This window comes from Nocardia sp. NPDC059236 (assembly GCF_042754085.1).
Classification (GTDB): domain Bacteria; phylum Actinomycetota; class Actinomycetes; order Mycobacteriales; family Mycobacteriaceae; genus Nocardia.
In genome coordinates, this window is record NZ_JBHZAF010000022.1 from 54,175 (window position 1) to 109,563 (window position 55,389).

A 55,389-nucleotide genomic window follows, 5' to 3' on the forward strand; every position below is an offset into this window, starting at 1 on the left:
TTACGGCATCGACACACGCATCCTGCTAATGGAGGCCGGTCGACGTGGGCTGGTCGGCGGCCAGGAGGACATGATCGTCGACATCGCCCTGACCATCGCCGCAGCAGGGCGTCTCACCTGACGCCGGACATGGTCGGCGGTGTCCAGTAGCCGCAGCCGGATCGCGATCACCGCGATATAGCAGGGTGACGATGCCCCTGCCATCGCGATGGTCGCGATTGACCAATCAACCGAAAGTAAAAGCAGCGCAACATATCTGACTGGCATACCCAATCACAACGTGCCAATCACCACACCCACAGCATCTATGGGGAGCCACATACACGATCGTAAACTCGGAGTTATACGGTGCCGTATAACTACCTGGAGGTGCGCGATGCAGCAACCCTGTGAGAATCAGATGATCAAGTGGGCAGGCGGCGTTCTCGCATTCATTGGCGCCGGGCACCTGACTGTCGGACTATTGCTCAGTTCGGCGCAGTTCGGGAACTGGCTGTCGCTACAGCTCTGGGGCCACTGGTGGGAAGATACCGAGTCGGCCAACGCCTTCTGGGCGAACCCAGCCGGCTTCGGCCTGCCACTCACCCTCGTCGGCTTGCTCGTGATGTGGATGACCCGGCACGGAATCGTTCCACCCGCCTCCCTGGCCTGGACAGTGCTCGCCTGGGGTGTCGTATGCGCCATCATCGCCGAGCCGACTCCGGCACCCCTGGTGGTGATCACCGCCGCCCTACTCTTGCGCGCCACCCGCAACACCACCAAGGCCGTCGAACAACACCCGATAACAGCCAGCTGAGCAGGTGGCCTCGACCTTACGGTGTCCGCGGCCCTTGCCCCAGATCCGGCCAATGAGTTGGGAACCAACAGAACTCCACTTCCCCAGGCTGCCGCAAACCTAGCGGACCATTTCATCGAATACCTGGCCGACATCGCGGGCGATCCACCCGGACGGGTGCGACTGCCGGAACGCGACGGGCCGCGCGGTGCGGTTCTTCCTCGAATACGACACCGGCACCGAGACCCCTGTCCACCGTCGCGGCGAAACTCGCCGACTACCAGAGCTTCCCGACCGACAGGTTCGGGAACCTGTTGTTCTTGTATCTCAGATACTGCGGTCGCGCCGGTACTTGTGACGCCCCGCCTACGCCGGACAGGGTTGGCGGCGTGCAATAGCCGCAGCCGGATAGCGATCACCGCGAATTAGCAGACGCCGACGCGGGTAGGAGATATAGCCCGCGAGCCGGGGCAGCGTCGAGATGCCCCGCCACAGAGCCGCTGTCTCCGGGATCTCCGCGACGCGGCCGCGATCGATGAGACCTCGAAGTCGGCGCGCTCCCGGGGCCCAGGCGCGGGGTCGATCATGAACCGGTCCCACGAGTAGCTCATGATCGCCGCAATTCCCAGCTCCGCCATGGCGGCCGCGAGCATGGCGGCAGTGATGGCATCACCGCCGCCACCGGCGGCAATCGCAATCGCAGTGCGCATGACCTCCCGCCAACTGTTCGACGGTCCCCGTCTACAGCCGTTAGCCTTGCACGAATTGGTAGGTGTCGAGCACCAGCCCGTCACCGATCTTTCGTGTGTTGACCAGGTGCAGCGGCTTCCTGTCGCTGGTCTCGTCGAAGATACGCAGGCCGGTTCCCAGCACAGCCGGGAAAACTACCAGCCGCAGTTCATCGGCCAGGTTCTGTGCTATCAGTGTGCGCACGAGCTGATAGCTGCCGTAGACCAGGATTTGCCCGTCCACTTGCCGCTTCAGCTCCGAAATCTCCTTTACCGCATCGCCGTTGAGGACCGTGATATTGCTCCACCGAGGATGTTGGAGAGTCGACGACACGACGTACTTGGGGATGCTGTTCATTCTGTCCGCCCACTCGCGGCTTACGCGGACCTCCGCGCCGTCGCGCATCCGGGACTCGAACCACTCACTGCTCCGCCTGCCCAGCAGTAGCGCCTCGGCACCCAGCAGTTCCTCCGTCTCGTTGGCGGCCCAGTATTCGAGGTCCTTACCCCCCACGAACTGGTGGAACCAGCCGCCCAGCTCGAAGCCTTCCTGGCCGTCCGGGTCTTGGACCACCCCATCGAGTGTGGCATTGGTGCTGATGACGATCTTTCCCATTTCCGTGCTCCTTTGACAATGTTGTCGGCTATCACTGGTGAAGACGCCCCGGCATCGGAAAAGGGGGCGCTCCGCGGCCGCCCCGTTCGCGCCTCGGCCGGCGTCCATACGGGGTGGAACTGCACACAAGGAATGAGGTGGCGGGAGTGGAGTTGGCGCGAACGGATCTGATGTCGAGGGCGCAGGCCGGCGACGGCGAGGCATTCCGAGCGCTGACCGAGCCACACCGTCGCGAGCTACAGGTGCACTGCTACCGGATGCTCGGATCGTTTCAGGACGCCGAGGACGCGCTCCAGGACACGATGCTCGCCGCTTGGCGAGGTCTCGAACGATTCGACGGGCGCGCCTCACTTCGCACCTGGCTCTACCGCATCGCCACCAACCGGTGCCTCGACGCGCTGCGCTCTGCTCGCCGGCGTCCTGCAAAGCAGTGGGACATCCCGGGAATCGAACTACCGGAACCCACTGGACTCGGCGAAATCCACTGGCTCGAGCCCTATCCCGACGCCCTTCTGGACGGTGCGATCAGTGTGCCGCTCGGTCCGGAGGCGCGCTACGAGCAAACCGAATCCATTTCCCTGGCCTTTGTGACCGCCCTGCAGATCTTGCCGCCTCGCCAGCTCGCCGTCCTCATCCTGCGCGACGTCCTCGGATTCCACGCGAACGAAGTAGCCGACATGCTGGACACGACCGTCGAATCGGTCAAAAGCGCCCTCAAACGCGCGCGTGCAGGAATGCAGCGCCGACTGCCGGTGACCACTGCCCGCGAGCAGCCGCCTGCCAGCGACTCACCTGCCGAGGACGCGATCGTGGCGAAGTTCGTCAGCGCCTACGAATCTGCCGACATCGCCGCGTTGGTGGCTCTGTTGACCGACGACGTCTTCATGTCGATGCCACCGATGCCGCTGGAATACCAGGGCCGAGACATCGTGGCCCGCTTCTTCGCACTCATTTTCGGCTCGGCACAGAGATTCGAACTGGTGCCGACGCGAGCCAACGGTCAGCCGGCCTTCGGGGTCTACCGACACCCCTCCATCGGCATCCACGGATCCGGCCTCTTCGTCCTCACTCTCGCCGGCGACCGAATCGGCGCCATGACCCGCTTCGAAAGCACTGTCCTCCCCATATTCGGCCTGCCGCAATCCCTCCCGAGCGCACAGTAGACCGCCTTCGCTGAGAGTTGGACGCTGATTTGAGCCCCCTCGAGCCGCGGCGCGATGGTCATGCTCGGCGGGGAGGAGCATTCGGAGCGGGTTGTTGTGTGAAATCGGTTTGGTGCCAGTGAAATTCGATACGGGTCAAGGGTGGGTACCGGCTTCGGGCTGGCCGGCCGTGACCTCGTTGGTCGGGCGGGGGGTGTGGAGATGTCGGTGCAGGAAGGACAGTTCTGCTTCGACGGTCTCGTCGTGGGCTTCCAGATAGGTTGCGTAGTGACCGCCGGGTACGCGAACGAGCTCTGACTTCGGGGCTTGGGCGGCGGCGCGGAGAGCGGGGGCGGTGAGGGCGGATTGGTCCTGGTTGCAGGCGATGACCAGGAGCGGGCAGTGGATGTGGGAGGCGTGGCGGCCGGGGCGGTAGAGGGCGGTGCGGAGGGCCGAGCGGGCGGCTACGGATTGTTGCCAGGTCGGGTATTTGCCGTGGGGGTCGAGTGCATGCGGCATGTCCGGGGCGTCCGGTGTCGTGAGGGCCGCGACGGTTCCCGGGGCGCCGACCAGGGGAATCAGCAGTGGTGGCCTGCCGGCCAGGCCGGCGGCGATGTCGAGGAGGGCGCGGCCGGTGAAGCGCAGCAGGGCGAGGGGTTTCTGGTGGCGAGAGGCGTTGCGGGAGATCGCGGGTCCGTCGGCGTGAGGGGATTGGGCGATCGCGGCCGCCACGCCCGGGTGATGCGCCGCGATGTTCAGGACGTGGCCGCCGGACAGCGAGTGGCCCCAGAGGGCGAGCTTGGCGGGGTCGACTTCCGGTAGGGCCGAAGCGAATTCGATGGCGGCCCGCCAGTCGTCGAGTTGCTCGCGGATGCGGACGAGCTGGCGGGGCATGCCGCCGCTTTCGCCGAGGTGTCGATAGTCGAAGGCGAGGACGGTGAATCCGGCCTGATGGAATCGTTCGGCGAAACGGTCGGTGCCGGGCTCCTTGGTGACCGCGATGGCTCCGGCCATGATCACGCAGGCGCCGTTGGTTCCTGGATAGTGCCAGGCCACGCATTCGTCACTGCCGCTGGTGAAGCGACGCTTCTCACGTTCGATGGACATTCGCACACCGGCCTTTCGGTGGGTCCTTGACTGACATTAAGTGAACCACCTGGTTCACTTCGTGTCAACGGCGAGGACTCCCGCTGTAATACCGTGCGGGACAGAGCTATTCGGCGGCTGCCTCTTCCCGGTCCAGGGCGCGGGACAGCGCCTCGAGCCCGGCCTCGGCGCCGGCGGTATCCCCGCTGGTCAGCCAGTCGATCAGGAAGCCACGCAAGGCCGCCAGGATCAGCTCGGCCACCTCCCGCTTCCGGCGCTCCGGCCAGGCCACCGGGCACAGCGAAAGCAACAGCGGCAGATACTGTTTCGAGGCCTCCCGGCCCAGTGCGGCGTGCCGCTGCGGGTCGTACATCGCCAGCCCGATGGCCTGATCGAGAACTCGCAGCCCGGTTTCCGCGTCGACGAGCACCGGCCACAGCGCCCGCACCCGCGCCGACAGCGTCGGTTGCTGCCGGTCGAGTATCGCGAAGGCGGCGCCGATCCGCCTGTCCCGCAATCGCACGATAGCCTGCGCGAGCAGGTCGTCGACGCCGTCGAAGTGGTAGAGCAGCACCTTGTGGGTGGTGCCGGCCGCCCGCGCCGCCCGCCGCAGCGAGAAATCCACCAGGCCGTTGGCCGCGAGATCGTCGGTGACCCGGTCGAGCAGGTCGTCGCGCCGGGCCGTACCACGGGCCGAACCCGTGGATCGCCGGTAGCCCGCGGGCCCCGGAGTGCCGGGCTCGGTGTCCGCTTCCTCGGGCTGGGACGATGTCGTACGGGCCATGCGGATGAACCTACCCGCGGCGGGGCGGCGGGCTCAGCGCACGTAGGACAGGATGCTCATCATGCCCGCTTCTCCGTGGTAGGCGTTGTGGCAGTGCAGCATCCACTGGCCGGGGTTGTCGGCGTCGAGGTCGACTTCGACCGTCTGCATGGGCAGCACGATGGAGGTGTCCTTGCGCGGCCCCGATCCGGCTCGGTTGACGAGCTGGAAGGTGTGGCCGTGCAGGTGCATGGGGTGGTACATCATGGACTGGTTGCGGAAGCGCAGGCGGATCCGTTGCCCCTGGGAGACATTCAGGGCGGTGTGGTCGGGGTAGGCCTTGCCGTTGATGGTCCAGACGTATTTCTTCATATCGGAGCCGAGGGTGACGTCGAGGGTCTGGTCGGGCTGCTTCGCCTGCAGGCGAACCGGTTCCGCGGCGGTGAGGCGATCGGCCGTCAGCGGCGCCACCGCGAGTTCGGCCGGTTGCACGTCGGCCGGGGGCGGGGTGCCGCCGCCTGTGCGGATCAGCGCGAAACCGCGGCCGGTCTTGCCCTCCGCGGCGGCGACCAGCGGGAAGACGCCGTCCGCCAGTTCGACGATGACGTCGAAGCGTTCGCCCATGCTGATGAGCAGGCTGGAGGTCGTGATCGGCTGCACCGGGAAACCGTCGGTGTGGGTGACCCGCAGCTGATGTCCGCCGACGGCGACCCGGAACGCCGTGTCCGCGGCGGCATTGATGAGCCGCAGCCGGATGCGCTGCCCTGGTCGCGCGGTGACGACGGCGGGGTCGCCGCTCAGGCGACCGTTGATCAGGTAGTACGGGTAGGTGACGTCTCCGGCGTCGGAGCCGAGCGGCGCGTTCGGGTCGGCGGGCGTGGACATTCCGCCCGAGCCCATGGTCATGCCGTCGTGGTTCATGCCCGGCATCCCGCCCATGGCCATGCCCGCCATGCCCTTGTCCCGCAGCGCCTGCAACTCCTTGTCAGGGTCACGCCCGTTCACGCCGTCGAGCCAATCGTCCAGCACCACCACGGCTTCGGTGTCGTAATCGCGGCCGTCGGCCGGATCCTCGACGATGAGCGGCGCGTACAGGCCCCGGTCGAGCTGCACCCCGACGTGCGGGTGGAAGAAGTAGGTGCCCGAGTCCGGCGCGGTGAACTCGTAACCGAAGCTGCCGCCGGCCGCGATCGGCGCCTGGGTGACGTCGGGGACGCCGTCCATATCGTTGCGCAGGGCGATGCCGTGCCAGTGCACCGTGGTCGGCGCCGGGAGCGCGTTGATCACGGTGGCGCGCACCACCTCACCTTTGGCGATGCGGATTTCCGGGCCGGGCACCGTGCCCCCGAAGGCCCAGGTCGGCGCCTGGACGCCACCGAGGTCGACGGTCGTCGGCTCGGCGCGCAGCGTCACGTCGCGGACGGTGGCGCCGGCCGTGCGACGCGCGGCCTCCGCGGCCCGGACCGCCTCGGAATCGGGCTGCACGAGGCTGGGCGCGGCTGTCGTGTTCTTCGTGCACGCAGCCAGTGTCGCGGCCGCCGCGGCACCCGCTCCGAGCACTAGGAATCCGCGCCGGTTCAGTGGCGCCGCGAGTGGAAATCGATTGGAGGACATGGCTTCTCCCTGGTTGGTCGAATGTGGGGCACGCTGCGCCGTGGTCGGCGGCGGCCGGGATCACGAAGTCGGCCGCGACCGGTGGGCGCGGCGGACCTGTCAGATCCGCAGAATCGACAGTTCGGCCAGGGTGGGGACCGTCCACGGCGGTGGGCGGGCTCGATGGATTCGCAGGGTCGGGAAGTTCGGTGGGCGGGCGTCACGGGGCCGGTCTCCGGCCCAGTGCAGCAGCACGAGGCCGATCGCGACCGTCACCGCGGAGAGGACGAAGAATTCGCAGGCGTGGGTGAGCCCGTGCCCGCCGGGCTTGTCACCGTGCATCCCCGCGTCGTGTCCCGGCTGCGAGACGGAGGGCATCGCCATCGTCGCCGAGGACATCTCGGTACCCGGCGTGCTGTGGTGCGCCGAGAACACACCCGCATGCATGGCGGCGATCCCGAGCAGGAGCGCCAGCACTCCGAGCAGCCGGACGTATCCGGTCACTCGCGGCGCAACGCGCTGATCAGCCACGTCAGCCAGCATAGCCCGACTCGGCCTGCCACCCCCTGGGGGTATCTGCCGCGAACCTGACGCGCGGTGGCCCGCATCACAGCACGCACGCTTGCACATACCCCATGGGGGTATTAACTTCTCCCATGTCGAACCACCCACCCACCGAGGAGCAACGAGATGTGCGAATGCGACTGTCCCCGCCCCCGCGACCCGCCCCAGCCCGTCTCCAGGAAGTGATTCCGATGCGTTCCGCGCCCATGCTCACCTCGCTCCTCCGCAACCGCGACTACCTGCGACTGTTCACCGCCCAGGTCTCCGGGCTCTTCGGTACCGGATTGACCACCGTCGCACTGGGATTGCTCGCCTACGACCTCGCCGGCGGTGCTGCCGCCGCGGTCCTCGGCACCGCGCTCACCATCAAGATGCTCGTCTACGTCACGGTCGCGCCGATCGTGGCCGCGTATGCCGATCGCTTTCCCCGCCGGGCCTTCCTGACGGCCCTGCACCTCACCCGCGCCGCCGTCGTCCTGGCACTGCCGTTCATCGACCAGGTCTGGCAGATCTACGTGCTCATCGCGGTCCTCCAAACCGCTTCCGCCGCATACACACCCACCTATCAGGCGGTCATCCCCGACATCCTGCCCGATGAGCGGGAATACACCCGGGCGCTCTCGGCCGCGCAGCTGGCCGCCACCATGGAGACCCTGCTCAGCCCGATGCTCGCCGCCGCCGCGCTGACGATCATGAGCTTCCACTGGCTGTTCGTCGGCACCGCCATCGGATTCGCCGTCTCGGCCGTACTGGTCATCGCGACCAGGATCCCGAACGCGACCGCCACCGGCGGAGACTCGTTCCGGGAGCGGATCACGGTGGGCCTGCGGATCTTCGCCGCGACGCCGCGCCTGCGCGGACTGCTCGGCCTGAACCTGGTGGTGGCCGCCGCGGGCTCGATCATCATGGTCAACACGGTCAACTATGTCCGCGACACCCTCGGCGGCACTCAGACCGGAGTGGCAATGCTGCTGGCGGCCAATGGATTCGGCACCATGCTCGTGGCCCTGTCACTCCCCCGGGTGCTCGACCGCATCGGCGCTCGCCCGGTCATGCTCACGGGCGCGGCCATCCTGCTGGCCGGTCTCGGCGCGGCCATCGCCCTGTCGCTCGCCGGCTCGGGTGACTGGCGGTGGGGCGCGGCCATCGCGGTGTGGGCGACCGTCGGCGCGGGCACCGCCGCGATCCTGACCCCGACCGGCCAGGTGCTGCGCAGCTCCTCGCAACCCGCCGACCGCCCCGCCGTCTTCGCCGCCCAGTTCTCGCTCTCGCACCTGGCCTGGCTACTCACCTACCCGGTCACCGGATGGCTCACCACCACAACCGGATTCACCACCACCTGGGTGACGCTGGCGGTGTTCGCCACCGCGGGAATCACGGTCGCCCACCGGATGTGGCCTCGCCACGACCCGGAGCAGGTAATTCAACTGCACATCGAGCCTCGCCCTCAGGCCACCGCGGACCAACGCCCCGAACTAGCCGCCGCAGCCTGACCATCCCGATCGCCGCGCCGCCCTGCTTCCGGGCGGCGCGCCGGCGTACAGATATCGACCGCTACTTCCAGGTCAGCAGCTCACCGACCGAGAGCCTGCCGTTCGGAATCGCATTCGGCGCACCCGCCGGCAACGGATCCGGGTACCCGAGGGCGATGGCATGCCGCGGCAGCCATCCCGGCGCGAGCTCGAGCAATTCGGCTGCGCGCGAGACATTCTCGGCGGGATACAGCGTGGTCGGGCAACTGCCCAGCCCCTGTTCGGCGGCGGCCAGACACAGCGACTGGGCCAGCCGTCCCATATCGAACTCGGTGTCGGCAAAGCCGTTGTCCTGCGAGGCCAGGACCAGCACCAGGGGCGCGGCGGACAGATGGACGGCATAGCCGCCGAGCCGGGACAGCTCACCCCGCGCCGCCGAATCGGTGACGGCGACGAAGCGCCAGGGCTGCCGATTGCGCGCAGAGCCGGTCCAGCGGGCCGTGTCGACAATGCGCTCGACCACGGGAATCGATACGGGATCCGCCCGAAAATGTCGCACCGCCCGCAGTCCCCGGATCGCTTCATCCACCCGGCAACCCTATAGCCATCCCGCGACCGCCCGTGATCCGCTCTGCCACCCGAAGCGGGCCGACGCTCCGCCTCAGCGATCGCGTTCTGCTCGCCTACCTAGTCGTTGCGGTACCGTCACCGTTGACGGTGCGTCTCATACCGACCCCGACTACCACCCTGGAAGCAACGCACCGCCAGATCACCGGATCTGGTGATCCTTCGCAGTACCTCGCATCTGCAAACTGCTAGCGCCCGGTCAATCCACCACCGCTCAGGAGGCTGCCATGGAAGACGAAGGTGTCTATCGAGTGCGGTTCAGCGAGTCGTGCAGCGCGACCGCCGCGGAGGCCGCGAAATTCCACGAACTGCTCAGGGCGCTGGGTGGGATGGTCGTGTACGGGGCCTATCCCGGCCCGCTGGTGATCGGTATCGCAGCGGACGCTGCCGGGCACGTCGCGTCCTTCCCGTTCGTCGAATCCGTGGTGTCGGTGACCGACAACTCGGTGGTGAGTGGTTAGCCGACCGCCGCACTAGGGTGTACCGGTGTCCTTCGCACCCGTGTCGATGCACAGCCCTTCGGCCTATCTCGCCGGCGATCCGATCATCGAGGTCGATCACCCGGCGGTCCGGGCACTCGCCCGCGAGATCCGATCGCACTCCGACAGCGATATCGACTGCGCCCGAAGGGCATTCGAGTGGGTTCGGGATGAGGTCGCGCACTCCTACGACGCGCGGGACTCCCGTGTGACCATGCGCGCCTCGGAAGTGCTCGATCAGCGTGTCGGCCTCTGCTACGCGAAGTCCCACCTGCTCGCCGCGATCCTGCGCGGGCAGGGCATCCCCACCGCGCTGTGCTACCAGCGGCTCACCCACGGCGACGGGCACGTCCTGCACGGCCTCGTGGCGGTTCATCTCGACGGCGCCTGGCATCGTCAGGACCCGCGCGGGAACCGGGCGGACATCGCCGCCGAATTCTCCCTCGGCACAGAACGACTCGCCTTCCCGGTCGACCCCCAGCTCGGCGAGGTCGACTACCCGCGCCTGTTTCTCACGCCGCCAGAGGTCGTCGTCGATGCCCTGCGGCAGGCAACCGACATCCTCGCCATCTACGACGCCGGTCTGCCTACACAGCTGCGGTGACTCGCCCCGGGCTAGCGGCTTACATACCGGTCGGTCTGTGTAGGCTGAATTCGCTCCGGGACCACAGTCACCAGCCGCACGCCCGACACTCCCCCGCTCCGCTACGCCGCGGTCGCCGGCCTCATCCCCGGCAACCAGCCCTGACACCGCATCGACACGTTCGGCAATCGCGCGGCCGGAGTGGACCGGCGGTTCACCGCTCGGCCCGGTGCTCCGGCGCGATCGGGTATGTGCGAACCCTGCGGGCGGGTGGCCGGCAGTTGTTTGCCCAGCTCGCCGCCCGTGCGGCTCTCGGTCTGGGCGCGGCGGAAGTGGTTCCCTTCCGCCGAGTGTTCGTTTCGTCTCCCCGCGTGCCGCTTACCCTCGCCCGCGCCGGGTAAGCGGACGGTATGGAACTTGTACATCTCGATCTCCGTGCCGGGCCGAACGCCGTCCCGGTTCCACCGATACGGCCGTCGGAACCGATCCCGCCGGTGGAGCCGGGGCAGCCCATCCCGGAACCCGCGCCACCCGTGCCCTTCCCTGCACCCGGACCACCGATTCCCGCGCCGCCGGATCCGCTTCCGGAGCCCGGGCCATCGGAACCTATTCCGCAGCTGCGCCCGCGGCTGCGGTCGGGTTGGGCAGCTCTACCGGGCTGTCGGTCAGGGTGATGCGCCGGCCGTGGTGGGTCAGGGTGACGCTGTCGCCGGATTCGAGTCGATAGGTGGTCGACTCGGCGGTGATGTGGACGGATATCCGGCTGCCGTGCCACAGGATTCGGAAGCACAGCCGATTCAGCTGCTCCGGAAGGCGCGGGGCGAAGCCGAGGTCGCCGTCCTGGTCGCGTAGGCCGCCGAAGCCGCCGACGCAGCTGATCCAGGTACCTGCGACCGAGGCGATGTGGATGCCCGCGGCGACATCGTGGTGCAGGTCGTGCAGGTCGGTCAGCGCGGCCTCGCGGAAATAGTCGTAGGCAAGCGGGAGGTGACCGATCTCGGCGGCGAGGACGGCTTGGGTGCACGCCGACAGTGAGGAATCGCGGACGGTCAGCGGGTCGTAGTACTCGAAGTTGCGGATCTTCTGATCTCGGCTGAAGGCGTTGGAGCACAGGTACATTGCCAACACGAGGTCGGCCTGTTTGACCACCTGCTGGCGATACAGATCGAAATACGGGTAGTGCAGCAGCAGCGGATAGTTCTCCGGCGGGGTGGCGGCGAAATCCCATGGGGCGTACCGGGTGAACCCTTCGGACTGCTCGTGTACCCCGAGTTCGTCGTTGTAGGGCAGATACATGGAGTCGGCACAGTGACGCCAGCGGGTGAGTTCCGCGGGCTCCACACCGAGTCGTTCGGCCAGATCGGGCTGCCGCGTACAGGATTCGGCGGCCTCGCGCAGGTTCCGGGCCGCCATCAGATTGGTGTAGATGTTGTTGTCGGCCAGGGCGGAGTACTCGTCGGGACCGGTCACGCCGTCGATGCGGAAGTCCCCGGCCGAGTCCTCGTGGCCCAGGCTCACCCACAGCCGCGCCGTCTCGACCAGCAGCTCGACACCACACTCGGTCTCGAACTGCTCGTCGCCGGTCGCGGCCAGGTAGCGGGCGGTCGCATCGGCGATATCGGCATTCACGTGAACGGCCGCGGTGGCGGTCGGCCAGTACCCGGACGCCTCCTCACCGTTGATCGACCGCCACGGGAACATCGCCCCGGCCTGCCCCAACTCCCGGGCCCGCTGCCGCGCCTGCCCGAGGGTCGAGTGCCGCCAGCGCAGCGCGTCACCCGCCGCCATCGGCATCGTGTAGGTGAGCACCGGCAACACATAGGTTTCGGTGTCCCAGAATGCGTGGCCGTCATATCCGGGACCGGTGAGGCCCTTCGCGGGAATCGCCCGCGCCTCACCGCGCGCGCCCGCCTGCAGCACATGGAACAGCGCGAATCGCACCGCCTGCTGCAGTTCGGGGCTGCCGTCCAGTTCGATGTCGGCCTGCGCCCAGAAGTCGTCGAGATAGCCGCGCTGACGGTCGAGCAGCTGGTGCCAGCCGATCTCCAGCCCGGCCGCGAGCGCGGCCTCCACCTGGGCCCGCAGCGCGGATGCCGAGCGCCGCGCCGACCACCCGTAAGCCAGAAACTTGGTGAGGCACAAGCGATCCCCCGCGGGTACGCCCGCGGCGATCGTCATCCGGGCGAGGTCGTCCTCGGCGTGCACATCGCAGCGGGTGGCCACCCTGACATCGAACTCGTGGTCCATCGCGGCCGCCATGCGCAGCTGCGACCGCCGGGTGTGATGGACCAGCACCGCGGAGAGGTCGCGCGCCACGGCGCACTCCCCCACGAGCGGGTGATCGAGCGCCGCGGCCAAGCGGGGATCGTCCGGTTTCGCCGGATCCGGTTCATTGGCGAGCAGGTCGGACTGCACGACCACCTCGAGATCGCCATCGAGCGGCTCGACCTCGTAGCGGATCGCCGCCAGCGCCCGCTCGGTGAACGACACCAGGCGCTCCGAACGAACCCGCACGCGGCGGCCGGTCGGCGAGGTCCACACGGTGGAGCGGCGCAGGGTGCCGGACCGGAAATCCAGGACGCGGTCGTGCTCGACCGTATTGCCGTAGCGCAGATCCATCGGCTCGTCCTCGACGAGCAATCGGATGATCTTGCCGTCGGTCACATTGACGACCGTCTGGCCCTCCGCCGGATAGCCGTATCCGGCTTCGGCGTACGGCATCTTCCGGGATTCATAGAAGCCGTTGAGGTAGGTGCCCGGTTTGCCGATCGGTTCGCCCTCGTCGAGGGTGCCACGCAGGCCGATGTGCCCGTTGGACAGCGCGAAGATCGATTCGGTGCGCTGCAGCGCATCGAGATCGAGCCCGCGCCAACGCAACTCCCAGGGCGCTACCTCGAATCTCGCATCGCTCATGAGGATTCCTGCAAGTCGGCCAGGTCGTGGACGACGACGTCGGCTCCGGCCCGGTACAGCTGATCGGTATGGTCCGGGTCGCCGGTGCGGTCGACGCCGACGACGAATCCGAACGCGCCCGCGCGCCCGGCCTCCACTCCGGCGACCGCGTCCTCGAATACCGCCGAGCGCCGGGGATCGACGCCCAGGGCGTCCGCGCCCGCCAGGAATCCATCGGGTGCGGGCTTGCCGGGCAGCTCACGCTCCTCGAACGTGTTCCCGTCGATGCGGATCTCGGCATAGCGATCCAGGCCGGTGGCGGCCAGCACCGCCGCGGCGTTCGCCGACGAGGAAACAATGCCGATGCGCAGTCCGGCCTGCTGCACAGCGGTAAGATAGTTCACCGACCCGGGGAAGGCGTGCACGCCTTCTCGTTCGATCAGCGTGTGCACGAGCTCGTTCTTCTTCTCACCGATACCATGCACGGTCTGCGCGTCGGGACCGTCCTCGTCGGAGCCCTCGGGCAGCTCGATGTCCCGCGACTTCAGGAATTCGCGTACCCCGTCCAACCGAGGTCTCCCATCCACGTACAGTTCGTAGTCCCGCTCCGAGAAGGGCTGGAATCCAGCGCCGCAGCGCTGGTGCAGAAAGTCGTCGAAAGCGCTCTTCCACGCCTGCTCGTGCACCCCGGCGGAGTCGGTCAGCACGCCGTCCATGTCGAACAACACCGCGCTGATCGCACCCGGCAGCCCCAGGCGGGTCCCGGTGTCCCGGTCGTCGTGGTCCATACCGGTGCCGTACCCGCGGCAACCCCGAACAAACACGATTCCCCCGGCGCGAGATGTTTCGCGGTGGTTCTTCCGGTTACTCGACCGACTGCCGGCAGTCCGGCCGGCGCTCACGACAGCGGAAAGGCGAAAACCATGCTGATGCTCACCCCCACTGCCGTCGAGGCAGTTCGCGATATCACCTCCGGAGACGGCGCGCCGCAGGACGCCGGACTGCGGATCTCCACCCCCGATGACGCCCAGAGCTTCCACCTGGCCGTCGCCGCCGAGCCGTCGCAGGACGACGAGGTGCTGACCGCCGAGGGAGCCCGCGTCTTCATGGACCGCAAGGCCGCCGAATTCTTCGACGACAAGATTCTCGACGCCGGCCTCGACGCGAAGGGTAATGCCACCTTCGTGGTCGGACCGCAGGCCGCCACCTCCTAGAACCGTCCACGACCATGTCGGCGAATCTGGCTCGAAAACTGATCGAGTCGCACCTGGTGTCCGGTGCGATGACGCCGGGCGCGGAGATCGCTATCGGGATCGACCAGACGCTGACCCAGGACGCCACCGGCACCTTGGTGATGCAGGAACTCGAGGCCTTGAACCTCGAGCGGGCGCGCACCGAGGTCAGCGTTCAGTACGTCGACCACAATCTGCTGCAGACCGATGAGAAGAACGCCGAGGACCACGAGTATCTCCGCACGGCCGCCCAGCACTTCGGCCTGTGGTTCTCCAAAGCGGGCAACGGTGTATCGCACCCGACGCACATGCAGCGGTTCGGTATACCGGGCAAGACTCTCGCGGGTTCGGATTCGCACACTCCGGCGGCCGGTGCGCTGGGCATGCTGGCCATCGGGGTGGGCGGATTGGAAGTGGCGCTGGCGATTTCAGGTCGGCCGCTGCACCTGAGGATGCCCGAGGTGTGGGGTGTCCGGCTGGAAGGCGAACTGCCGCAGTGGTGTTCGGCCAAGGATGTCATTCTCGAGATGCTGCGCCGCCACGGCGTGAGCGGCGGGATCAACCGCATCATCGAGTATCACGGCCCGGGCCTGTCGAGTCTGTCGGCGATGGATCGCCATGTGATCGCGAACATGGGCGCCGAACTCGGGGCCACCACAACGGTATTCCCGAGCGACGCGGCCGTGCAGGCCTTCCTCCGCGAGGAGGGACGCGAGAACGATTGGGTCGAGCTGGCCGCGGATGCCGACGCCGGTTACGACCTCGAGGACTCGATCGACCTGTCCACCGTCGAGCCCCTCATCGCGAAGCCGTCCTCGCCCGGCAACGTGGTGCCGGTGCGCGAGGTCGCGGGCACCGATATCGCGCAGGCGGTGATCGGCTCCAGCGCCAATCCCGGCCTGCGCGATTTCGCGATCGTGGCGGCCATGGTGGCCGGGCGGCAGACCGTGCCACAGGTCAGTTTCGACGTGAACCCCACCTCGCGGGAGATCCTCACCGATCTGACCGCGATGGGGGCCGTCACCGACCTGGTGGCCGCGGGCGCCCGCATCCACCAGGCCGGATGCCTGGGCTGCATCGGCATGGGCCAGGCGCCGGCCGTGGGTCGCAACTCACTGCGCACCATGCCGCGCAACTTCCCCGGGCGCTCGGGTACCAAGGAGGACTCGGTCTGGTTGTGCTCGCCGGAAACCGCCGCGGCGTCGGCGCTCACCGGCGTGATCACCGATCCACGGGAGTGGGCGCGCACCGTGCGCATGGACTATCCGAAGCTCGACCTGCCCGCACGCGCCGCGATCAACACCATGATGCTGGTCGCCCCACTGGATCCGGAACAGGCCCGGCAGGTGCGGCCGGTGAAAGGGCCCAATATCTCCAGCCTGCCGCCCCTGGCCCCGCTGCCCGAACGGATCGAGGCGCCGGTGCTGCTGAAGGTCGGCGACAATATCTCGACGGACGAGATCTCCCCCGCCGGAGCACGGGCCCTGCCCTTCCGATCCAACATCCCCAAGCTGGCGATGTTCACCTTCACCCAGATCGACGAGACCTATCCGGAACGGGCACAACGGGTTTCAGAATCCGGCCATCTGATCGTCGGCGGCGAGAACTACGGTCAGGGCTCCTCGCGCGAGCACGCCGCGATCACCCCTCGCTACCTCGGGCTGCGAGCGGTCATCGCCAAATCCTTCGCCCGCATCCACTGGCAGAACCTGGCCAACTTCGGTGTCCTGGCACTCGAATTCGTCGAGCCCGCCGACTACGACGGCATTGACCGTGACGACTTCCTGCGCATCGACGATCCGGGCGAGATCGCACACAGGACGACATTGCAGGTGCTCAACATGAGCAAGGAAACGACTTTCACCGTCCGGCATCGTCTTTCGCCACGACAGGTACAGGACATCCTGGCCGGCGGCCTGATACCCCGCCTGGCGCAACGCGCATGACCGACACGGAAGGGAGGAGTTCCGGGAACAGCGACAACGTCGAGCCCACGTAAGGCAAGTCTTCCGGAAAGGAGTCCACCATGCTGCGGCGAATTGCCCACCCCATGCTCGCGACCGTCTTCGTCGTCGACGGAATCGACACTCTCACCAATCCGGATCCCCGGGTCAAGACCGCGACCGCCGCGGTGCAGAAGGGCGAACAGAAGCTCCCGCCACAGCTGGCGAAGTACCTGCCCGACGATCCGGGGCGCGTGGTCCGGATCAATGCGGCGGTCCGCATCGGCGGCGGTGTGCTGCTGGCGCTCGGGAAGCTGCCGCGGCTGTCCACCGCGGTGCTCGCCGCGACCGTGGTCCCCGCGGCGCTGTCCGAACCGGGATACTGGACCGCGGAGGACCCGGAGCGGCGCGCGGCGAAACGCACTGCGCTGCTGAAGGATGTGAGCCTGCTGGGCGGCCTGCTCATCGCCTCCACCGATCGGCGGGGCAAGCCCTCGCTCGGCTGGCGCGGCCGTCGCGCTCTCGACAAGCTCCACTCGGAAACCGGCCCGGCCCATGATCGCGTCGCCCAGTTCGCCGATGCCGCGAAGGAACACGGACCAGAACTGGCCGCGACGCTCCGGGAGCAGGGCGAACGCCTCGCCGAGTCCGCCCGCGAGCATGGTCCCGAACTCGTTGCGGCAGTGCGTGATCGGGGTGAGCGCCTCGCCGAGGCCGCACAGCACCGCGGCGGACAGCTCGCGGAGACCACCCGTGATGTCGGCGCCCAGTGGGGCAGGACCGCCTCCGATCGCGGCGGCCAACTCCTCGAGGCGGCGCGTGAGCACGGCGGCCACCTCGCCGAGAGCGCGCGGGAACACGGCGGGCCGCTCGCGGAGACCGTACGGGAGCACGGGGCACAGCTCGCCGGAACAGCACGGGAGCAGGGTGCGCAGCTGGCCACCACCGCGCGCGAGCGCGGCGGGCGGCTCGCACGGGCCGCGCGGGAACGCGGCGAGCGGGCGGCGGACGCGGCTCGCGACGCCGCCGGCCGGACACGATGACGGGAGCCGACAACATGACGTCTCAGCACGTCGTATCCCGAACGGCCCGAACGGGTTTGTGGCTGTGCGCGGCGGCGACGGCGGTCGCCGTCGCCGCCGGCTGCGCGAACAGCACCGCACCGGGCGTTCCGGGAACGCAGCCCTCCGGGCAGTCGTCCGGTGGGCCCACCATCACCGCGGATGCCGCGAAGCAGCTCTGCGACATGATCCGATCCGAGGTCGACAAGTGGCGCGCCGACGGCCCCACCGAGGCACGGCTGAAATTCAATGCCACCGTTCAGGATTGGGCGTTGCGCAACAACGGCGTGAATTTCGCGGTGATGCGCAATCGCGCGGTCATCGACCAGACCACCATCGCCACCTGCCCGGACGTCCACGACGCGGCCGTGCAGGCGATCCAATTCCCGGACCTGGCCTCGGGATTGGTCGGCTTCTGAGGGATCTCAGTTCGCGAGGGATTCGTCGCGGAGCTGCCCGAGCGTCTTGGTCAGAATGCGCGATACCTGCATCTGCGAGACGCCGAGGCGTGCGGCTATCTGATTCTGGGTCATCGAGTCGAAGAATCGCATCACCAGAACCCGGCGCTCGCGATCCGGCAGCTCGGCGATGAGCGGACGGACGGCAAGGAGCTGGTCCACGTGTTCGTAGCCGGTCTCTTCGGCCCCCAGCGCGTCCAGCATCGCCAGCGGGGTGTTCTCCCCGTCATCCGGGCAGGCCGCTTCCAATGAGGCGCTCTGGTAGGCGTTGGACGCCAGCAGCGCCTGGGTCAGCTCTTCCGGATCGACCTCCAGCTCGGCGGCCAGTTCGCGGGCCTTCGGCATCCGGCCCAGGCGCTGCGCCAAGGTCTCGATGGCGGTACCGAGCCGGATCTGGGTCTCCTTGATTCGCCGTGGCACCCGCACGGCCCAGGTGCTGTCACGGAAGTAGCGGCGGACCTCACCCATGATGGTCGGGACCGCGAAGGACAGGAAGCGGGAGCCGCGATACACATCGAAACGATCGATGGATTGGATCAGCCCGAGCCGCGCGACCTGGAGCAGGTCTTCGAATGCTTCGCCGCGACCGGAAAACTTGCGTGCGATGTGATCGGCCAGCGGCAGGCAGCGATCTATCGCTTCCTCTCGCAAAGCATTTCGCTCGGGAGCATCGGTTTCGACGGCGACGGTCAGTTGTTTGAGCAGCGGCTCGATATCGTCGTAGCTGTCACCCGTCATCGGAATCACCCCATATTCGGCTGAACTGCATGAAGAAGGGGTACCCAGTCCACGCACCATTGAACGCCTTCTTCGCAATTGGCCGCAAATTACCAGGTCAGGCGCTTTTGCCACGGTGCTGATGCCAGGGGTGCACCACCCATATCGCCGCGAACAGCGAGCCGAAAACAATTCCTGCCACAATCCCCGCCCAGGTCCCGCCGACGGTGTCGAAAATGAGCACGGCCACCCCGGTGAGTGCGATACCGAATAGTCCCAGCCCCACGATGGCGTAACGGTGAGCGGCATTCACGACGTTCTCGATCCGATGCCGCCGGAACAACATTCGATGCGCAGCGACCGGCGCCACCAGGCAGATGGTGGCACCGATCGAAGCGGCGACGATCACCAGATACAGCACACGCAATGGCTCGGACAGCGTTCCGAACCGATTCTGGAACGGGATCGTCAGCAGGAATCCGGTCAGCAACTGCACACCCGTCTGCACCACCCGCAACTCCTGCATCAGGCTGTTCCAGTTCCGATCCAGCTGCTCGGTAGCGGTTTCATTCCGGCCGCCTCTCATTAGACCCGATTACCCGCGACCACCGGGATCAAGCGCTGTGGCAGCAGATATTTCGCCGCTCAGCAAAATTTCGGTAACCCGAGTTTGAGCGCCCGTCCGCCGGGAACAGCATGAATGTATCAATCGCCCGACAAAGGAATAATCATGATCATCCTGGGCCTCATTCTTCTGATCGTGGGAATTGTTTTCGGCCTCTCGATCCTGACGACCATCGGCGTCATCCTGATGCTCGTCGGCGCAGCGGCCTGGCTGCTCGGCATGGTCGGCCGCCCGATCGGCGGACGCTCCCACTATTGGTGATCCACCGTTCGCCGCAGGACATTTCGTAAAGACAGACGAACACATGCGGCCGGCGATCGCCCACCTCAGCGCAACACCCGACATCCCCTGACCTCTTCGAGTTCGCTTGCAGGTCAGGGGATACCAGCCTTCGACGAATGGCGTGGCTGAACACGTTCGTGGAGCGTCAACAGCAGATGGTCGAACCTCGTCCGCAGCCCGGCACTCGAATCGGCGATCGAAGGCGGATCCGCGACCAGCTGGGTCGCGACTCGACCACCGCTCGCGCGGCGTACAACTCCAGCAGCCGGTCGTCGAGAGTCTCCTGGCCGTGCTCGGCGAGCGTCTCGGTCATGTCCATGTAGTACCCGGCAGTTCCGACCACCCGCCCTGCTTCGTCGAGCATTTGATCACCCACGACCAGCACGTCGTCCAGATTCGGGCAGTCGCGATATTTCCTGCTCTCTCGACGACCGGATACCCCGCCAAGTACAGGCCCAACAGGGCCGTTCCATGGTGTTCCGGACGAGCAACACGGGACCCGCGAGTAACCTCATGGCAATGGACGCGGCACTGTCGACCGTCGGCGTTGAGGAAGAATTCCTGCTTGCGGACCCTGTGACGGGTGCGCCCGCCGCGAACAACGCAGAGGTGGCACGGACCGCCGCCGAGAGCGGGATCGACCTGAAGCTGGAACTCACCCGATGCCAGGTGGAGACCAATACCCGCGTGCACACCAGCACTGCCGAGTTGATGCAGGAATTGCGCGCGTTACGTCTCGGTGTGACATCCTGCGCCGAGCAGAACGGCGCTCGCCTGCTCGCGGTGGCCATTCCGCCGACCGTTCCGCACCAGTTCCCGTTCACCGACACACCCCGCTACCGGCGTATCGAGCAACATTTCGGCCTGCTCGCCCACGAGCAGGGGCTCTGCGGCTGCCATGTCCACGTCGCGGTTCCGGATCGCGAAACAGCCCTCCAGGTCAGCAATTTCGTGCGCCCCTGGTTGCCGCTGTTCCTGGCACTGACCGCGAATTCCGCCATCTACCGCAGCGTCGACAGCGGGTTCGCCAGTTGGCGAAACATTCTGTGGCAACGCTGGCCCAGCGCCGGGCCTCCACCCTATTTCGCGTCGACGGAGGATTACGACGCCCTGGTCGCCATGATGATCTCGAGCGGCTCCATTCTCGACGAGACGATGGTGTATTGGGACGTCCGTCCGTCCTTGAACTATCCGACCGTCGAGATCCGGGTCAGTGACGTCCCCGCAACGGTCGAGGAGACCGCCCTGCTCGCCACCCTGGTGCGAGCCACTGTAATGACCGCGCGAAATTCATTGGAGCAAGGGATCATCGCACCCCCGGTCCGGCATGAATTGCTGCGCGCGGCGTACTGGAAGGCTGCTCGTACCGGCATCGACGGCAACGGTGTCTACCCTATGAACGGCAGTGTCATGCCCGTTCGCGCGCTACTCGCCGAACTCGTCGATCACGTCGGGCCGGCACTCGAGGAGTTGGGTGACCGCGACTTCGTCACCAGCACCCTCCGGACCGTTCTCGCCCGCGGCAATGGCGCGCGTCGCCAACTCGGGGCCTTCCGGATTCGTCGAGACGTCGGCGATGTCGTCACCGAGTTGGCGAATGCCACCCTGGAGGGTTGCCACCGGCACCCCGTCAACCTGCCTACCTGAGAAAGCTGTTGGGATCGGCCACGATCCGTCACCGATTCTGCTGCGCCCGCTGACGCGCTTCCTGGGCCTGGGCCAGGGCACGGTCCTTCTCGGCCTGGGCCTCCCGCTTGGCGGCGTCGCGTTGGGCTTGGGCCTTGTCCTGCTGAGCGCGGCCCTCCTCGCGCAGCCCCTCGTTGCCGAAGACCTTGCCCACGGCCTCCTTGGCCGCGCCCTTGACGCCCTCGACCACGCCTTCGACGCCTTCCCGGGCTCCGCTCTTCTCGTGCTCGGACATGGGATGTACCTCCGTCTGTCTGATTGCAGGGACATTCGGGACCTACCCGAGGGTTCCGAGCCGAAACGGGCTGTCGGCCACATTGTTTCGAGTCCAGGGGACAGGGCAATCGATGGTCGGGCCGTCCGGGGCCGGTCGCTACTGTGCGAGCCCGTATGGCGCGACGGGGGGGTGATCGGCGTGCTGACTGCGGCGAACGGTGCAACGGCTTCGGCCCGACCGACCGCACCGCCGAGGAATCGGCGGTCGAGCAGTGATTGATCGAGGCCGCAGTGGGTATCGCGCCACTATGGCGACCTCCGTCGACAAATTGCTGCACTCCCTGACCAGGGCGGTGAACACGCTCGCGCAGACCGATATCCGATTCGCGGTGGCCGGTGGCTGCGCGGCGTACGCCCGCGGCGGTCCGGCATCCGAACACGATGTGGACCTGTTCATCAAGCCCGCCGATGTCTCGCGGGCCCGCAGCGCCCTGGTCGCGGGCGGTTTGCGCGTCGCCGACGCCCCGGAGGACTGGCTCACCAAGGCATACGACGGGGACGTCCTGATCGACCTGATCTACCGCCCCAGCGATCGCGAGGTCACCGACGAGATGTTGGATCGCGCCGAGGTCATGCGCGTCGGGTCCGCGGTGGCGCCGGTCATCAGCGGCACCGATCTGATGATCGACAAGATGCTGGTGTTCGACGCGCACCGGCTGGATCTGGCGCCGCTGCTCCGGATCGCCCGGGACCTGCGTGAGCAGGTCGACTGGACCGAGGTGCGCATACAGACCCGGCACTCGCCCTACGCCCGCGCATTCCTCGGCCTGCTGGCCGACCTCGAGGTGATCGGAGTGCCGTCATGAGCGAATTCCCGCAATATGACACGGCGCACGTGCATCGAGCGCTGGCCGAGGATCCCCGGACCTCCGAACTCGGCGTCCAGGTGCGGCTCCAGGCCGGCATCGTGGTGCTGACCGGCGCGGTGGCCACCGAGGAGCGCCGACGGCAGGTGGAACTCGTTGTACGCGAACAACTTCCCGAATCCCGAATCCGCAACGAGGTCCGCGTGACCCCGCCGAGGACGCCCGGGACCATCGAAACGCTCGGGACCTGACCCGGGAAAGGACAGTGGCACATGCGGATAGCGGCCGTTGGCGATGTACACATTGGCACCGATTCCCAGGGCCTGTACCGTCCCGCGCTCGAGGACCTGCACCGGCACGCGGATGTCCTGCTCCTCGCCGGGGATCTGACGAAGTGCGGCACCGTGGCCGAGGCCCAGGTCGCCGCGCGCGAGTTCTCCGGGCTCGGCATCCCGGTTGCGGCGGTACTCGGCAACCACGATTATCACGGGGATGCGGCGGAGGAGGTCGCCGCCGTCCTCGCGGATGCCGGAATCGTGGTGCTCGAGGGCACGGGCGTCGCTTTCAGCGTCGACGGGACAGTGCTCGGCATCGCCGGTACGAAAGGCTTCGGCGGCGGCTTCGCGGGCCGGTGCGCGAGCGTCTTCGGCGAACCCCTGATGCGGGAATTCGCCTCGCACACCGTTGATCTCGCCAACGCACTGCACACGGCGCTGAGTGCGCTCGACACCGATATCCGCATCGCCCTGACCCACTACTCACCCATCGAGGCCACCCTCGCCGGCGAGCCCCGCGAGATCTATCCCTTCCTCGGTTCCTACCTGCTCGGTGAGGCCATGGACACGGCCGGCGCCGACCTCGCCCTGCACGGCCACGCCCACGCGGGCACCGAGCACGGCGAGACGCCCGGTGGGATACCGGTCCGCAATGTGGCCCAGCCCGTGCTGGGCACCGCGTACGCGGTCTACGAGCTCCATCCGGCCCCGCCTGTGCCCGCCACCCGCTCCCGCGCATCCAGCTGACCCCAACGCCCAGCCCCGAGGAAGGGCCGCGCGGCAGCGAACCACGCGACCCGAGTGCCACAGCCCGGTCTGCGCGGGATCGGGGATACCGGACCGTGGCGTCCCGTGGTCGGGCCGGGACGGCGTGGGTGATGCGCCGCCAGATCCGTTGCCGGGCGAGCAGTTCCGCGAAGACGTCCGCGAACCGATCGGGTGTGTCACGCCCGCAGTCCGCCGCCGGCGAAGGCCGTCGTGCCGATCACCGCCATCCCCCGCGCTGAAACTGTTGTCGGTCGGCGCGCTGGACTGCCCGGCTGACCCCCTTCGTCATCCGAGATCATCGAATCGTGACGCTGGGACACCGAACGAATTCCTGCCCCGGTTACCCCGGGAGAGTGTCCCCACGGAGCCGGGTGAGCTCCACGACGACCGGGTACCCGCACTGCACCACGTCGAATTCCGCACTGCTCACCGCGATCGAATCGGTCAGTGTTTCCACGAAATGCCAGCCGAAGCTGTGCTCGATCAATCCGGCATCGCTCCCGGTCACCGCGCCCACGCGCACCCGGACCCGCTGTTCGTCGAACCGGAATTCGCACTCGATCGAGGCGGCCGGCACGGCGGCCGCGATCAACGTCGTCGCCACCTCGTCCAGTGCGACCCGTACATCGGTCACCACGTCGATCGTGAAATCGGCTGTGAGCATAATGGTTTCGGCGAGCGCGCGCAGCATCGCCAGTTGCCCGGCGTCGGCCGGGATCCGCAGCGCCACCGGACCGGTCGGCGCGGGCGACTCCAGCGCCGCGGAGTCGATGAACCGGTGCGCCTTACCATTGTTCTGCTGGTCGGTGAATACCGGGCTCGGCGCTCGGCCGTCGCCGATCCCGTCACCCTGTGGCGATTCACTCATCGGTCACCACCCAATCGAATCAATCCCGTTTTGCGATCGGTCCCCGTTTTCGTTCATCGCGTACCCCGCGAAGCGGTCGGGAAACCGCCGGAACTCATCGATCGGGTATTCGCTCGTGCACGCTCCACAGCAGGCCCGCGCCGGATGCGCCGATCAGCTGCTCGACGGGTCCGGCTCGCGATGGACCAGGGTCCGTACCCCGGTCACGTCGAGTACTCGTTCGACGGCGGGCGGCGCGTTCGGTACGAGAATGCCGACACCACGCCGAGTAGCGCGCTGAACGGCATCGAGGAGCACGACCGCATTGCGCACGCTCAGAAATCGCGTATGCCGCAGATCCACGATCACCGTGGGCGGCGCGGCATCGACGGCGACGGACAGCGCGGTCCGGAACGCGGGCAACCCGTTCATGTCGAGTTCGCCCGTGACCGCGATGATGAGGCAATCGGTGGATCCGGTCCCAGCGGTCCGCCGTCCGTTCCCATTGGGCGTGCAGCGCGAGCGGCGGCCGGGCATCTCATTCGCAATATGGCTATGTGCGAGGGACACCGTTGACATGACATACCTCCCAGCAGGGAGTGGCCGATCCGCCTCGACGACAGACTCCGGGCTCCGGTCGTATCGACGACACGCTCGAACTGTGAGAAGGCGTGCGGGATCGGGATCGGCTGGAGTCTCAACCTGCACTCAGTGTGCCACCTGACCGCCGGGGCGGCTACTCCGAGCCCGGTTTCGCCACGTCCCCTCCGGGTATCGCGGCATCGAATGGACATAAGAAGCCGACGGCACCCCTCCCCTGACCGAAAGGCGCGATCATGCCCAAGGAATGGACCGGCAAAGAGGAACGTCAGTACGAACACATCCGGGGTCCCAGGGGGCTCACCCGGGACCAGCTCTACAACGAGGCCGAGCAGCGTAATATCAAGGGCCGCTCCAGCATGTCCAAGACCCAGCTCGCGCATGCTCTCGGCCGCGATTGATCCATCGAGGCAGGAGGCGAACGACGATGCCGCGCTCGGCGTCGCTACCCATTCGGATCCACCGGACCGCTCCGTGGAGCCGCAATCGGCTGATGCGTTCCTCGGACCGTCTGCAGGCGGCCTGGCGGATGGTCGCCGTGCTCGTGGCCGTCGCATCCATTCCGCTGGCGGTCGTCGTGGGAATCTCCGCCGCCACCACCACCGGCGCGCACATCCGCGCCGAGAATGCCGCCAAAACCGCGGTGACGGCCACGGTCGTCTCCGATCCCCTGCGCATCGCGGTTCCGGTCGGCCAAGGGGTGGTGGCGTCCGGACCGCCCCAGGCCACCGTGGCGTGGAATATCCACGGCCGCAGCGATATCGCCGTGGTCGTCGTCCCGAACTCGGCGAAGCGGGGCAGCACCGTGACCCAGTGGCTGGACTCCTCGGGCCGGGCCACCACCGCGCCGCGGCCCACATCCGACGCGGTGGTCCAGGGCATCGACACCGCCGTCCTGACAGTGATCGCAACCTGCTGCGGCGCAACCGTTCTGGTCTGGTGTGCCGACCGCATCCTCCTGCACCGCCACCACGCCGCCTGGGCGCGCGAATGGCGAGACTTCGCCCCGGGGATCGGACACAACAAACCGTCCTGACACCGGCACTCCCGCGAGCCGACGCCGAGCCGATCGCACACGCCAGGCCAACGCCATGATCCTCGAAGCCCCCTGACCTTTCGGAGCTTCGGAGTCAGCCGGCCGCGCCTCGGAGGCGCAGTGCTGCAACGGGAATGCAGCCACCCGCACCGATACCCGTGCCACGGGCGGGCGTCAGCCCAGAGCCGCGGCGCGGAGGGCGGCAGCGAGACGGGCGGCCGGGTCGGGGATGGGTGTGGGCAGGCGTGCCAGCAGCAGTCGGCGGGTTTCGGTGGGGCCGCCCCGGACCGGGAGGGCCCGGACGCCGGCGGGCAGGGCCGAGCGCGCGGAGGCGGGGATGGTGGTGATCCCGGCGCCGGAGGCGACGAGCTGCAGTTTGGCGAGCCAGTCGTGAGCGGTGTGGACGATCTCGGGACGTTCGCCGAGCCCGGGCCAGACGCCCATGGCGTGCTCACCGTGCGAGCCCGCGATCCAGTGCCGGCCGTGCAGGTCGTGTACGTCGATGTAGTCGCCCCGCGCGAGCGGGTGGTCCGCCGGAACCGCCACCAGCAGTGGGCGTTCGGCGAGGACCTGCGTCAGCAGGGCGGGAGTCTCGCCGTCCAGCGGGCGGAACGGCGGCGCCGAGGACACCAGTGCGAGATCGATCGTGCCCGCGCGCAGCGCCCGGACCAGCGCGGGCGTGCGGCCCTCGCGGGTGATCACGGTGATCCCCGGATGCGTTCGCCGCAACTCGGCCAGCGCGTGCGGCACCAGCCAGGCCCCGGCCGTCGGGAACCAGCCCAGCCGCACGCTGGCCCGATCCTCCGGCAGTCCGGCCAATTCCCTTGCGGTGGCGTCCATCTGGTCGATCACCGCGGCCGCGCGCCGCGCCACCACCTGCCCGGCGGGCGTCAGCCGCACCCCGTCGTGGCGCCGCTGCAGCAGCGCGGTACCCGCCGCCCGCTCCAGCGCGGCGATCTGCCGCGATACCGCCGACTGGGTGTACCCGAGCGCGGTCGCCGCGGCGGTGAGCGTTCCGCGTTCGGCCACCTCCCGGAAAACGCGCAGCGCGGTCAGGGAAGCATCACCGAAGGCCATGACATTCACGCATACCACGTCTGACAGATTCTCGCTGGCCACATGCCCAGGCCCTTTCTAGCGTGGTTGGCATGAGCCGGATACGTACGATCGGAGGGTCCGAATGACAAGCCCCGCAATCGCTCTCGTCACGGGTGCCACCCAGGGCCTCGGGCTGGCGCTGGCCGAAGGGCTCGCGCAGCGGCTTAGCCCGGCGGACACCGTCTATCTCACCGGCCTGACCTCGCTCGACGAGGTGGATGCCCAGGTCGCCGCGTGGCGCGACGCCGTGGCCGACGGCAGTGCGCGCGGCGAGACCTGGCCCGGTTTCGTGAACATCCCGTCCAAGATCGGACAGGTGGCCGCGGTCCGTGCCCTCGCCGGCACCCGCCGCGACAGTGACCTCGCCCGCGACATCCTGATCGCCGCCGTGTGCCCGGGCATGATGAACACACCCACCTCGGCGCTGTGGTGGGATGTCACCCGCGCGCCCACTCCGGCGCAGGCCGCCGCACAGCTACTCGACCTCGCGGTGAAACCGGCCGAGCCCGAGCACTACGGGCAATTGATCCGCTATGGCAGCGTCGTGCCGTGGTCCCCCGGTGAGAGCGGACAATCCCGCCGATATCGGTCCTGAGCGGGCGATCCTCTTCGAGCCGTCACCATTGCACCTGATCACAAAGCCAACCGAGCAGTGAATTCAAAGTGGACGACAGATGAACGACCGCCGGTCGAGCCGGGAAGGCTTCAGCTATCATTTGGCAAATTCCTACATTTTCCTGGCATAACGGACCGGCAACGAGATAGCGTCGGGTTCCGTCGATTGCACAAAGGGCAAAGTCGGAACGAATTGCCCAAGTGGTGATGTTTCGCTCGACGGTTGACGGCATGGGTCGGGGGATCCCGCCGAGCGGAGGACCGCAATCATGAACAGAGTCCAGAAATCGACAACAACGGCACACGCGCGTTCACCACAGGGTGAGCGGGCCACCGCGCCGGCGAAGATCCTGGTGGTCGAGAGCAATCCAGCCGTCGCTGAAATCACGGTGCTGGTGCTCGCCGCGGCGGGCTACCACACCTTTCAGACCGCCAGCGGACGGCAGGCCCTGCGCACCCAGGATCGCCTGAAACCCGATGTGATCCTGCTGGACCGGGCGGTGCCCGATGTCGCGGCGGCCGAGCTGTGCCGCGAGCTGCGCGCGCGGACCACCGCGCCCATCATCGCGCTCAGCACCGACCACAATCCCGAATCCCTGGAAACGATCCTGGCCGCGGGTGCTTCGGAATGCCTGCTCCTGCCGGTGCACACCCGCGAACTGCTGGAATGCATCGCCTTCCGGCTGCGCGCCCAGCGGGCGCCGGGCGCCAGCGCCGACGCCAAGCACGAAACCACGCCGGATCCGAGGCCCCGCGCCGCGGCCTGAACCGCGGCCGGCGAAACCGACAGACCCCTGCCCGGCGATGCCGCCGGAGCAGGGGATGGGATTCCGGCGGCATCAACTATTCGGGGACCATGCCTCGGGATACCGACGAGACCCACCCGGGCAGTACCGGACGGGCACCCGGTGTCACTGCCGATAGGCAGAGTAGTCCCCAAAACGGCTGTGCGCGTTGATATCCGCCGTCCGGGACCTGACATCTTCGTGAACTGAATCCGCTTGTGCCCCTTCCGCTCCGCTCCGCCGCGGCCCGGCGGATCCGCACCGGTGCGCCGCCGGGCCGGCCGGCCGCCGGGCCGCGAGCTGTGGTCGCTCTCGGCCGGAGTCGATAGGGTGCGGCGGTGAATACAGCGGAATTCGTTCAGCGGGGCAGCACGGTCGTGGATCGGCTGTCCACCACACAGTCACCGCCGCCGTGGCAACTGGTGGTCGGGACCGGTGTGGTGGCGCTGCTGCTGGTGGCGTTCCGGCCGACGTGGCGGATTCTGCGCAATGCGGTGACCATCGCCCACGAGGGCGGGCACGCGTTCACGGCGCTGCTCACCGGGCGGCGGCTCAACGGCATCCGATTGCATTCGGACACTTCCGGACTCACGGTGTCGAGCGGGAAACCCTATGGACTCGGCATGATCCTGACGACGGCGGCCGGCTACCCCGCGCCCGCGCTGCTGGGTCTGGCCTACGCGGCACTGCTGGGCGCGCATCGCCTCACGCTCATGCTGTGGCTGACCATCGCGCTGCTGCTGGTGCTGCTGGTGAAGGTGCGCAACTGGTACGGCCTGCTGTCGATCCTGGTGACCGGCGGCGTGGTGTTCGCGGTGTCCTGGTTCGGCAGCGACACCACCCAGGCGGCGCTGGCGTATCTGGCGGCCTGGTTCCTGCTGCTGGCGGCGGTGCGGCCGGTGATCGAGCTGCAGCGCAATCGCGCACACGAGCCGAACTCCGACGCCGACCAGCTGGCCCACCTGACCCGGATCCCGGGCCTGCTGTGGGTGCTGGCCTTCGGCGCGATCGCGCTGTGCTCACTGGCCTTCGGCGCGCGGCTGCTGCTCGCGGATGTGACCGGGGTCTGCGTGCCCCCGCTCACCCACAGCACCTGCGCGGCGTCAACCGCCGCGTGAGCATTCTCCCACCTCAGGGCGAGAGTGGTATCGCTGCAAGGTTTCTGGTGAACGGGGACTAACATTCGCGTAACACCGTCCGGGTGATCCCGAACACCGGATTTGCCCGGATCTTGGCCCGCTTGCACCGCCGGCGGGGCTCGACCGCTGCGGCAAGGAGGGATTCGGGATGGAACGACCGGCATGGGCCCCGGAGGGCGTGGACATGACTCGGCCCAGCCCCGCGCGCATGTACGACGCGCTACTGGGCGGTTCGCACAACTTCGAGGTCGACCGGCAGGCCGCCGCGGCGGGCAAGTCGCTGGTCCCCGACCTGCCGCGGCTGGCGCTGAGCAATCGGGCCTTCCTGCGGCGCGCGGTGCGCTTCCTGGTGGATTCGGGTGTGCGGCAGTTCCTCGACATCGGTTCCGGCATTCCGACCGCGGGCAATGTGCACGAGGTGGCGCATGCCATCGATCCGGAGTGCCGGGTGCTCTACGTCGATATCGATCCGGTGGCCGTGGCCCATTCCCGCGCCATCCTGCGGGGCAATGACCGGGCCGCCGCCATCGAGGCCGACCTACGCGAGCCCGCGGCGCTGCTGGAGCAGGCGCGGGGCACCGGCATCATCGACTTCGACCAACCTGTCGGCATCCTTCTCATTGCGGTCCTGCACCTGATGAGCGACGACTACGCCCCCATCGACAAGGTCAACGCACTCCACGACGCCGTGCCCGTCGGCAGCTACGTCGCGATTTCGCATCTCACCTCGGCCACGCGCCCCGACGACGCGGCGAAGCTGGTGGAGAACTCGCACAATGTCAGCAAGATAGGACTGCAGTTCCGCAGCCGCGACGAGATCGCCGCGCTGTTCGGCAAGTGGGAGCCGGTCGAGCCCGGTGTGGTGGAATTGCCGCTGTGGCGGCCGGAATCCGACCGTGACCAGCATGAGGCGCCGGGCCGTTCGCTAGGACTGGCGGGTGTGGGCCGCAAGGCCTGAGTGGTTCGGACGAGTCAGGGGCAGGGGGTCACCGGTGGCAGCACACGAGTTGGCGGTCCGATGGGCCGACGCTCTCGATGGCGCGGTCGCGCCGACGCTCACCCGGGCCCAGGTGGAGGATCTGCTCGACGGTTTCGGTGACCGCCTGATCGCGGCCGTGCGCGGCACCGGGGACGTGTCGGTGGCGCGGGAGGCCGCGGTCGCCCTGGTGGCCGCCAACTACCGCGACCCGCTGGCCGTGCACCGCTCGGTGCTGGTGCTGTGCAAGGACCTGGTGACCGACGCCTGCCCCGACCCCGGCTGTGCGGACTACGGGCCGGTCCGCGATCGCGCCATCGAGCTGGCCGCGGAATTCGCCGCCGAATTCACCGCCGGGCTGCGCAATGTGGCGCTGGCCGAACAGGAGACGACACTCGGCGCCGCCCTCACCGCGGTCCAGGAGGCCGAGGCGCGCCGGCAGCTGTCGGAGGCGCGGTTCCAGGCCATCTTCGAGGGGGCGTCGGTGGGCATCGGCACCGTCGATGCCGCCACCGGCAAGGTGGTCGACGTCAACAACGCCTTCGCCGAGACCCTGGGCGTCCCCGCCGAGTCCATGCCCGGCCGTACCGTGGCCGACATTCTCGGCCCCGAGAACATCGGTGAGGCGTTCTCCCTGTTCCAGCGCCTGCTCTCCGGTGAGATCGACCGCTTCCGCTTCGAGACCCGGCACACCAAGCCGGACGGTACGCACACCACCATCGACCTGTCCATGACGGTGGTCCGCGACAGCGACGGTAAGCCGCGCTTCCTGATCGGCGTCACCGTCGACGTCACCGACCGCAAGCAGCTCGCCGATCAGCTCTGGTACGACGCCCACCACGATTCGCTCACCGGCCTGCCCAACCGCCTGCTGTTCTTCGACCGTCTCGCCGCGGCCACCGGCCAGGTCGGGGTCTGCTACCTGGATCTGGACGGCTTCAAGGAGATCAACGACCGCCGCGGCCACACCGCCGGCGACCGGGTGCTGTGCGAAGTGGGCCAGCGGCTGCGCCGGGCCCTGCCGCCGAACGGGGTGGCGGCGCGGCTGGGCGGTGACGAGTTCATCGTCCTGGTCGAAAACTGCTCAGGTCAGGACGAATTGGACACCGTCGCGGACGGCCTGCTGGCCGCGCTGCGCGATCCGTTCGACGTGGCGGGGCTGCTGGTGCAGGTGGGCGCGAGCATCGGCACCGCACTGGTGGACACCGACTCCACCGCCATCGACGAGCTCATGCACGCCGTGGACGTCGCCATGTACCGCGACAAGGCGCTGCGCCACGGCGCGCTCGGCGACCCTAGATGACGAACGGCACCAGCGCTTTTCGCTCCGCCGGGTAGTCCTCGAACTTCTCCCGGTACCAGGTGTGGGTGGCGAAGGCGCGCGGCACCAGATTGCCGAAGGTGATCAGGAAGATGACCACGCCGGGCAGCGCCCAGGTGAGAATGGCGAATCCGGCCCAGGCGACCAGTTCGCCGAGATAGGTGGGGCTGGTGACGAATCGGAATCCCAGACCGTACGGGATCTTGTATTCCGTTGCCCCCGGGTTGTTCTTGTCGCGGAGATTCCGGACGATCCCCTCCGAGCTCACCAGCAGCGCGAAACCGCAGAGGTAGACGATCAGCCCGATGATGAAGCGCGGGTCGGTCAGCCAGTCCGTGCCGTACTGCCCGAGATAATCGTGGCTGAAGAGCGCACCATTGAGGTAGCCGTGCAGCGCGGTCACGAACATGCCCATGCCGAGCACGGAAACATTGAAACTGCTGGTCTTGCCGGGCACTTGGCGAATGGAGAGGGGGAAGAACCAGCCGCGGTTGCCGTAGTGCAGAATCCAGATGGCCGCCAGCACCAGGGAAGTCGGCTCGAAGCGGCGCGGACCGCTGAGGTACGCGACGGCGAAGACCACGGTGGCCGGAATCTCCATCAACCACCAGCCGAGCTTCGGATTGAGATTGAGTCCGAGTTTGGCGGTGGCGAAGCGGCCGTAGGGGCTCTGCCCGAAGAGGCCGCCGATCAGCACGAAAGCTGCGAACGCGAAAGCGATCGTGAGCACGGTGTCGTAAACGGTATTGCCGGTGTACCAGTTCATTCGCGGTCCTTCAGGTGAAAAAACTAGAACAGGTTCTACCACAGTGCACAGCCTGGCCGGTACCCACCGGGGGGCGCGAAAGGTGGCCGGGGGGTAGTTTGGCGAGAACCCGGAGGGAGGCAAGGTGGGTTCGCAGGGATGGGATGTGCTGCTCGAATGGATGCCGTTTTTTCTCGAGGAGGACGAGGACGCCGACGAGTCCGGACTCGGATGGAATCCACGCTTCGTTCAGGTTCGTGACGAACTCACCGGCCGCCGTGTGCATTTCGCGCAGCAGGGCACCGAGATCGAGGTGCTGATCGCCGTCCCCGACGACGCCGCCGAGGCCGAAGCGCTGCTGACCGTGCTGCGCGCCCAGCCCGACGGCACCTGGGATCCGGTGCCACTGCCTTCGGAATCCGATGCCACCGCACCGGATCCGCAGTGGCGGGCCATGCAGCGGGTGCACCAGCAGCCGCGGCTGGCACGCGAATGGAGCACCGGATGGCAGCGCGGGGAGTCGGTCGATCATCGGCGCGGGGTGGCCGAATCCGTGGTGGCGGTGTTGCGCGACGGGCTCGACATGGACGGGGACCGGCTGCGTTTCGCCACCTGGAGCATGGACGCGCCCGGTAGCGGCAGCTACGGCCTGCCCGCCGACCGCCCCAGCGAGCGCGAGGCGCCGGTGGTGTGTTCGAACTGGGCCGACTTCGAGGACAGGCTGAGCTGGGCGCTGACCACGCTGCCGTGGGACGGGGTGATCAACCTCAGCACTCCGCACCCCGGACCGGACCCGTGCTTCGTCCAATTCCTGCACGGCAGGCAGCTTTTCAACGAGGCCAGCGGCTGGGATGTGGCCGGACTGGGCGCGGGCGAGTTCGACCGGCGCATGCGCGAGCTGGGCTGGAGTTTCGCCCCGCACAGCGTGCCCGGCGGGGCGGCGCTCATCTGGGAGGGGCCGCTGGCCAAGACCGGGTTCAATCCCAGCCTGGAGGGCGCGCCGCGGCGGACTGTGGCCACCTTCACCGAGGTGTTCACCGTCGGGCATCCGCAGGATCTGGTGTTCCGGGCGTTCCGCAACGGCCGCCGCCGCGATCCGGAATTGCGCTATCTGGATATCGAACTCGGGATTCCGCGCGACGTCCGGTGAGCCGCCATTCGGCGGTCGCCGGGGGCGGATGAGGTTCAGAGCCGGCGTAGGCGGATCGGCAGGCCGTCGGCTGGCGTCGGGCCGGTACCGGCGATCAGGGGCACCTGGTAGCCGTCCGGCACACTCCAGCGGTAGGTCAGCAGCATGCGGTGCATGGTGGCCTTGACGGTCATGCCGCCGAAGTACCGGCCTATGCACTTGTGCGCGCCGCCGCCGAAGGGCGGCCAGGCGAAGCGGTGCGACTTGTCCTCGGCGCGTGCGGGATCGAAGCGTTCCGGATCGAACACGTCCGGGTCGTGCCAGTACTCCTCGCTGCGCATCATCGAGTACGAGCCGACCATGACCAGCGCGCCCTTGGGGATGAAGTACCCGGCGATCTCGGTGTCCTCCAGCGCTTCTCGCACCATCTGACCGACCGGGGCGTACATGCGCAGGGTTTCGCGGAAGGCCATCTCCAGGGCGGGCAGCCGGTCCAGGTCGGCGTAGTCGAGGGTGGGTTTGCCCAGTGCCTCCGATTCCTCGCGCAGCCGCTGCTGCCATTCCGGGTGCCGGGCCAGCTCGTAGGCCAGCATGGAAATGGCCAGGGTGCTGGTGTCGTGGGCGGCCATCATGACGAAGATCATGTGGTCGACGATGTCGGCGTCGGTGAAGGATTCGCCGTCCTCGGTCTCGGCGTGGCAGAGGACGCTGAACAGGTCCTCGCCGTCGCCGGCGCGCTTGGCGGGCAGTTCCCGGCGGAAGTAGTCCTCGAGCAGCCGGCGGCCGCGCAGGCCCCGATTCCACACGCCGCCGGGCATATTGGTGCGGATGATGGCCTTGCCGCCGTGCACGGCGTCCTCGAAGGCCCGGGACAGGCGGGTGCCCTCGGGACCGAGTTCCGCGCCCGCGAAGACCACGGTGGCCTGTTCCAGCAGCATGCGCTTGACGTGGTCGTAGAGCGGGAAATCGGGGGCGGGCTGCCAGGAGTCGACGCCGCGCACGATGCGCGGGGTGGTGAGGTTGAGGTAGCCGATGAGCCGCGGGCGGGTGAAGGCCTGCTGCAGGATACGGCGGTGGTAGGCGTGATCGTCGAAGTCGCGCAGCAGGATTCCGCCGCGGAAGAACGGGCCGATGAGGAATTCCCAGCCCTGTTGCGCGGAGAGGACGTGCTTGCGGTCCAGCAGCACCTCCTCCACGGCGGCCGGACTGCCGATGCCCACCACCTGCCGCCCGAAGACGCCCATCCACTGCACAGGGCCGTAGCGGCGCATCCGGTCGCGGCCGAAGGTGAGGGGGTCGGCGAGGGTGCTCACCACGTGGCCGATGCCGGGCGGGCCGTAGTCACCCATCACCGGCTCGAGCCCGCTGCCCGGCGGCGGTGTCGCGAGTGCCCGCGGCACGCTGGGATAGCGCTCCAGCACCCCGGCGGCGCGGCACTGAATTCGATGGTTCACCACGGCTTTTCGCACAGCCATGCCTCAACGGTAGCGGAAACGATAGTTTCCGTAAACAGTCGTTTCCCGATTTCTGTGCCAAGCTGTCAGGGTGACGCGAGCTTTCAACGGGACCTATCGCGGCACCACGACCGACGAGCGTCGGGAGCAGCGCCGGCGACGGCTGCTGGACGCGGCCCTCGAGATCGTCGGCACGCAGGGGCTGCCCGCGCTCACCGTGCGCGGGGTGTGCGAGCAGGCGAAGGTGGGGCCGCGCTTCTTCTACGAATCCTTCACCGGTCTGGACGCGCTGGCCTCCGCGCTACTGGACGAGGTGCAGGGCGCGGCCCTCGAGCAGGCTCGCACGGCCATGACCGAGACCCCCGGCGGGCCCGAGGAGAAGCTGCGGGCCGGGGTGGCGGCGCTCATCATCACGGTGACCGACGATCCGCGCCGGGCGAACATCGCCTTCGCGCAGGCCTACGGCAGCGAGATGCTCATGCGCCGCCGCTTCGAGGGCATGCGCCGGGTGGCGCAGCTGCTCATCGAGCAGACGCGGGTGCTGCTCGACATCCCCGAGGGCGACGACACCGCCCTGACCGCACTGGCCCAGCTGATCACCGGCGGCGCGGCCGAGCTGATCCTGGTGTGGCTCGACGGCGGCCTGAAGGTGGAGCGGCCCGTGCTGATCGGGATCGTCGCGGATTACGTTGTGGCCATGGTGGACCGGCTCCCCGGAATCACCGAGAAGCTCGGCTGAGCGGGTCCGGCGAACTCAGGACCCGCGGCGTCCGATGCCGCTGGCGATGATCTCGTCGACGACGATCTTCGCGGTCTCGGTGCAGGCGGTGATGCCGCCGTTGGCGTACTCCTTGACCGCGTCGCCGACGTTCCAGAGATTCGCGATCGGGGTGTCGTGGGGTAGGTCGTAGCCGGCGACCGTGCGCTGGGGGGGCCAGTCGTCGCGGGTGACGGCGATGGACAGGATGCGGGCCGTGTCGAAGCCCGGGATCTCCTCGCGCAGATCCTGGAGCACGAGCGCGGTTTCGGCCTCGGAGTCGAAGTCGCCCACCGACGGCTTGGGCACCCCGGTGCCGACGTAGAGGTGCCAGCCCTCGGGGGCCATCTCCGGGCAGGTGGCGGTGAAGTTGGCGACGTAGCACAGCCGCCTGGTGCGGGCGAAGCTGAGCAGGCCGGGCGCGTCGATGAGCGGTTCCCGGCTGGCGAAGTTGACCGAAATCATGGCGCACGGCAGATCGCGTTGCAGCACCGAGCCGACATAGTCGGACGGAAAGTGTTCGGGGCCAACGAGATCCAGTGTGGCCGACGGCCCGATGTCGCTGACCGCGAAAGCGCAGGAGACATCGGAGGTTTCACCCTCGTGCCGGATGCGTGCCCCGACGACGCGATCGTCCTCGACGAGCAGCTGCTGCACCTCGCTGCCCAGACGCACCTGTCCCCCATTGCGTTCCACCACCTCCGCCAGGGCCTTCCAGATGCCGATGGTGCCCTCCGGGCAGAAGCCGAGCTTCTTGAACGCCGACGGGCGGGTGAAGTAGGTGAGGAACACGCGCGCGGGGAGCTCCTCCGAGCCGACGGCGAAGATCGAGCCGCACATATTGCGGAAGATGCCTTGCACCGCATCGTTTTTGGTGTACCGCCGCACCCAGTCGGCGGTGGACAGTTCCCGGTCGGGCAGCCCGCCGTCGGTGCGGGCCGCGCCGATTCCGGTGAGCAGCTTGGCCCCCTGGCGGGTCAGCTGGGAGATGAGCAGCCCCCAGCCGCCGCTGGTGACATCCACGTCACGGCCGTTGATGCGGTACAGGATCGGCGGATCCGCCGGGCGCACTTCGAATTTCGCGCCCACCTCCTCGAAGGTCCGTTCGGTGATGCCGCCGAGTTCGACGACCACCGCGCCGGTGTTGACGATGAAACCGTCGAGTTCGGTGGTGGAGGCTCGTCCGCCGATCCGGTCCAGGCGTTCGACCACCAGGGTGCGGTAGCCGTGGTGCGAGAGCCGGGCGGCCGCGCACAGCCCGCCCGCTCCGGCTCCGACAACCAGTGCGTCCCACGTGTTCTCGCTCATGGCGAGGCTCCTCGAGCAGGCTCAGCCCGCTGGGTTCACCCCGGGCCGAGCGTCGGACATATCGGTAATACGGCTCCAATTCTCCCGCACCTGGTCCACCGTGGGGACCTCACTGAAGAACACGGGCTGGTTGGCGAACAGCTGGGCGCGCTGCACCGAGCCGCCGCCGACCACCAGCACCATGCCGGAGTCGGTGCAGTCCTCGCTCATCAGGTGGCCGACGATGGGCGCGACCTGGGCCGGAGGCAGCTTCTCGAGCATCTCGGCCGAGGCGATGTCGGCGGTCATGCGGGTGGCGGCCATGGGCGCGACGGCATTGACGGTGATGTCGTACTTGCGGCCCTCGATGGCGAGGGTGTTCATCATGCCGACCAGGCCGAGTTTGGCTGCGCCGTAGTTGGCCTGGCCGAAGTTGCCGTACAGGCCCGAGGTGGAGGTGGCCATGACGACGCGGCCGAAACCCTGCTCGCGGAAGTGCGGCCAGGCGGCGTGGGTGACGTAGAACGAGCCGAACAGGTGTACGCGCTGCACGGCCTCGAAGGCCTCGGGGGTCATCTTCACGAAGCTCATGTCGCGCAGGATGCCCGCGTTGTTGACCACGCCGTGCACCGCACCGAAGCTGTCGATCGCGGTCTGGACCAGCGCCTTCGCCCCCTCCTCGGTGGCGACGCTGTCGTAGTTGGCGACCGCGGTGCCGCCGGCCGCGCGGATCTCCTCGACCACGGCGTCGGCCATGTTGTGCCCGGATCCGGAGCCGTCGCGCGCACCGCCGAGGTCGTTGACGACGACCAGCGCGCCCTCGCGGGCGAGCAACAATGCGTACTCCCGGCCCAGTCCGCCACCGGCTCCGGTGACAATGACGACGCGATCGGTTACACCAGGCATGAAATCTCCTTGCCGAAGTTAATGACAGTTCGGAACGTAGCAGGAGCGAATTCGGCGCCCGTGTGCTGCCCGCCACACTCGTCGAAAAACTGGACAGTCGATAGGGTTGGCGTGATGACCCCGCACCTGCACCGCCGCTACCCCGAGCTCCAGCGGACCCTGCCCCACGTGAGGCTGGGGACCGGCCCGACGCCGGTGCGGAGACTGGAGGCGCTCGACACGGCGGGCGCGGACATCTGGCTCAAGGACGACAGCGCTTTCGGTGACGGCGGCTGGGGCGGCAACAAGGTCCGCAAGCTGGAATGGCTGCTGCCCGACGCCCTGCGCCGGCGGCGGACCACCATCGTGACGGTGGGCGGACTGGGCACCAACTGGGGGCTGGCGACCGCGCTGTACGGACGCGAACACGGGCTGAAAACCGTTCTGGCGCTGGTAGATCAGCCGGTCGACGAGCATGTGCGGGCGCAACTCGAGCGATTGCGGGCCTCGGGAGCCGAGCTGCACTTCACCCACACCAAGGCGCGCACGATCCTGAGTGCTCCGTATCTGCTGGCCCGGCATTTCACCGGCCTGCGACCGCCCTACTTCCTGCCCGCGGGCGGGTCGTCGCCGGTGGGCGCGCTCGGATATGTGGAGGCCGCACTGGAATTGGCGGATCAGGTGCGCACCGGGGAGCTCCCGGAGCCGGGCCACATCGTGATCCCGGTCGGGTCGGGCGGGACGGCGGCGGGGCTGTCGCTCGGCTTGCGGCTGGCCGGATTGCGCACGCGGGTGGTGGGTGTGGTCGTGAACGACACGCTGCGCCTCGACGAACCGGCGCTCGCCAAGCTGGCGGGCCGTGCCGAGCGGCTGCTGCGGGCCCGCGGCGCGCGGTTACCCGAGAACCTGACCCCCACCGGCAATCTGGACATCGTCACCGATTACCTCGGTCCGGGATACGGCTATCCGATGCCGGAAGCAGCTACGGCACAGGCGCTTTCGGAGGACCGGGAGCACATGCGGCTGGAGCCGGTCTACACCGCGAAGGCCATGGCCGCGCTGCTGGACATGAACGCGCACGGCCGGTTCGACGGTCCGGTGGTGTACCTCAACACCAACGGACCGCGCTGACACCGGTTTCCGCATGTCGTCCGCTCACGCGGCCGCGAGCTTGGCGGCCAGGAATTCCTCCCAGGTCCGGCCGCCGACGGCGTGCTCCGGGGTGAGGTTGCCGCCCGCCGCGTAGGCGCGGGCCGCCTTGCCCGGGGCCTTCATGGTGAAGACCGGGCGGTGGCGGCCGGTGGCCTCGAGGTAGCTGCGCTCGAGTTCCTTCATGGTGTAGATGCGCGGGCCGCCGATCTCGTCGACCAGGCCCGCGGGCTCACCCAGGGTCAGTTCCACCAATCGCGCTGCCACCTCGGCGGTTTCGATGGGCTGGAAGCGGAAGTCGAAGACCGGCACCAGCGGCATCCTGCCCAGCGCCGAGACCATGGTGAAGAGCAGGTCGTGGAACTGGGTAGCGCGCAGGGTGGTCCACGGCAGGCCCGAATTCTCCACCACCAGTTCGGCTTCCCGCTTCGATGCCATGTAGGCCATGGTCTGGCGGTCGATGGCGCTCTCCACCGGGATCCGGTCCGCGCCGACCACCGAGATGTAGATCAGATGCGGGAACACGCCCGCGGCCTGGATGGCCTCGACCAGGGTGCGCGCCTTCTCACCGTCGCCCTTGGTGGTGCCCGCCAGATGCAGGACGGTATCGACGCCGGCGACCGCCTCGGCAATGCCCGCGCCGGTCTGCAGGTCGCCGGCCACGTACTCGATGCCGTCCTGCGCCGCCCGCGCGGTGCGGCTCAGCACGCGCAGGTGCACGCCGGCCTCCCGCAGCAGCGGGGTGACCAGGCTACCCAGGGTGCCGGTGCCGCCGGTGACCAGAACCGTCTTCGCCATGATGACCATCTCCTTCGTCTCGCGCCGCCGGTGGGGTGGCGTCCTGCCCAGGTGACGACGCAGGGCCGGCGGATGTGACACGACGTGACCGGCGGCACACGACGGAGGCGTCGTAGGCTGGCCGCATGCCCGATTCCGGTTCCGCGCGGCAGCGCGATCGCCTGCTGGACCTGGTCTCCGGGCGCCGGGTCGCGGTGCTCACCGGTGCGGGCATCTCCACCGACAGCGGCATCCCCGACTACCGCAGCCCCGGCGCACCGCCCCGGACGCCGATGACGTATCAGCAGTTCGTCGGCGATCCTGTTTTCCGCCAACGCTATTGGGCCCGCAATCATGTGGGCTGGCGGCGGATGGACGCGGCGCGGCCGAATCCGTCGCATCGCGCGCTGGCCCGCCTGGAACGGGCGGGCCTCGTCACCGGGTTGCTCACCCAGAACGTGGATCTGCTGCACACCAAGGCCGGTCATCGCCGGGTGATCGACCTGCACGGCGTCTACGCCCGGGTCCGCTGCCTCACCTGCGACGCGCTCACCTCCCGCATGGCATTGGCCGAGCGGCTCGAGGCCGCCAATCCCGGCTTCGCCGAATCGGTTCCCCTCGACGGTCTCGAGGTCGCGCCCGACGCCGACGCGGTCGTGGCCGATACCAGTTCATTCCGGATGGTCGACTGCCTGCACTGCGGCGGCCTCCTCAAACCGGACATCGTCTACTTCGGGGAGTCCGTCCCGAAGCCCCGCGTCGCCGCCGCCTTCGACCTGGTCGATGCTGCCGACGCCCTGCTGGTCGTCGGCTCCTCGCTGACGGTCATGTCGGGCCTGCGCTTCGCCCGCCGCACCGCCAAGTCGGGACGTCCGGTCGTCATCGTCAACCGCGGCCGCACCCGCGCCCACGATCTCGCCACTCTCACCCTCGACACCGGCTGCGCGCCGGTCCTCACCGCCCTCGCGGATGCGCTCGCGCCCGTCGAGGCCGGAGCCGAAAGAGAATTGGCGCGGCGCTAGTCCCGTACCTCGAGTCGGCGCACCAGGGTGACGAGGGCTGCCCGCAGGGCGTCGGGATTATCGGTGTCCGCGCCCAGGATCATCCGGACCACCTGCGGGGCGGCGAACCACCAGGCGGCCAGGGCCGCGACCGCGTACAGCAGGTAGCCGGGCGCGACGTCGCCGGGGAGGGTCCCGGCCCGCTGTGCGGCCGCCAGCGCGGCGACCTTGTCCGCGTAGTGCGAGGCGCGGACGGACGCGCCCGGCAGCTGACCGTCCTGCGGCTGCAGCCCTTCCCAGTACATGAGGCGCAGGAACTGCGGGTGGGTGCGGTGGAAGTCGAAGACGTGCCCGGCGTACTCGGCCAGGTCACCGGCCCTGTCGGCGGTCAGCGGGCTGGCGGCGGCGAGCTGCTCGAGCTGGTCGGTGAGCACGGCCTCGAACAGGCCGCGCTTGTCGCCGAAGTACTGGTAGATGCGTTCCTTGTTGATCCCGGCGCGGGCCGCGATGGCGTTCACCCGGGCGCCGTCGGGTCCGCGTTCGGCGAACTCGAGTACCGCCGCCTCGAGCAGCAGCCGTCTGGTCCTCTCGGTATCCCACGCCATGGCACCCATCCAACCATCTCCAACCACACGGTTGCGGTTGGGCCCGCAATCGTGGCAAACTCCAACCACACGGTTGCAACCATCTGGTTGCAGATTGAGGAGGAGGTGGCATCGTGCCCGAGTTGCGCTCCCGCACGGTCACGCACGGACGGAACATGGCCGGGGCCCGCGCCCTCATGCGGGCCAGCGGCGTGCCCTCGGCGGATATCGGCCGCAAGCCCGTCATCGCGATCGCGAACAGCTTCACGGAATTCGTGCCGGGCCACACCCACCTCCAGCCGGTCGGCCGCATGGTCTCCGAGGCGGTGCGGGCGGCGGGCGGTATCGCGCGGGAGTTCAACACCATCGCGGTCGATGACGGAATCGCCATGGGGCACAGCGGCATGCTGTACTCGCTGCCGTCCCGGGACCTGATCGCGGATTCGATCGAGTACATGGTGAACGCCCACTGCGCCGACGCGCTGGTGTGCATCTCCAACTGCGACAAGATCACTCCGGGCATGCTCATGGCAGCCCTGCGACTGAACATCCCGACGGTGTTCGTCTCCGGCGGACCGATGGAGGGCGGCACCGCGGTCCTGGTCGACGGCACGGTGCGCAACCGGCTCGACCTCATCGTCACCATGGCCGAGGCGGTCTCGCCCGAGGTGTCCGACGCGGACCTGGAGCGCATCGAGGAGAACGCCTGCCCGACCTGCGGCTCGTGCGCGGGCATGTTCACCGCCAACTCCATGAACTGCCTCACCGAGGCGCTGGGCCTGGCGCTGCCGGGCAACGGCACCACGCTGGCCACCCACACCGCGCGGGCCGAGCTGTACCGGGCGGCGGGACGCACGGTCATGGACCTGGCGCGCCGCTACTACGACGAGGACGATGCCTCGGTCCTGCCCCGGAATGTCGCCTCCCACAAAGCCTTCGACAATGCGATGGCCCTGGACCTGGCCATGGGCGGATCCACCAACACGGTGCTGCACCTGCTCGCGGCGGCGCAGGAGGCCGGGCTGGACTACACGCTCACCGATATCGAGAAGATGTCGTTGCAGGTGCCGTGCCTGTGCAAGGTGGCGCCCAACGGCGACTATCTGATCGAGGACGTGCACCGCGCGGGCGGCATCCCGGCGCTGCTCGGCGAGCTGAACCGGGCCGGACTGCTGCACCGCGATGTGCATGCGGTGCACGCGGATTCACTCGACGCGTGGCTGGCCGAGTGGGACGTGCGCGCCGAGCGCCCCGCCGCGGCGGCGCGGGAGCTGTTCCACGCCGCTCCCGGCGGCAAGCGGTCGGCCAGCGCCTTCTCCCAGTCCGAGCGCTGGCACACCCTCGATCTGGATGCCGCGGCGGGCTGTATTCGCGATGTCGCCCATGCCCATTCGCGCGACGGCGGCCTCGCGGTCCTGCGCGGCAATCTGTCTCCCGACGGAGCTGTGGTGAAGTCCGCGGGCGTGGCCGCGCACATGCACACCTTCACCGGTCCCGCTGTGGTGGTGGAGTCGCAGGAGGATGCGGTCGAGGCGATCCTGTCGGGCCGGATCAAGGCCGGTGACGTGCTGGTCATCCGCTACGAGGGTCCGCGCGGCGGGCCGGGCATGCAGGAAATGCTGTATCCGACTTCATATCTCAAGGGCCTGGGCCTGGCCCGGGAGTGCGCGCTGATCACCGACGGCCGCTTCTCGGGCGGTTCCTCCGGCTGCTCCATCGGCCACATCTCCCCAGAGGCGGCGGCGGGTGGCCCGCTGGCGCTCGTCGAGAACGGCGACACCATCACCATCGACATCCCGTCGCGCTCCCTCACCCTCCTCGTCGACGACGCCGAATTGGCCACCCGCCGCGCGGAATTGGAGGCGAACGGCGGCTACCGGCCGCGCCACCGCGAGCGTGAGATCTCGCTGGCATTGAAAACCTATGCCCTGCTGGCCACCTCGGCCGACCGGGGCGCGGTGCGCGACCCCGCCAAACTCGCCGGGTGAGAGCCGAACTCGCCGGGTGAGAGGTGACCGTGGTTCGCACGGCTCGCGCCCGGCGCGGCGGCGACTCCGGGCCGTCCCGGGTCAGCCGGCCACGGATTCGACGATGAAACTCGCGACCGTGGTGGTGCTACCGCCGATGTTCACGGTGCCGTAGCGGGTGACGCCCGGCAGCTGGCAGTCGCCTGCCCGGCCGGTGACCTGCTGGTACGCGTCGAGAAGCATGCGGACACCGGTCGCGCCGACCGGGTGGCCGATGCCGATCAGCCCGCCGCCGGGGTTGATCGGCAGGCTGCCGCTGCGGGTGATGTCGCCGGATTCCACGGCCTTCCAGCTCTCGCCGGGCGCGGTGAGGCCGAGGTGGTCGATGGCCACGTACTCCGACATGGAGAAGCAGTCGTGGACCTCGAGGCCGCCGAGCTGGTGGATATCGGCCAGACCGGCACGGGACAGCGCGTCGAGGACCGCGGTGCGCAGGTGCGGGAAGACATAGGGTTCGGCGGCGGAGGCGCGGAACTTCGCGTCGAGCGAAAGGCCGACGGTGCGGTGGCCCCAGCCCGAGATCAGCGCGGTGGTGTCGGGGCGGATGGTGCTGTGCCGCTGCAGGAACCGGTCCGAGACGAGAATCACGGCCGCCGCGCCGTCGGTCATCTGGCTGCAGTCCTGGCGGCGCAGGACGCCGGCCACCGGCGGGTTGGCGGTGTCGTCGGCGGTGAAGCTCGCGTCGGTGTAGGACCAATTCCTGGTCTGGGCACGGGGATTCGAGCGGGCATTCGCGACATTGAGCGCGCTGATGGCGCGCAGGTGCGCGGGATCGAGGCCGTAGCGCCGGTCGTATTCGGCCGCGATGCCGGCGAACTGGGTCGGCCACACCAGGTCGGTGTCCTGCGTCTCGTGGCCCGCCCAGGCCGCCGCGCCCATGTAGGCGGCCGCCTGCCCGCCCGGGACAGTCTTCTCCAGCTCGGCGCCGATCACCAATGCGCAGTCGTAGCGGCCGGATTCGAGATCGGCCATGGCGGCGAGGGCGGCCATGCTGCCGGAGGCGCAGGCGGCCTCGTGGCGGGCGGCCGGAATGCCCCACAGCTCCGGATGGATGGTGGCGGGCATGCCGCCGAGCTGGCCCTGGCCGGTGAACAATTGGCCGAAGGCATTGCCGACGTGGATCACCTCGATCGCGGTGGCGTCGAGGCGGACGGCGGCGAGCGTCTCGTCCAGGACGGCGCGGATCAGGGCGTCGAAGCCGAGGCCGACGCGGTGCCAGTTGACGGCGAAATCGGTTTGGCCGCCGCCCAGAATGTGCACGGACACGGGGTCCTCCTGCGATCGAAGAGTGGTCAGAGCCGGGCGCGTAGTTCCCGGCGCAGCAGTTTGCCGACCGGATTGCGCGGCAGAGTATCGGTGAGCTCGAGGCGCTCGGGCAGTTTGAACGAGGCGACCTCGCGGGCCCGCAGATGCTCGACCAGGTCGGTGAGGGTCACGGTGGCGCCGGGCGCGGGAACGACGACGGCACAGCATTTTTCGCCGAGCACCGCGTCGGGGTAGCCGACCACGGCGACATCCGCGATCGCGGGATGGTCGATGAGCAGGCCCTCGATCTCGGCGGGCGCGATGTTCATGCCGCCGCGGATGATGATCTCCTTCACGCGGTCGACGAAGCGCAGGTACCGGCCGCCGTCGCCGCATCGTTCGAAAACGTCACCGCTGCACAGGTATCCCTCGTCGTCGAAGGGTTCGGCGGTGGCGGTGCCGGGCAGGTAGCCGCCGAAGACGGCCGGGCCGCGCAGGCGCAGTTCGCCGCGTCCGCCGATCTCGGTGACCGTCGCCCCGGTGGTGACGTCGACCAGTTTCACCGCTGTCCGTTCCGCCAGTCTGGTGGACCAGCGCACCCCGGCCGCACCGTAATACGGCAGATGCTGGGCGCGCAGGGTGGGATCCGGCAGGTCGGCCGGTGCACCCAGCAGGCTCACTCCCTCGTTGGATCCGAAGAAGTTGATCACCTGGATACCCAGTTCCTCCTGCCAGCGGCGCACCACCGGCGGCGGCAGTGGCGCACCGCCGGAGCCGACCGTGCGCAGCGAGGACAGGTCGGCCCGGGCGCGCAGGGCGTCGTTCTGCAACAGCATGGTGAGCAGGGCGGGCGGCATGCTCGTGTGGGTGACCCGGTGCTCGGCGAGCTGGCGGAAGAACACGGGCAGATCCAGCGGATGATGCTGGACCAGATGCCCGCCCGCCAGCAGCCACGGCAGGAACGAGCCCGCGAATCCGGCCATGTTCACCATGGGAAAGGGGTTGAGCACCACCGAATCCGGGGTCATGCCGAGCCCGTCCTGGACGCCGCCCGCCACGGCGAGCCAGTCGCCGTGGCAGCGCGGAATGCCCTTGGGCGCGGCCTCGGTGCCGCTGGTCCAGCAGATGGTGATGCGATCGTTGACGGTGACGGGGAGCGCACAGGTGTAGTCGCGCATCCGCTTGCGGGCAGCTGCGCCGACCCTGCCATCGAGGGCGATCGCCTGCTCCGGGACTTCCGGCCCGAAGGCGAAGACAGCGCCCTGCCCGCCGATAACGGTCAGGGCCTCGGTCGCGAGTGCCCGATCTCCCAGCGCCCCAGCGGTAATGACGGCCTCGGCCTCGGTCGCCGCGACAATGCCCGACAGCTCGTGCCGCCGGAACGACGCGGGCATCGGCGTGGCCACCGCGCCCAGCCGCCACAGTGCAAGGTATACGGCGGTCAGGGCGATCGAGTTGGGCAGTTGGATCGCGACGGTGGAGCCCTGGCGAATCCCGTTGGCCAGCAGGACCGCCGCGATATCGCTGACGTGGTCGTCGAGTTCGCGCCAGGTGAGGGTGCGCGGGTGCGCGCCGGTCAGGTCCGCCAGGTTGGCCGGGTCGGTGATGGCGGGCGCGTCGGGGGCCTCGGTGACGCGGTGGCGGAAGACGTCGGGAATCGTCTCGGGCTGCCACCAGCCGCGCTCGAGGTAGGTGCGCACGGTGTCCGCCGGATGGCAGGCGTGCACCGGGCGGGCGGGGGACGTCGTTGCGGAGGAGGAGATTTCGACCATCGGAGTTCCCTGGTGATGAATTGGTCCGGTGACGGCGCAGCTGGTCCGGTGACGGCGCAGGCCGCGGGTCAGGTCATGCGGCGCAGCACCACGGCCGAGCCGAGCCCGAGCGCGGCGGGTATGGCGACCAGCGCGTGCTCGCCGTCGCGGCGGCGCAGCTCGTCCAGCGCCTGGGCGATGAGGATCCCGCCGGTCGCGCCGAGCGGATGCCCGACCGCCACCGCACCGCCGGACGGATTCACCCGGGACGCGTCCACTCCGAGCTCACGCATGAGCACCAGCGGTGTGACGGCGAAGGATTCGTTCACCTCGATCACATCCAGCTGCGCGGGCGAGATGCCCGCCCGCTGCAGGGCCACCCGGGCCGCACTGGTCGGCGCGGTCAGCAGCGGTGAGCGGACGGCCGTCTGGGCCGTGCCCACGATCTGCGCCACCGGCGGCCGCCCGAGCATGTGCTCGGCGCGCCGATTGCCCAGCAGCAGCGCCGAAGCCCCGTCGGCCAGTTGCGGCGCGGTGGCAATGGTGTGCAGCCCGGCGACGGGCCGCCGCGCCTGCGGCGTCCGGCGGGCCACCCGCTCCCAGGACGGATCGGCTCCGAACAGGGTGGGCAGCGCGGCGAAGGCCGACGCACACGCGTCCGGCCGCGCGCCCTCGTCGGCGGCGAGGAGCACGGTGCCGCCCTTGCGGGCCGGGATCACCGACGCCGATGTGGCTGCGCTGCTGGCCTTTCGATGCGACCGCACCGCGAAGGCGTCCAGCTCCGGCCGGGTGATGCCGTACTCGGCCGCCGTGAGATCGGCCGACACCCCGATGGTGACGAACCCGGTCCGCTCCCCCAGATCGGTGTCCCCGGCGATGGCCGGCCGATCCGCCAGCATCGGCACCCGCGACATCGACTCCACCCCGCCCGCGACGATCACATCCGCGAACCCGGCCGCCACCCGCGCCGCCGCGCCCTCCACCGCGTCCAGACCGGAACAGCAGAGTCGCGAAACCACCGCCCCCGGCACGGAATCCGGCCATCCCGCCCACAACACCGCGGCCCGGGCCACATTCGCGCCCTGCTCCCCCACCGCGGTACTCACCCCGACCAGCACGTCGTCGACCGCGGCCGGCGGACAGCCCCGTTCCTCCAACGCCGCCAGCAACTGCCCGAACAATTCGTACGGCGGAACCTCTGCCAAGGTGCCCCCACCCTTGCGCACCCGCCCCCGCGGCAACCGCACCGCGTCATAGACGAACGCCTCACTCATCGATATGCCTCCGCTGTTCTGCCGACTCCGGGTCGGACTCTTCTCCGCCAGTCTCCGGCACTCCGGGGCCCGATCCCGTAACGATCCCGGTGAGCGCGTCGAGGGTCCGATATCCGGCCGGGTCGTCGGCCGTCGTCACCGGCACGATGACCACCTCGTCGGCCCCCGCGGCGCCGTACTCGCCCAGGCGGGCCGCCACTGTTCGGGTATCGCCGAACATGCCTACGGCTGCGGGCAATTCGTCTGGAATGGCCGCCAGCACCTCACGCGGATGGGCCCCGCCGTGCGCCAGCCGGACCGCGTCTCCGAATCCGGCCTCGGTGAACATGGCGTCATACCCGGGGGCGCGCAGGTATCCGACGACACCCTGCCGGACGGTCGTGTACATGTCGGGGTCTGGATCCGCGGCCGCGATCACCCACACGGAGACCGGCGGCGCCGCGCGCCCGGCCCGCGCGGCGAATTCGCCTATCGCGGTGACACATCGGGCAACCTGGGCCGGGGTCACCAGGTTCAGCACCACCCGATCGGCGCAGCGCGCGGCGACCTCCAGCGCCCGCTCGCCGAAGGCCGCGACAATGATCTCGGCGGACCTATCCGGTCCGTACACGCTGTGGGCCAGGGTCGGGCGCAGGGCGGGCAGGCGGAGGCGGAATCCTCGTATGCGTTCGATCAGGCCGTCGTATTCGACCTTCTCCCCGGCGAGCAGGGCCCGCGCGATGTGGGTCGTCTCCTCCAGATGCCGTGCGGTGCGGTGCCTTCGGCGGCCGTGCCAGTCGCGGACCACCACTGTGCTCGAGGTGCCCAGGGCGATGTCGACCGGGCGGCCGGTGAGGGCGGCGACCGTGGCCGTCCCCATGGCGATGGTCGCGGGGCTGCGGACGCCGACGGCGAGCGGGCCGAGACACAGCGGGATCCGGCCGGGGGCCCGGCCGATGGCGGTGGCCAGGGCGAAAGCGTCGAAGGTCGCCATCTCGCCGACCCAGAGACGGTGGAAGCCGAGCTTGTCGGCGGCCTCGGCCACCAGCAGGGCGTCCAGGGGTTCGCGGTTCTGCCAGTACGGGAGGCTGACACTCAGATGCGGAAGGGGCACGCGGACAACCCTTTTCAGGAGAGCGGGCGGGCGGCGGCGCGCATGCGGTCCCCGCTGACCCAGGTGGCGTGGAAGCCGAGCGGGACCCGGACCGGCAGGCCGAGGCGGCACACGGGGCCCGCGGTGAGGTCGGCGGCGTCGTAGATCCACACCTCGCCGAGGCCGGTGTGGTTGTTGTGGGCGAACATGGTGAGCCAGGCGTCGTCCTCGGCGGTGCCGCCGGCGCGCGGGACCACGGTGAGCTCACTGCCGAAGATGCCGTCGCCGAAGGGCGCGGTCTGCTTTGCGCCCGTGCGGATGTCGTACTTGATGACGGCGTCGAAGATCATGGTGCGGTCGACCGACAGCCGCATCTGGTACGAGTAGCGGCCGGCGCGGCCGGCGCGGCCCTGATCGATGGCGGGGAACTCGGTGTTGACGTCGTCCATGACCTCCTCGCTGGTGGCGCCCGTGCGGAGGTTGAAGCGATACCTGTGCAGCTTGGCTTCCGGCCGCAGATAGGCCAGCAGCTGGGCCAGGGGGTGAGCGCGGTCGGACACCGGGCTGGGTTCGGAGACCCGGCAGACCACCAGGACGATCTCTTCGCCCTCCTCCCAGGAATTGACGGTGTGGTAGATGTAGCCGGACTCGGCCTCGAACCACTTCGCCTGCGCCCCTTCGCCATACCGCGGCAGCACCGCGAACCGGCTGGGCAGCGTGCGGTCGAAGAAGATCTTGAAGCGGCCGGCCGCGGCCGCGCGCGGATCGTTGTAGAGCGGCAGATCCATGAGGATCGAATGGTTCTCGGTGATCGCCATGTCGTGCGGCAGGCGCGGGCCGGGTAGTTCCAGCCCGGTGAAATGCGTGACGGTGCCGCCCGGGTCGGCCACCCCGTAGCGCAGATACGGCGAATGGATGCCGTAATCGAAGAACAGCAGTTCCTCGGTGCGCTCGTCCACCTTGGCGTGTGCCGACACCTCGCCGCGCAGGGTGCCCTGGAAGGTGTCGACGCCGCGGGTCTCGAGGCTGACCGGGTCGAGCGCGTAGGGCTTGCCCGCCCGGTACCACAGGGCCAGCAGATTGCCGTGGTGGTAGACGACATCGGTATTGGCCGCATTGCGTTCGCGGCGATCACCGGGCGGATTGTGGTCCCAGGGTTCGATCACGCCGCGCCACAACGCGGTTCCCGCCGCGTGCTCGGCATCGAACTCGCCCGTGCGGATGAAGCGGTTGCGGTAGGTGGCCCGGCCGTTCTCGAAGTGGACCGCGTGCAGCATGCCGTCGCCGTCGAACCAGTGGTAGCGGCCGATCGGGGCGAACTGCGGATTGGGGCCGTTGCGGACGTAGACGCCGTCGAGGTCGGCCGGCAGTTCCCCGTGCAGCACAGTCAGATTCGTGGCCGTGGTCTCCTGCGCGCAGGGCGCGTACGGACCTTCCAGATACGGGTTGGTGAGCGCCTCGGCGGCGGGAGCGATGAGTTCTTCGTTGAGCGGCATGCGAGGCCTCCAGCGACCGGGAGTCGACGCCCGGCGAGATTCACTACAGTTAATGAAGTGATACGCGTCTCACTGAGGGCTGTCAAGAGCCGGGCGCGCGGCCGGCGGCTCGAAGCGCACGTCCCGCCGGCCGAGCACGGCCGCGCAGCCCCGGCAGCGCAGCGCGGGGACCAGCACCGCGCCGCATTCCTTGTGCCGGAGGCTCAGACCGGGTTCCGGGATCTCCGGATGTGCACGCTGGGACCAGGCCAGCAGGAAGGCGAAGACCCCGAACAGCGCCCGCCCGCGCGGGGTCAGCCGATAGTCGCGCCCGTCCGGCTCGGGCCGCTGCAGGATGCCCGCGTCCACCAGGCGCGCCAGCCGTTCGGTGAGCGTGGTCGGCGAGATACCCAGTGCCGCACGGAAATCCGAGAACCGCCGCGCCCCGGCCAGGGCCAGCCCGGTGACGGCCGCGCTCCACCGGTCGCCGATGGCCTCCATGATCTCGTCGAAACGCGCGTCGCCGCGGGCGAGCGTGGCCGCCCGCACCGAGCGCCGGCGGCCGGAGGTGAGGCGCCACAGCGCATCCCGATCCAGTTCCACCTCGGTGTCGTGGGCGGTGACATCGCGGCCGCAGCCCCGGCACATGACGACCGGCGGGCCGCGATGCCCGCACAGGGTGTGCGTGAACTCCGGCAGCAGCGCCCACTCGGCCGTCCACTCCCGCTGCCAGGACCAGACGCAGACCAGGATCTCCCAGGTCGCCAAACCCAGGTCGGTGAGCCGGTATTCGTAGCGATCGGCCGAACCCGGCCGCGGCGTGCGCACCAGCACCCCGGCATCGACGAGCGCCGCCAGCCGGGCGGTGAGCACGGCGGGCGGCGCTGCGGTGCGATCGGCCCACTGGGTGAACCGGCGCGCGTGGTCGACGAAGGCGTGCCGCAGGATCGTCAGCGTCAGGCGATCACCGAGCAGATCGAACGTCGCGGCTACCGGATTCGTCACTTCAATAACTGTACTTCATGGGCGGGAACCTGCACGGTTTCCGCCTACTCGGTCATGGTCGCCAGCTCACGCTCCACGGCCACGTCGTGCTCGGCCGCCTCCTCGGCCGCCTTCTTCGGGCTCCAGTGTCCGGCCATGATGAACACGAACGGGATGAAGCAGATCTGCGCGACCAGGCAGATCCACCACCAGCGCTTCCACTGCTTGGGCGAGTCGATCTGGGCCTGCTTCACGTCCTGACCGTGCGCGGACAGGTAGGCGAGATCGTCGGCGGGTATGGCGCTCACGGCCTTGAGCTTGGCGCTCGCCGCCGTCAGGGCCGGTCCGGTCTGGGACGCCACCGCGAGCTGATCGACCGGAACCTTCTGCGCGGCAGTGATCCGGGCGATGGCCTGATCCGGCGGGATGTTGAACTTCTTCGCGACCTGACCGACCGCGGTCGCCGCGCTCGCCTGATCGTTCGGGTTCGTCATCAGCTTTACCAGGACCTGCGTGTCGATGGCCTGGAGCGTGGCCAGCTCGTCCGGGTACTTGGCATTGAGTTCGACGGTGGTCTTCACATCCGAGGCGGAGTCGCCGGTCAGCTTCACCAGTGCGGCGACCTGCGCCGCTTCGTCATTCGGATTCTTACCCAGGGCCGTGAGCGTATCCGCGCCGACGGTCTGGATGGTGGCGATCTCCTCGTGGTACTTGGCATTGATGGTCTGCAGCCGTGGCCCGTAGTTCACCAGCGTGCCGGCGGCGGTGACCACGAACAGCAGACCCAGCAGCACGAACGTCACCACGGTCCGCAGCACGCCGCCCCAGACCGCGAGCCCGACCGCAGTGGCCGCCGGATTCCGCTTCTCCACCGTCTCGGTGAAACTCGCCATCCAGGTGGAGTAGGCGATGCCGGTGCCGACGGCGGTGAAGCTCATGACGGCGGCGAAGGTGTAGTAGTCGGTGCCCGGTTTGTCGGTGTAGCTGAGGAACAGGTAGCAGCCGATGATGCTGATGATCGCGCCGAAGACCATGAACGGTTTGCGCACCTTCATCGCGTCGGACACGATGCCGGTCAGCACCAGTGAGATGGCGGAGGCGATCCAGTACCAGTTGCCCAGCGAATTGGCCTGTGCGGCGGTGAAGCCGAAGTTGGTCGCCATGTAGACCGGCAGGAACGAGACGATGGTGTAGAAGAACGCCAGGAAGATCGAGATGGCCAGCGCCGAGCCGACGATGTCGAGATGCATCATCTGCTTCCACTGATTGCGTTCCAGCGCCTCGACATCCAGTCCGCGCGCTCGTGCCTCGATCAGCGCCTTGTCGCGCAGCGACACCATGATCTGGTCGCGCAGTCTCGGACTGAGCTCACGCAACCCGATCAGGCCGAACACCGAGATCACCGTGCAGATCACGCCGGCCAGCCGGTAGTGGAACTGCCAGTCCGGGTGGGCGTCGAGGGTGTGCGTGGAGATCTCGGTGGTGACCAGCGCGCCCAGCACCGGGCCGAGGGTCCAGAACCCCATGGCGGACGCGCGATCCAGCTGCGGCGAGAAGTCGCGCACCAGCGCGGGCGTGGCCACCAGCACCGCGCCCTCGACGATGCTGATCATGCAGTAGACGGCCAGGTACGCCTCTTTGGTCGTGCACTGCGGTTGCGCGAACAGCGTGAGCAGCGAGGTGATCACCGTGCCGTAGGCGACGATATTGGCCCGCCCCCACCGGTCGAGCAACCCGGTCACCACCGAGGCCACGGCCCCGAAGGCCGCGCCGATGATGAAGATGCCGACGAAGTACCGGAAGCTCAGATTGAAGTAGGCGATCAGCTGATTACCGACCGCGCCGGACACGAACAGCTGGTAGTACAGCGCGACCGACACGACGACAACGAGGAACAGATACCAGGATCGGGCGGGCGTTTCCGGATAGTGCGGCAGCTTGCGCCGCCACAGCCCGGTGACCAGCGTCGGCGGGGGAAAGTCCGCGGCCGGGTGTACCGCGGTCGGTGTGCTACTCATGTTCGAGACGCCTTTCTCTCCACGGCGTTTCGCGCAGCCGAAAAGCCCTTCGCGACGCAGCACGAGCAGCCGGGTGACAACAGGGTAGCGGTCATGAGTGACTTGAATCACTGTTACCGAAATCCGCACTGGACAGTTGTGACAAATTGCGTGTTCCAGACACTCGCAGCGAGGTTGCCAAGTAGTCCGGAAACGCACCCCCGAACTCACCGCCGTAGGTATTTCCCGATGACTTCGGCGGATTCGCTGATCGCGCCGACATAGCCGTCGGGGCGGACCAGGACGTAGGTGCCCGGGGCCACGTCGTAGCCCTCGCCTACCGGCACAGCGATCGCGGGAACGCCGAGGTCGGGTGTGGGGGCGCCGAAGGCCAGCAGGGTGTGATGCGGTCCGCGGAAGGCATCGAAAAGCCTTGTGCCGGAGGAGGAAAGTCCGTCGGGGGCGCGGTCTCCGGCGCGGAGCTCGCCGGGTTCGCTGCGGTCGTCGAGCGCCAGCGGACCGTTGCGGTAGGTGATGTCGAGCTGGTGGATGCCGGTGCCCCGCCGCCGTGGAAGTCCTGCCGATGCAGCTGTGTGGTCAGGCCCAGCACGGCCGAGGCGACCGGCATTCGTTCGGCCGCATAGGTGTCCAGCAGTTGCGGGTCTGCACCGGCCCGCACGGCCGCGAGTTTCCAGCCGAGGTTGTAGGCGTCCTGCACCCCGGTGTTGAGGCCCTGTCCCCCGGCCGAGGAATGCACGTGGGCAGCGTCGCCCGCCAGGTGCTGTGTCCGCCGTCCGCGGCGACGAGGTAGTCGGCGCGAATCTCACCGTCTGCAGTGTGCGCTGTGACGCCGGTGGAATCCTGTGTGACACCAACGATTTCGGTGTTCCACTCGACCTGCCCGCCGAGCTCGGTCAGGTGGGCGTGCAGGATTTCCTCGGTTCGCCATTGCAGAATGAGCCAGGTGTCGGGATAGGGCACCGCCGGTGAGGCAGTGAGGCCCGGAGCACCCAGCATCTCGGAGACCGTGCGCTCCCACACCACCTCCCGCCCGTGGTACAGGCGGAATTTCGGGAAGGGCTCGCCGCCGGCCTGGACGGCGTCGAGCACGCCGAGATCCTCGAACACCTCCAGGGTGCGCGGTTGCAGACCCTTGGCCCGCGAACCCGGGAAGACCCGGGCAGCCTTGTCGACGATGCGGAACGGGACGTGATCGCGGGCCAGGTCGCAGGCCAGGGTGAGCCCGGTCGGGCCGGCGCCGACGATCAGAACGGTCACTGCGTGGTTCCTCGATGCTGGAGTAGGACGAGTAGGACGTCGTCGACGAGGCGGCCGATGAAGGCGGCATCGAAGGGGGCGCCGATCTGCAACTGGCGCATGATCATTGCCTCGGCCACGTCGTGAATGAGTTCGGTATCGGTGTCCCCGGGTAGCTCGCCACGGGCGATCGCGCGGTGCAGCGCGTCGTGGAACGGGGACAGCTCCTCGTTCTCCGTGTGCTCCCGGAGCGCGGCGGCCAGCTCCGGATCATGACGCATAGCGGCGATCAGGCCTTCGATCATCGCGGCGATCTGGTCGGACGCCTTGTCGCGCAATGTTTCCAGCACCGCCACCAGATCGCCGCGCAGGCTGCCGGTATCCGGGATGTCGGCATTCTGCTGGGCGTCGTGGGCGTCCAGCGCCGCCTTGATCAACTCGGCCTTGTTGCGCCAGCGGCGATAGATGGTCGCCTTGCTGGCATTGGCACGCGCGGCCACCGCGTCCATGGTCAATGCCGGGTAGCCGCGCTCGGCGACCAGCTCCACGGTTGCCGCCAAGATCGCGTCGACACGCTGTTGTCCTCGAACCACGACTGAAGAGTACGACACGGTTTCGTTCACCCCGCTGATCCCGGCACCCGCGACAGGCCCCGATCGATCCCACTGGCACC

General features: G+C 68.5%; 58 protein-coding genes and 1 pseudogene (2 of these 59 cut by a window edge). 27 read left to right on the top strand and 32 right to left on the bottom strand.

The window, feature by feature from the left end; all coding sequences use genetic code 11:
• On the top strand, positions 1-121 hold the final stretch of the coding sequence (gene dmpG, locus ACFXIV_RS39005; protein ID WP_379401421.1) for a 4-hydroxy-2-oxovalerate aldolase. 902 nt of this gene lie to the left of the window's left edge; 121 of the gene's 1,023 nt are visible here — the last part of the coding sequence; the start codon falls outside the window, past its left edge; its stop codon occupies positions 119-121.
• 279 nt (positions 122-400) lie between these two features.
• Complete coding sequence (locus tag ACFXIV_RS39010) at positions 401-796, top strand: DUF6463 family protein (protein WP_379401420.1); 396 nt, start codon at positions 401-403, stop codon at positions 794-796.
• A 404-nt stretch (positions 797-1,200) separates the two neighbouring features.
• Here ACFXIV_RS39010 and ACFXIV_RS39015 read toward each other — a convergent pair whose 3' ends face one another.
• Entirely contained in the window at positions 1,201-1,485 is a 285-nt protein-coding gene (locus ACFXIV_RS39015) for a DUF1152 domain-containing protein (RefSeq protein ID WP_379401419.1), read from the bottom strand.
• Positions 1,486-1,525: 40 nt separating this feature from the next.
• A complete protein-coding gene (locus tag ACFXIV_RS39020; RefSeq protein WP_379401418.1) occupies positions 1,526-2,119 on the bottom strand; it encodes a dihydrofolate reductase family protein in 594 nt (197 codons plus the stop codon).
• A 170-nt stretch (positions 2,120-2,289) separates the two neighbouring features.
• Here ACFXIV_RS39020 and ACFXIV_RS39025 point away from each other — a divergent pair, with 170 nt between their 5' ends.
• A complete protein-coding gene (locus ACFXIV_RS39025) occupies positions 2,290-3,282 on the top strand; it encodes a sigma-70 family RNA polymerase sigma factor (RefSeq protein ID WP_379401476.1) in 993 nt (330 codons plus the stop codon).
• A 135-nt stretch (positions 3,283-3,417) separates the two neighbouring features.
• Here the strand turns inward: ACFXIV_RS39025 and ACFXIV_RS39030 are convergent, their stop codons facing one another.
• The 4 genes from ACFXIV_RS39030 to ACFXIV_RS39045 form a co-directional block, all read right to left on the bottom strand.
• A complete protein-coding gene (locus ACFXIV_RS39030) occupies positions 3,418-4,368 on the bottom strand; it encodes an alpha/beta hydrolase (protein WP_379401417.1) in 951 nt (316 codons plus the stop codon).
• A 106-nt stretch (positions 4,369-4,474) separates the two neighbouring features.
• The gene (locus ACFXIV_RS39035) at positions 4,475-5,131 is read right to left on the bottom strand and encodes a TetR/AcrR family transcriptional regulator (RefSeq protein ID WP_379401416.1); all 657 of its coding nucleotides are present in this window, start codon (positions 5,129-5,131) and stop codon (positions 4,475-4,477) included.
• Between the two features lie 33 nt (positions 5,132-5,164).
• Positions 5,165-6,724 (bottom strand): multicopper oxidase family protein, encoded by a 1,560-nt coding sequence (locus ACFXIV_RS39040; protein WP_379401415.1) that lies wholly within the window; start codon positions 6,722-6,724, stop codon positions 5,165-5,167.
• A gap of 99 nt (positions 6,725-6,823) precedes the next feature.
• Entirely contained in the window at positions 6,824-7,234 is a 411-nt protein-coding gene (locus ACFXIV_RS39045) for a DUF6153 family protein (RefSeq protein ID WP_379401414.1), read from the bottom strand.
• 224 nt (positions 7,235-7,458) lie between these two features.
• Here ACFXIV_RS39045 and ACFXIV_RS39050 point away from each other — a divergent pair, with 224 nt between their 5' ends.
• Entirely contained in the window at positions 7,459-8,760 is a 1,302-nt protein-coding gene (locus tag ACFXIV_RS39050) for an MFS transporter (RefSeq protein ID WP_379401413.1), read from the top strand.
• 61 nt (positions 8,761-8,821) lie between these two features.
• On the opposite strand, the gene ACFXIV_RS39055 is transcribed toward ACFXIV_RS39050, so the two are convergent.
• The gene (locus ACFXIV_RS39055; RefSeq protein ID WP_379401412.1) at positions 8,822-9,328 is read right to left on the bottom strand and encodes a nitroreductase family protein; all 507 of its coding nucleotides are present in this window, start codon (positions 9,326-9,328) and stop codon (positions 8,822-8,824) included.
• A 265-nt stretch (positions 9,329-9,593) separates the two neighbouring features.
• Between ACFXIV_RS39055 and ACFXIV_RS39060 the strand changes: the two genes are divergently transcribed.
• Positions 9,594-9,827: a hypothetical protein gene (locus ACFXIV_RS39060; protein WP_379385046.1), complete on the top strand. Its 234-nt coding sequence runs from the start codon at positions 9,594-9,596 to the stop codon at positions 9,825-9,827.
• A 25-nt stretch (positions 9,828-9,852) separates the two neighbouring features.
• A complete protein-coding gene (locus ACFXIV_RS39065; protein ID WP_379401411.1) occupies positions 9,853-10,449 on the top strand; it encodes a transglutaminase family protein in 597 nt (198 codons plus the stop codon).
• 585 nt (positions 10,450-11,034) lie between these two features.
• Here ACFXIV_RS39065 and ACFXIV_RS39070 read toward each other — a convergent pair.
• Positions 11,035-13,341, bottom strand: a complete 2,307-nt coding sequence (locus ACFXIV_RS39070) for a glycoside hydrolase family 65 protein (RefSeq protein WP_379401410.1) — start codon at positions 13,339-13,341, stop codon at positions 11,035-11,037.
• Positions 13,338-14,108, bottom strand: a complete 771-nt coding sequence (locus ACFXIV_RS39075; protein WP_379401409.1) for a beta-phosphoglucomutase family hydrolase — start codon at positions 14,106-14,108, stop codon at positions 13,338-13,340. The genes ACFXIV_RS39070 and ACFXIV_RS39075 overlap by 4 nt, the downstream gene beginning before the upstream one ends.
• A 135-nt stretch (positions 14,109-14,243) precedes the next feature.
• Here ACFXIV_RS39075 and ACFXIV_RS39080 point away from each other — a divergent pair, with 135 nt between their 5' ends.
• From ACFXIV_RS39080 to ACFXIV_RS39095, 4 genes are all read left to right on the top strand, one after another.
• Positions 14,244-14,534: a hypothetical protein gene (locus ACFXIV_RS39080; RefSeq protein WP_354850629.1), complete on the top strand. Its 291-nt coding sequence runs from the start codon at positions 14,244-14,246 to the stop codon at positions 14,532-14,534.
• Positions 14,535-14,548: 14 nt separating this feature from the next.
• Entirely contained in the window at positions 14,549-16,498 is a 1,950-nt protein-coding gene (locus ACFXIV_RS39085; RefSeq protein ID WP_379401408.1) for an aconitate hydratase, read from the top strand.
• Between the two features lie 80 nt (positions 16,499-16,578).
• Positions 16,579-17,538 carry a DoxX family membrane protein gene (locus ACFXIV_RS39090; RefSeq protein WP_379401407.1) on the top strand — a complete coding sequence of 320 codons (960 nt, stop codon included), beginning with the start codon at positions 16,579-16,581 and terminating at the stop codon, positions 17,536-17,538.
• Between the two features lie 14 nt (positions 17,539-17,552).
• The gene (locus ACFXIV_RS39095; protein WP_379401406.1) at positions 17,553-17,975 is read left to right on the top strand and encodes a hypothetical protein; all 423 of its coding nucleotides are present in this window, start codon (positions 17,553-17,555) and stop codon (positions 17,973-17,975) included.
• A gap of 6 nt (positions 17,976-17,981) precedes the next feature.
• On the opposite strand, the gene ACFXIV_RS39100 is transcribed toward ACFXIV_RS39095, so the two are convergent.
• The gene (locus tag ACFXIV_RS39100; RefSeq protein WP_379401405.1) at positions 17,982-18,752 is read right to left on the bottom strand and encodes an RNA polymerase sigma factor SigF; all 771 of its coding nucleotides are present in this window, start codon (positions 18,750-18,752) and stop codon (positions 17,982-17,984) included.
• Positions 18,753-18,849: 97 nt separating this feature from the next.
• A complete protein-coding gene (locus ACFXIV_RS39105) occupies positions 18,850-19,317 on the bottom strand; it encodes a DUF6328 family protein (protein WP_379385065.1) in 468 nt (155 codons plus the stop codon).
• A gap of 144 nt (positions 19,318-19,461) precedes the next feature.
• Between ACFXIV_RS39105 and ACFXIV_RS39110 the strand changes: the two genes are divergently transcribed.
• A complete protein-coding gene (locus tag ACFXIV_RS39110) occupies positions 19,462-19,617 on the top strand; it encodes a hypothetical protein (protein ID WP_379401404.1) in 156 nt (51 codons plus the stop codon).
• Positions 19,618-19,783: 166 nt separating this feature from the next.
• Here ACFXIV_RS39110 and ACFXIV_RS39115 read toward each other — a convergent pair whose 3' ends face one another.
• Positions 19,784-20,002, bottom strand: coding sequence for a hypothetical protein (locus tag ACFXIV_RS39115; protein WP_379401402.1), 219 nt, complete (start codon positions 20,000-20,002; stop codon positions 19,784-19,786).
• A 155-nt stretch (positions 20,003-20,157) separates the two neighbouring features.
• On the opposite strand from ACFXIV_RS39115, the gene ACFXIV_RS39120 reads away from it, so the two are divergent.
• Positions 20,158-21,285, top strand: coding sequence for a glutamate--cysteine ligase (locus ACFXIV_RS39120; protein ID WP_379401401.1), 1,128 nt, complete (start codon positions 20,158-20,160; stop codon positions 21,283-21,285).
• 28 nt (positions 21,286-21,313) lie between these two features.
• Here the strand turns inward: ACFXIV_RS39120 and ACFXIV_RS39125 are convergent, their stop codons facing one another.
• A complete protein-coding gene (locus ACFXIV_RS39125; protein WP_379401400.1) occupies positions 21,314-21,559 on the bottom strand; it encodes a CsbD family protein in 246 nt (81 codons plus the stop codon).
• A 289-nt stretch (positions 21,560-21,848) separates the two neighbouring features.
• On the opposite strand from ACFXIV_RS39125, the gene ACFXIV_RS39130 reads away from it, so the two are divergent.
• The 3 genes from ACFXIV_RS39130 to ACFXIV_RS39140 are packed head-to-tail and all read left to right on the top strand — an operon-like array spanning position 21,849 to position 23,428.
• The gene (locus tag ACFXIV_RS39130; protein ID WP_379401399.1) at positions 21,849-22,406 is read left to right on the top strand and encodes a hypothetical protein; all 558 of its coding nucleotides are present in this window, start codon (positions 21,849-21,851) and stop codon (positions 22,404-22,406) included.
• Positions 22,403-22,657: a BON domain-containing protein gene (locus ACFXIV_RS39135; protein WP_379401398.1), complete on the top strand. Its 255-nt coding sequence runs from the start codon at positions 22,403-22,405 to the stop codon at positions 22,655-22,657. Before ACFXIV_RS39130 ends, ACFXIV_RS39135 begins: the two co-directional genes overlap by 4 nt.
• A 21-nt stretch (positions 22,658-22,678) precedes the next feature.
• Positions 22,679-23,428 carry a metallophosphoesterase gene (locus ACFXIV_RS39140; RefSeq protein ID WP_379401397.1) on the top strand — a complete coding sequence of 250 codons (750 nt, stop codon included), beginning with the start codon at positions 22,679-22,681 and terminating at the stop codon, positions 23,426-23,428.
• A 361-nt stretch (positions 23,429-23,789) separates the two neighbouring features.
• Here ACFXIV_RS39140 and ACFXIV_RS39145 read toward each other — a convergent pair whose 3' ends face one another.
• Positions 23,790-24,317: an ATP-binding protein gene (locus tag ACFXIV_RS39145; RefSeq protein ID WP_379401396.1), complete on the bottom strand. Its 528-nt coding sequence runs from the start codon at positions 24,315-24,317 to the stop codon at positions 23,790-23,792.
• A 153-nt stretch (positions 24,318-24,470) separates the two neighbouring features.
• On the bottom strand, positions 24,471-24,875 hold the full coding sequence (locus ACFXIV_RS39150; RefSeq protein ID WP_379401395.1) for an STAS domain-containing protein: 405 nt from the start codon (positions 24,873-24,875) through the stop codon (positions 24,471-24,473).
• Between the two features lie 257 nt (positions 24,876-25,132).
• On the opposite strand from ACFXIV_RS39150, the gene ACFXIV_RS39155 reads away from it, so the two are divergent.
• Both ACFXIV_RS39155 and ACFXIV_RS39160 read left to right on the top strand, forming a co-directional pair.
• Positions 25,133-25,297: a hypothetical protein gene (locus ACFXIV_RS39155; protein WP_379401394.1), complete on the top strand. Its 165-nt coding sequence runs from the start codon at positions 25,133-25,135 to the stop codon at positions 25,295-25,297.
• 92 nt (positions 25,298-25,389) lie between these two features.
• Positions 25,390-25,932: a hypothetical protein gene (locus ACFXIV_RS39160; RefSeq protein WP_379401393.1), complete on the top strand. Its 543-nt coding sequence runs from the start codon at positions 25,390-25,392 to the stop codon at positions 25,930-25,932.
• Between the two features lie 174 nt (positions 25,933-26,106).
• On the opposite strand, the gene ACFXIV_RS39165 is transcribed toward ACFXIV_RS39160, so the two are convergent.
• Positions 26,107-27,027: a LysR family transcriptional regulator gene (locus tag ACFXIV_RS39165; RefSeq protein ID WP_379421413.1), complete on the bottom strand. Its 921-nt coding sequence runs from the start codon at positions 27,025-27,027 to the stop codon at positions 26,107-26,109.
• 85 nt (positions 27,028-27,112) lie between these two features.
• Here ACFXIV_RS39165 and ACFXIV_RS39170 point away from each other — a divergent pair, with 85 nt between their 5' ends.
• From ACFXIV_RS39170 to ACFXIV_RS39190, 5 genes are all read left to right on the top strand, one after another.
• A complete protein-coding gene (locus tag ACFXIV_RS39170) occupies positions 27,113-27,625 on the top strand; it encodes a hypothetical protein (RefSeq protein ID WP_379401392.1) in 513 nt (170 codons plus the stop codon).
• Positions 27,626-27,914: 289 nt separating this feature from the next.
• Complete coding sequence (locus tag ACFXIV_RS39175) at positions 27,915-28,412, top strand: response regulator transcription factor (protein ID WP_379401391.1); 498 nt, start codon at positions 27,915-27,917, stop codon at positions 28,410-28,412.
• 356 nt (positions 28,413-28,768) lie between these two features.
• Positions 28,769-29,548, top strand: coding sequence for a M50 family metallopeptidase (locus tag ACFXIV_RS39180; RefSeq protein ID WP_379401390.1), 780 nt, complete (start codon positions 28,769-28,771; stop codon positions 29,546-29,548).
• A gap of 169 nt (positions 29,549-29,717) precedes the next feature.
• Positions 29,718-30,527, top strand: a complete 810-nt coding sequence (locus ACFXIV_RS39185; protein ID WP_379401389.1) for an SAM-dependent methyltransferase — start codon at positions 29,718-29,720, stop codon at positions 30,525-30,527.
• A gap of 34 nt (positions 30,528-30,561) precedes the next feature.
• Complete coding sequence (locus tag ACFXIV_RS39190) at positions 30,562-31,848, top strand: diguanylate cyclase domain-containing protein (protein WP_379401388.1); 1,287 nt, start codon at positions 30,562-30,564, stop codon at positions 31,846-31,848.
• Here ACFXIV_RS39190 and ACFXIV_RS39195 read toward each other — a convergent pair.
• Positions 31,841-32,632, bottom strand: coding sequence for a 3-oxo-5-alpha-steroid 4-dehydrogenase (locus tag ACFXIV_RS39195; protein WP_364616770.1), 792 nt, complete (start codon positions 32,630-32,632; stop codon positions 31,841-31,843). The genes ACFXIV_RS39190 and ACFXIV_RS39195 overlap by 8 nt on opposite strands.
• Before the next feature lie 124 nt (positions 32,633-32,756).
• Between ACFXIV_RS39195 and ACFXIV_RS39200 the strand changes: the two genes are divergently transcribed.
• A complete protein-coding gene (locus ACFXIV_RS39200; protein ID WP_379401387.1) occupies positions 32,757-33,761 on the top strand; it encodes a hypothetical protein in 1,005 nt (334 codons plus the stop codon).
• A 35-nt stretch (positions 33,762-33,796) separates the two neighbouring features.
• On the opposite strand, the gene ACFXIV_RS39205 is transcribed toward ACFXIV_RS39200, so the two are convergent.
• Positions 33,797-35,215 carry a cytochrome P450 gene (locus ACFXIV_RS39205; RefSeq protein ID WP_379401386.1) on the bottom strand — a complete coding sequence of 473 codons (1,419 nt, stop codon included), beginning with the start codon at positions 35,213-35,215 and terminating at the stop codon, positions 33,797-33,799.
• Between the two features lie 70 nt (positions 35,216-35,285).
• On the opposite strand from ACFXIV_RS39205, the gene ACFXIV_RS39210 reads away from it, so the two are divergent.
• Positions 35,286-35,933, top strand: a complete 648-nt coding sequence (locus ACFXIV_RS39210) for a TetR/AcrR family transcriptional regulator (RefSeq protein WP_379401385.1) — start codon at positions 35,286-35,288, stop codon at positions 35,931-35,933.
• A gap of 15 nt (positions 35,934-35,948) precedes the next feature.
• On the opposite strand, the gene ACFXIV_RS39215 is transcribed toward ACFXIV_RS39210, so the two are convergent.
• Positions 35,949-37,259, bottom strand: a complete 1,311-nt coding sequence (locus ACFXIV_RS39215) for a phytoene desaturase family protein (protein WP_379401384.1) — start codon at positions 37,257-37,259, stop codon at positions 35,949-35,951.
• A gap of 21 nt (positions 37,260-37,280) precedes the next feature.
• Complete coding sequence (locus ACFXIV_RS39220) at positions 37,281-38,144, bottom strand: SDR family oxidoreductase (protein ID WP_379401383.1); 864 nt, start codon at positions 38,142-38,144, stop codon at positions 37,281-37,283.
• 114 nt (positions 38,145-38,258) lie between these two features.
• Between ACFXIV_RS39220 and ACFXIV_RS39225 the strand changes: the two genes are divergently transcribed.
• The gene (locus ACFXIV_RS39225) at positions 38,259-39,254 is read left to right on the top strand and encodes a 1-aminocyclopropane-1-carboxylate deaminase/D-cysteine desulfhydrase (RefSeq protein WP_379401382.1); all 996 of its coding nucleotides are present in this window, start codon (positions 38,259-38,261) and stop codon (positions 39,252-39,254) included.
• A 24-nt stretch (positions 39,255-39,278) separates the two neighbouring features.
• Here the strand turns inward: ACFXIV_RS39225 and ACFXIV_RS39230 are convergent, their stop codons facing one another.
• On the bottom strand, positions 39,279-40,070 hold the full coding sequence (locus tag ACFXIV_RS39230; protein WP_379401381.1) for an SDR family oxidoreductase: 792 nt from the start codon (positions 40,068-40,070) through the stop codon (positions 39,279-39,281).
• 125 nt (positions 40,071-40,195) lie between these two features.
• On the opposite strand from ACFXIV_RS39230, the gene ACFXIV_RS39235 reads away from it, so the two are divergent.
• The gene (locus tag ACFXIV_RS39235; RefSeq protein WP_379401380.1) at positions 40,196-41,071 is read left to right on the top strand and encodes an NAD-dependent protein deacetylase; all 876 of its coding nucleotides are present in this window, start codon (positions 40,196-40,198) and stop codon (positions 41,069-41,071) included.
• Here the strand turns inward: ACFXIV_RS39235 and ACFXIV_RS39240 are convergent.
• Complete coding sequence (locus ACFXIV_RS39240) at positions 41,068-41,664, bottom strand: TetR family transcriptional regulator (RefSeq protein ID WP_379401379.1); 597 nt, start codon at positions 41,662-41,664, stop codon at positions 41,068-41,070. The two genes, ACFXIV_RS39235 and ACFXIV_RS39240, sit on opposite strands and share 4 nt — an antisense overlap.
• 104 nt (positions 41,665-41,768) lie before the next feature.
• On the opposite strand from ACFXIV_RS39240, the gene ilvD reads away from it, so the two are divergent.
• On the top strand, positions 41,769-43,622 hold the full coding sequence (ilvD, locus tag ACFXIV_RS39245) for a dihydroxy-acid dehydratase (protein ID WP_379401378.1): 1,854 nt from the start codon (positions 41,769-41,771) through the stop codon (positions 43,620-43,622).
• An 81-nt stretch (positions 43,623-43,703) separates the two neighbouring features.
• Here the strand turns inward: ilvD and ACFXIV_RS39250 are convergent, their stop codons facing one another.
• The 10 genes and pseudogenes from ACFXIV_RS39250 to ACFXIV_RS39295 all read right to left on the bottom strand — a co-directional run.
• Complete coding sequence (locus ACFXIV_RS39250) at positions 43,704-44,927, bottom strand: acetyl-CoA acetyltransferase (RefSeq protein ID WP_379401377.1); 1,224 nt, start codon at positions 44,925-44,927, stop codon at positions 43,704-43,706.
• A gap of 26 nt (positions 44,928-44,953) precedes the next feature.
• Positions 44,954-46,678, bottom strand: coding sequence for a class I adenylate-forming enzyme family protein (locus ACFXIV_RS39255; RefSeq protein ID WP_379401376.1), 1,725 nt, complete (start codon positions 46,676-46,678; stop codon positions 44,954-44,956).
• A 68-nt stretch (positions 46,679-46,746) separates the two neighbouring features.
• Positions 46,747-47,931, bottom strand: coding sequence for an acetyl-CoA C-acyltransferase (locus ACFXIV_RS39260; RefSeq protein WP_379401375.1), 1,185 nt, complete (start codon positions 47,929-47,931; stop codon positions 46,747-46,749).
• Positions 47,924-49,024 carry an LLM class F420-dependent oxidoreductase gene (locus ACFXIV_RS39265; RefSeq protein ID WP_379401374.1) on the bottom strand — a complete coding sequence of 367 codons (1,101 nt, stop codon included), beginning with the start codon at positions 49,022-49,024 and terminating at the stop codon, positions 47,924-47,926. Before ACFXIV_RS39265 ends, ACFXIV_RS39260 begins: the two co-directional genes overlap by 8 nt.
• Positions 49,025-49,038: 14 nt before the next feature.
• Positions 49,039-50,499 carry a carotenoid oxygenase family protein gene (locus tag ACFXIV_RS39270; RefSeq protein WP_379401373.1) on the bottom strand — a complete coding sequence of 487 codons (1,461 nt, stop codon included), beginning with the start codon at positions 50,497-50,499 and terminating at the stop codon, positions 49,039-49,041.
• 69 nt (positions 50,500-50,568) lie between these two features.
• Positions 50,569-51,483 carry a winged helix-turn-helix transcriptional regulator gene (locus tag ACFXIV_RS39275; RefSeq protein WP_379401372.1) on the bottom strand — a complete coding sequence of 305 codons (915 nt, stop codon included), beginning with the start codon at positions 51,481-51,483 and terminating at the stop codon, positions 50,569-50,571.
• A gap of 44 nt (positions 51,484-51,527) precedes the next feature.
• Positions 51,528-53,480 carry an MFS transporter gene (locus tag ACFXIV_RS39280; RefSeq protein ID WP_379401371.1) on the bottom strand — a complete coding sequence of 651 codons (1,953 nt, stop codon included), beginning with the start codon at positions 53,478-53,480 and terminating at the stop codon, positions 51,528-51,530.
• 206 nt (positions 53,481-53,686) lie between these two features.
• A pseudogene (locus ACFXIV_RS39285) lies at positions 53,687-54,737 on the bottom strand (FAD-dependent monooxygenase).
• Entirely contained in the window at positions 54,734-55,309 is a 576-nt protein-coding gene (locus ACFXIV_RS39290) for a TetR/AcrR family transcriptional regulator (RefSeq protein WP_379401370.1), read from the bottom strand. Before ACFXIV_RS39290 ends, ACFXIV_RS39285 begins: the two are co-directional and overlap by 4 nt.
• 26 nt (positions 55,310-55,335) lie before the next feature.
• On the bottom strand, positions 55,336-55,389 hold the 3' end of the coding sequence (locus ACFXIV_RS39295) for an alpha/beta hydrolase (RefSeq protein ID WP_379421414.1). The gene runs 990 nt beyond the window's last position; the window shows 54 of its 1,044 coding nt (coding positions 991-1,044); its start codon lies beyond the right edge, outside the window — the gene reads right to left on this strand; it ends in the stop codon at positions 55,336-55,338.

Coding starts and splice junctions, on each gene's coding strand:
- ACFXIV_RS39215 (WP_379401384.1), bottom strand. CDS start 37,259: ATGAGCGAGAACACGTGGGACGCACTGGTTGTCGGAGCCGGAGCGGGC.
- ACFXIV_RS39175 (WP_379401391.1), top strand. CDS start 27,915: ATGAACAGAGTCCAGAAATCGACAACAACGGCACACGCGCGTTCACCA.
- ACFXIV_RS39185 (WP_379401389.1), top strand. CDS start 29,718: ATGGAACGACCGGCATGGGCCCCGGAGGGCGTGGACATGACTCGGCCC.
- ACFXIV_RS39100 (WP_379401405.1), bottom strand. CDS start 18,752: ATGACGGGTGACAGCTACGACGATATCGAGCCGCTGCTCAAACAACTG.
- ACFXIV_RS39095 (WP_379401406.1), top strand. CDS start 17,553: ATGACGTCTCAGCACGTCGTATCCCGAACGGCCCGAACGGGTTTGTGG.
- ACFXIV_RS39205 (WP_379401386.1), bottom strand. CDS start 35,215: ATGGCTGTGCGAAAAGCCGTGGTGAACCATCGAATTCAGTGCCGCGCC.
- ACFXIV_RS39140 (WP_379401397.1), top strand. CDS start 22,679: ATGCGGATAGCGGCCGTTGGCGATGTACACATTGGCACCGATTCCCAG.
- ACFXIV_RS39060 (WP_379385046.1), top strand. CDS start 9,594: ATGGAAGACGAAGGTGTCTATCGAGTGCGGTTCAGCGAGTCGTGCAGC.
- ACFXIV_RS39110 (WP_379401404.1), top strand. CDS start 19,462: ATGATCATCCTGGGCCTCATTCTTCTGATCGTGGGAATTGTTTTCGGC.
- ACFXIV_RS39030 (WP_379401417.1), bottom strand. CDS start 4,368: ATGTCCATCGAACGTGAGAAGCGTCGCTTCACCAGCGGCAGTGACGAA.
- ACFXIV_RS39145 (WP_379401396.1), bottom strand. CDS start 24,317: ATGAGTGAATCGCCACAGGGTGACGGGATCGGCGACGGCCGAGCGCCG.
- ACFXIV_RS39040 (WP_379401415.1), bottom strand. CDS start 6,724: ATGTCCTCCAATCGATTTCCACTCGCGGCGCCACTGAACCGGCGCGGA.
- ACFXIV_RS39105 (WP_379385065.1), bottom strand. CDS start 19,317: ATGAGAGGCGGCCGGAATGAAACCGCTACCGAGCAGCTGGATCGGAAC.
- ACFXIV_RS39150 (WP_379401395.1), bottom strand. CDS start 24,875: ATGTCAACGGTGTCCCTCGCACATAGCCATATTGCGAATGAGATGCCC.
- ACFXIV_RS39020 (WP_379401418.1), bottom strand. CDS start 2,119: ATGGGAAAGATCGTCATCAGCACCAATGCCACACTCGATGGGGTGGTC.
- ACFXIV_RS39155 (WP_379401394.1), top strand. CDS start 25,133: ATGCCCAAGGAATGGACCGGCAAAGAGGAACGTCAGTACGAACACATC.
- ACFXIV_RS39025 (WP_379401476.1), top strand. CDS start 2,290: ATGTCGAGGGCGCAGGCCGGCGACGGCGAGGCATTCCGAGCGCTGACC.
- ACFXIV_RS39115 (WP_379401402.1), bottom strand. CDS start 20,002: ATGCTCGACGAAGCAGGGCGGGTGGTCGGAACTGCCGGGTACTACATG.
- ACFXIV_RS39015 (WP_379401419.1), bottom strand. CDS start 1,485: ATGCGCACTGCGATTGCGATTGCCGCCGGTGGCGGCGGTGATGCCATC.
- ACFXIV_RS39050 (WP_379401413.1), top strand. CDS start 7,459: ATGCGTTCCGCGCCCATGCTCACCTCGCTCCTCCGCAACCGCGACTAC.
- ACFXIV_RS39170 (WP_379401392.1), top strand. CDS start 27,113: ATGACAAGCCCCGCAATCGCTCTCGTCACGGGTGCCACCCAGGGCCTC.
- ACFXIV_RS39120 (WP_379401401.1), top strand. CDS start 20,158: ATGGACGCGGCACTGTCGACCGTCGGCGTTGAGGAAGAATTCCTGCTT.
- ACFXIV_RS39280 (WP_379401371.1), bottom strand. CDS start 53,480: ATGAGTAGCACACCGACCGCGGTACACCCGGCCGCGGACTTTCCCCCG.
- ACFXIV_RS39230 (WP_379401381.1), bottom strand. CDS start 40,070: ATGGCGAAGACGGTTCTGGTCACCGGCGGCACCGGCACCCTGGGTAGC.
- ACFXIV_RS39160 (WP_379401393.1), top strand. CDS start 25,390: ATGCGTTCCTCGGACCGTCTGCAGGCGGCCTGGCGGATGGTCGCCGTG.
- ACFXIV_RS39260 (WP_379401375.1), bottom strand. CDS start 47,931: ATGAGTGAGGCGTTCGTCTATGACGCGGTGCGGTTGCCGCGGGGGCGG.
- ACFXIV_RS39075 (WP_379401409.1), bottom strand. CDS start 14,108: ATGGACCACGACGACCGGGACACCGGGACCCGCCTGGGGCTGCCGGGT.
- ACFXIV_RS39225 (WP_379401382.1), top strand. CDS start 38,259: ATGACCCCGCACCTGCACCGCCGCTACCCCGAGCTCCAGCGGACCCTG.
- ACFXIV_RS39130 (WP_379401399.1), top strand. CDS start 21,849: ATGGCGACCTCCGTCGACAAATTGCTGCACTCCCTGACCAGGGCGGTG.
- ACFXIV_RS39270 (WP_379401373.1), bottom strand. CDS start 50,499: ATGCCGCTCAACGAAGAACTCATCGCTCCCGCCGCCGAGGCGCTCACC.
- ACFXIV_RS39135 (WP_379401398.1), top strand. CDS start 22,403: ATGAGCGAATTCCCGCAATATGACACGGCGCACGTGCATCGAGCGCTG.
- ACFXIV_RS39070 (WP_379401410.1), bottom strand. CDS start 13,341: ATGAGCGATGCGAGATTCGAGGTAGCGCCCTGGGAGTTGCGTTGGCGC.
- ACFXIV_RS39255 (WP_379401376.1), bottom strand. CDS start 46,678: ATGGTCGAAATCTCCTCCTCCGCAACGACGTCCCCCGCCCGCCCGGTG.
- ACFXIV_RS39235 (WP_379401380.1), top strand. CDS start 40,196: ATGCCCGATTCCGGTTCCGCGCGGCAGCGCGATCGCCTGCTGGACCTG.
- ACFXIV_RS39195 (WP_364616770.1), bottom strand. CDS start 32,632: ATGAACTGGTACACCGGCAATACCGTTTACGACACCGTGCTCACGATC.
- ACFXIV_RS39035 (WP_379401416.1), bottom strand. CDS start 5,131: ATGGCCCGTACGACATCGTCCCAGCCCGAGGAAGCGGACACCGAGCCC.
- ACFXIV_RS39090 (WP_379401407.1), top strand. CDS start 16,579: ATGCTGCGGCGAATTGCCCACCCCATGCTCGCGACCGTCTTCGTCGTC.
- ACFXIV_RS39085 (WP_379401408.1), top strand. CDS start 14,549: ATGTCGGCGAATCTGGCTCGAAAACTGATCGAGTCGCACCTGGTGTCC.
- ACFXIV_RS39080 (WP_354850629.1), top strand. CDS start 14,244: ATGCTGATGCTCACCCCCACTGCCGTCGAGGCAGTTCGCGATATCACC.
- ACFXIV_RS39125 (WP_379401400.1), bottom strand. CDS start 21,559: ATGTCCGAGCACGAGAAGAGCGGAGCCCGGGAAGGCGTCGAAGGCGTG.
- ACFXIV_RS39240 (WP_379401379.1), bottom strand. CDS start 41,664: ATGGGTGCCATGGCGTGGGATACCGAGAGGACCAGACGGCTGCTGCTC.
- ACFXIV_RS39220 (WP_379401383.1), bottom strand. CDS start 38,144: ATGCCTGGTGTAACCGATCGCGTCGTCATTGTCACCGGAGCCGGTGGC.
- ACFXIV_RS39010 (WP_379401420.1), top strand. CDS start 401: ATGATCAAGTGGGCAGGCGGCGTTCTCGCATTCATTGGCGCCGGGCAC.